Raw genomic sequence first — 57,671 nt, forward strand, 5'->3', positions numbered from 1 at the left:
GCGCTGGCCGGGGTCGGGGCGGTGGCGGTACGTGGATCGGAGAAGCAACGCCGCCACCCGACGACGGCGGTCTCGTACGGCGTCGGCACCGCGCTTATCGTCGACGAACTGGCGTTGCTGCTGGATCTGGAAGACGTCTACTGGGCCAAGGAGGGGCGCACGAGCGTCGACGCCGCGGTGCTCATCATCGGGCTCGGCGGGTTGATGACGGCGGGATTCGAGTTCTGGCCCGCCGCTCAGCGGGTGCTCACGGAGCCGATGTAGGCGGAACCCCACCGGACAACCGGGCCGTCCCCCACGGCTCTATGTCGTAGACCGGGATGCAATCCAACCCACGGGCACGCACACGCTGCACGACGGCCGCGTCCGAACCGGAACCGGTGCCGTGGGCAACTGCTTCGGTGACGATCGCGCAGAGCACGTCGCCGCGGAGGTCGCGGACCGGTTTCAGCCCCTGCTCCACCGTCCAGTGCCGCACGGCGGCCCAGTGCGTCACCTCGGTGACGGTGGACGGGTTGCCGATGAACAGCACACTCCGTGTCCGGTTCCGTCCGCTCGCGACGACGGCCGGCCGCACCTGAATCTCCGCCTCCGTGCACCACTCGGACGCCAATTCGGCCAACCCGGTGCTCGCAATCGTCGACATCGCTCTCTTCCGTTCGTGGGTCCAACTCGATGGGACTCATCCTGTCGCGAATCTCACTCGGCGCCTGTCCCCCGATCGGGCCGAAAATCGGACGAATCGCCTGTCCGCCGATCGGCCCCGTCGGCGCAGCGCTGCGCCGTGTATCGGGACTGCGTATCATCACAAACCTGATCGACCACGCTCGACGGAACCGATTGAGCGACAGTGATATAACAGACAAACCGGGCAATCCCGATCCAGGGATGTCACGGTCGGCCGGATGCCCACCCCGAAGAACACACGACAACAGAACACTTTGCTTTCCGATTACTTACTTTTGAAAACTATGAAAACCGGAGAGGTGAAATTCCTTGGTCTCGCACACGCAGGAACCCCCCGTGTCGAACGGTGACGGCCCCCGGACACTCGACGCGCTCGGCCCCCACTACAAGTGGATCGCGTTGTCGAACACCACGCTCGGCATGCTGGTCGCGACGATCAACTCGTCCATCGTGCTCATCGCACTCCCCGACATCTTCAAGGGCATCCACCTCAACCCGCTCGAACCCGGCAACACCAGCTACCTGCTGTGGATGATGATGGGCTTCCTCGTGGTCACCGCCGTCCTGGTGGTGAGCTTCGGACGCCTCGGCGACATGTACGGGCGCGCCCGGATGTACAACATGGGCTTCGCCGTATTCACGATCGCCTCGATCTTCCTGGCCGTGACCTGGTTCGACGGCTCCGAGGCGGCCCTGTGGCTCATCGGGTGGCGCGTCGTGCAGGGTGTCGGCGGAGCGTTCCTGATGGCGAACTCGTCGGCGATCCTCACCGACGCCTTCCCCGCAGATCAGCGCGGCCTTGCGCTCGGCATCAATGGTGTCGCCGCGATCGCCGGCTCGTTTCTCGGCCTGCTCATCGGCGGCATCCTCGCGCCGATCCACTGGAATCTGATCTTCCTGGTGTCGGTGCCGTTCGGCGTGGTCGGCACGATCTGGGCCTACCTGAAACTCCACGACACCGGTGTTCGCCAGCACGCCGACATCGACTGGTGGGGCAACATCACGTTCGCCGTCGGACTGATCGCCGTGCTGGTGGGCATCACGTACGGAATCCAGCCGTACGGGTCGTCGTCGATGGGATGGGGCAGCCCGATGGTGCTGTCGTGCCTCATCGGTGGCGTCGTCGTTCTCGCGGTCTTCTGTCTCATCGAGACGAAGGTCGCGAACCCCCTGTTCAACCTGCATCTGTTCCAGATCAAGTCGTTCACGTGGGGCAACATCGCGAACCTGGTGGCGTCGCTGGGCCGCGGCGGTCTGCAGTTCATCCTGATCATCTGGCTCCAGGGCATCTGGCTGCCGCAGCACGGCTTCGACTACAGCCGCACCCCACTGTGGGCCGGCATCTACATGCTGCCGATGACCGTCGGATTCCTGCTGTCGGCACCGGTGGCCGGGGTGATCTCCGACCGATTCGGCACCAAGTGGTTCACGAGCGCCGGCATGTTCATCACCGCGGGCACGTTCGGAATGCTGATCGCACTGCCGGTGAACTTCCACTACTGGGCATTCGCCGTGACCCTGCTGATCAACGGCATCGGCATGGGCATGTTCTCCGCCCCGAACCGCGCCGAGGTGATGAACAGCCTGCCCGCCAACGCGCGCGGCGTCGGCGCGGGCATGATGACGACGTTCCAGAACGCGGCGATGGTGCTGTCGATCGGGTTCTTCTTCAGCCTCATGATCGCCGGCCTCAGCACCCATCTGCCGTCGGCGATGAGCGACGGGCTGATGGCCAACGGGGTCCCCGCCGCGCAGGCCACCCAGATCGCGAACCTGCCCGCCGTCGCCGTGCTGTTCGCGGCGTTCCTCGGCGTCAACCCGATCCAGGAACTGCTCGGATCGCAACTGTCCTCGCTCACCGAGCAGCAGCAGGCGCACCTCACCGGCCTGGACTTCTTCCCGCAGCTGATCTCGGGACCGTTCGCCGACGGCCTGGCCATGGCGTTCGCCTTCGCCATCGTCGCGTGCGTGATCGGCGGCATCGCCTCACTGCTCACCGGACCGCAGAAGAAGCCGACCGCCGACGAACCACGCGAATCGGTGGGCGCGGAACTCGCCGGAATCGCCGGCGAGGCGGGAATCGGCCCGAGCGAACTCGTCCACGACCGGCGGTAATTCGGCGCTGGCGCCCGCATCGAGCCTCGTGCGGGCGCCGACGTCGTCGCGCTGAAACCATGCCTTCGGACCGGTCAAACGTGCTCATGAACGCCGCCCCAGCGAGTGGTCACGGAGCCGACGTAGGCGCAAGCACTCCGGACGACCAAGCAGTCCCCCACGGCTCGATGTCGCAGACCTGAATACAATCCACACCGCGGGCATGCACCCGCTGCACGACCGCCGCGTCCGAACCGGAACACGTCCCGTGGGCAACGGCCTCGGTGACGATCGCGCACAGCACGTCGCCGGAGAAGTCGCGGACCGGCTTCAGCCCCTGCTCCACCGTCCAATGCCGCACCGCGGCCCAGTGCGTCACCTCGGTGACGGTGGACGGATTACCGATGAACAAGACGCTCCGCGTCAGGTTTCGCCCACTCGCCACGGCCGGCACCGGCACCGGCACCTGAATCTCGGCCTCCGTGCACCACTCGGACGCCGACTCCACCAACCCGGTGCTCGCAATCGTCGACATCATCCCGTTCCTGTCACTGTGACCAACTCGACGGGAACACTCCTTTCGCGACTGGCGCCTGTCCCGCTCGGGCCAAAACCACGAGTATTGTATTGCGCCTATATCATACCTTGAGTATGTTTAGTGATGGCAAGTTCGCCCATTTCAGACGGGCCCACGCTAAGTGGCGAACTGGTCGCTGACTTTGGATGTGCCGATCCGGCAGACCACACTCCCCATGGTGCTGGGCCCCGGACGAGGCGTTTCAGCAGACGACCGAATGATCGAACAGTCGATCCGCGCGTCGTGTCGCGAGCCCCGCTTTTCGGTGCAACCACACCGAAAGGCAGACAGATGATGCACACTCACCACAGCGCGGTCGCCATTGTGCCGATCGACGTCGCATTCGACTTCATCGGCAACTACCGCAACGTCCCCAGCTGGGCATTCGGCATCTATCGATTCGATCCCACGGGCACCCTCGACCACGGCCTCGGCGCCACCTTCGACGCCGCCATGCAGGTCGGCTTCAAAACCATTCACTCGATCCTCACAGTCACCGCCTGGGAAAGAAACCGCCTGATCGCCCTCGACTCGATTGACGGCTTCAGGAACACGTCGATCTGGCGCTTCAGCGCCACGGGCATCTGCGAGACCCAACTAACCGTGGACTTCAGCTACCAACCCCCGAGCGGACTGACCGGAAAAACCCTCGGCCGTCTCCTCGAACCCTTCGCCGCCCAAGCCATCGGCCACACCGAACTGAACCTGCGGCGTCGGATCGAGGACTTCAATGCCGACATCCGGACCACCCACCCCTGGGACCCGGGTAACGCCGCGGCAGGATGAACGCCGCCGACTGTGCCGGCCGCCGCCGGCACGAAACCGGAAGCGCCACGGCAGCGGGACTGCGACGACGTCGGGGATCACGGCGGGCCGTGGTTGCACCCGGCCGCAGTGGTGTCAATCGCCCTGACGGGCAATGGGTCTTCCAGTCTTGCCAGGGCTTCGGGATGCTCTGCGAGGAACTCTTGAACCTGTTGCCCGGCAACGCCGCCTCGATCGTGAAGTACACCCGGACTCCGGTTCCACATACGGTTCGGCCCTCGAGATCAGCGCTGAGTCAACGCGTGACACCTCGTGCGGACGCCGACCTCGTTACGCTGACACCATGCCTTCGGACCGGTCACTCAAGTTCATGAATGCCCTGCACCATGCCGTCCTGCGCATCACGGGCGGGCGGGTCGGAAAGAGCTTCGGCAAGATGCCGGCGGTGGAGTTGACCACGGTCGGCCGCAAGACCGGGCAGGCGCACAGCGTCATGCTGACCGTGCCGGTGCGCGAAGGCGACACCCTCGTGGTGGTGGCCTCGCGGGGTGGCGACGACCGCCATCCCGCCTGGTACCTCAACCTGCAGGCCAACCCGGTGGTCCAACTCTCGCTGCAGGGCGCCCCCGCGCGGTCGATGCGCGCCCACACGGCTACCCCCGAGGAGCGGGCCCGGCTGTGGCCGCAGGTGACGTCCGCCTACAAGGGCTACGCCGACTACCAGAAGAAAACGGACCGCGAGATCCCCCTGGTCCTGCTCGAACCGACACGCTGACACCGCAGGCAGAACACGGTTCGGTTGCAGTCCGGCATCGTGAGCCGGATCCACTCTTGACCTCCACCTGACCCTTATAGATTGGCGCATTCCGGGCGGGCGAGGTTTGGGAGCGACGCGTGAACACAGACGATGCTGCGCCGCACAGGTCCTCCGTCCGGCACCTCCCACGGCGCGGTTGGATCGTGACGGCCCTGACGCTCCTCGTCCTCGTGGTCGCCCCGGCCCCCACCGCGACCGCCGACGCGATCGTGCAACCGGTGGCCGCCGACCCGAGCGTCGTCCGCGCGTCCGACGGCATGTTCTACATGTACACAACGGCCGACGACTGGGGCGACGGCCAGGGCATGCACAACATGTCGATCTTCAAGTCCGCCGACCTGATGGACTGGATGTACCTCGGGGACGTCTTCCCCGACCGGCCCGCGTGGCATCCCGACGGCAAACTCGCGTGGGCGCCCAACGTCCTCGAAACCGACGGTGGCTACAGCCTGTACTACTCCCTCTACGACGAGTCGAATCCCTGCATCGGCCTCGCCACCGCCGACAACCCCAGGGGACCGTGGAACGACCTCGGGCGCCCGGTGTTCTGCGCCCACGACGTGGGCGTCGGCGGCACCATCGACCCGTTCGTGTGGGACGACGGCACCACCAAGACCATGTTCGTCGGCAACTTCCAGGGCGTCCACGCCATCCCGCTCAGCGCGGACGGGACTGCGGCGGCCGGCGATCCCGTGCGGGTGGCGGACGAACGCTTCGAGGGCCCGTACGTCGAGTTCCACGACGGCTTCTACTATCTGTTTCTCTCGGCAGGCAACTGCTGCAACGGCGCCGACACCGCGTACCGGGTACTCGTCGGGCGGTCGGAATCGCTGACCGGGCCCTATGTCGACCGCAAGGGTCAGGACCTGAACGACGGCGGCGGCGCCCTCATCCTCGCGGGCAGCGAACCGTGGGCGGGCCCGGGCCACAACACGGTGGTGTCCGACGACGCCGGCGCGGATTGGATCGTGTACCACGCCATTCCACGCGACAACCGGGATCTGCCCAGCGGCGCGCGGCGACGCGAGGGCATGATCGACCGGATCGTGTGGGCCAACGGGTGGCCCGAGGTCGGCGACGGCTCGCCCGCGTCGACCGGACCCGCCAACCCCGACACCGACCTGCCGGTGCGGGTCACGCTGAGCGGCGACTCCGACGCCACCCTGCCGGCAGAGGGCGGGGCGATCGACGCCACGATGCTCGTCGAGGCACCCGAGGACCGCCCCTACGCGGGCCAGGTGTGGGCCAGCGCGATCTCCCCCGACGGCCGCACCAGCGAACCGTTCTTCGGGCCGGTCGACGTGAACCTCCAACCCGGCGAGGTGCTCGAGGAGGCCGTCGCCTACACCGTCCCCGGGGACGCGGTGACCGGCACCCACTACGTCTACGCGTTCGCGGGCAGCTACCCCGACGAGACCGTCGAATTCGGCACCGTGCACGCCGTCAAGACGGGCGGCGAACCGAAGATCAGCCCGGTCCGCTCCGTCTCGCTGCACGTCGGGAGCATCGCGCGACGCTAGCGACCCGTCGGTACGGATCGACCGAAACAACCGATTCAGTTCCTCAGTGAACGATTGACAACGAAATCCGTGCAACTTTCTGCGATTCACTATTGAAATAGTGGCGTGCGCCCGTCAGGATAGGGAACCACGGTGACGTGCCTCACACGCCACCCTTTCGGTCAGCCCGCCAACAAAGGTGCCCCAGTGATACAGACAGTGTTCGAGCAGAATCCCCCGAACGCGAAGGTTGTCGACCATGCGCTCCGGCGCACCCGGTTCGCCCCGTTCTGGATCGAGGACGTCGCCGACACGCCCACCTACCCGTCCGCCACCGCCGACGCCGCCTACGACCTGGTGGTCGTCGGCGGCGGATACACCGGACTGTGGAGCGCCCTCCTCGCGAAACAGCGCCACCCCGACATGTCCGTCGCCCTCGCGGAAGGCGAGACCATCGGATGGGCGGCGTCCGGCCGCAACGGCGGGTTCGTCGAGGCCAGCCTGACGCACGGAAGCGAGAACGGTCGCAGCCGCTGGCCCGAGGAGTTCGACACCCTCGAAGCGCTCGGGCTCGAGAACCTCGACGCCATCGAGAAGACCGTCCACACCCTCGGCCTCGACTGCGACTTCGAACGCAACGGCGCGATCTCCGTCGCGATCGCCGACTACCAGGCCGACGACGTACTCGCCACCCCGTCCAGTGCCACGACCACGGTCCTGGACGGCCCCGCGATGCGCGGCCAGGTGAACTCCCCCACCTACCTCGCCGGCGTGTGGGACAAGGAGTCCACCGCGCTGGTGCATCCGGCCAAACTCGCCGCCGAACTCGCCCGCGCCTGCGCGGAGCACGGCGTCGACATCTTCGAGCACACGAAGGCGATCGGCCTCGACCGCTCCCGGTCGTCGGCCCGCGTCGGTGTGCGGACGGCGCGGGCGACACTGTCTGCCGGACGAGTCATCCTGGCAACCAACGCGTTTCCGTCGCTGCTGAAGCGCTACCGGCTGCACACGGTCCCGGTGTACGACTACGTGCTGATGACCGAACCGCTGTCCGACGCGCAACTCGCGGACGTGGGATGGTCTGCCCGACAGGGCGTCGCCGACATGTCGAACCAGTTCCACTACTACCGGCTCACCCGGGACAACAGAATTCTGTGGGGCGGATACGACGCGATCTACCACTTCGGGCGCGGCATGCGGCACGACCTCGAAGACCGTCCCGAATCCCACACCCGGCTCGCGAACCACTTCTTCACGACGTTCCCCCAACTCGAGGGACTCGAATTCACCCACCGGTGGGGCGGCGTCATCGACACGTCGACCCGCTTCTGTTCGTTCTTCGGTTCCGCCGCCAAGGGGCGCATCGCGTACGCCGCCGGCTTCACCGGTCTCGGTGTGGGCGCGTCCCGCTTCGCGGCCGACGTCATGCTCGACAAGGTGTCCGGCGAGACGACGGCGCTGACGGAACTGAAGATGGTGAAGGACATGCCCCTCCCCTTCCCGCCCGAGCCGCTGGCGGCGGCCGGGATCAACGCCACCCGCTGGTCGCTCGACCGCGCCGACCACACGCAGGGCCGCCGCAACGCCTTCCTCAAGGCGCTCGACGCCGTGGGATTGGGATTCGACTCGTGACGATCCTTCCCCCCGACGCGCACACCGCCGATCTCACGTACCAGCACCTTCCCGCCGAGCAGGTGGTCAGCGGACCGGCCCCGAGGGTCGGCGAACGACTGCTCGGCGACGTCGCGGGCGCCAGCGTCGGAATCTGGGAAATCGAGCCCAGCGTCACGTGCGACGTCGAGATCGACGAGGTGTTCGTGGTCCTCAGCGGCGACGCGACAGTCCAGTTCGAGGACGGCACCCCCGATCTCGAACTGCGCCCGGGAAGCCTCGTCCGCGTGCACACCGGCCAGAAGACCCGGTGGATCGTGCGCGACACCCTGCGGAAAGTGTTCGTCGCGGCAACCTAGCCCGAAAACCACTGCGCCCCTTACTCACACCTGCCGGGGCATTACGACCCACAGCCACACCTCGAGGGAGTATGAATGAGCATTGCCGAACCCCCACCCTTGAAGACCCCGCCCACGAAAACCCCGCTCACGAAAGCCCAGGAACCCGCCGCAAAGGGTCTGAACAGCGGCGCACTGGGACTGATCGGCAACACGGTGATCGGGCTGTCCTCGGTCGCGCCCGCCTACAGCCTCGCCGCCACCCTCGGCTACGTCGTTCTCGCGGTGGGCGACAAGGCGCCGTCGATGTTCCTCGTCGCCTTCGTCCCGATGTTGCTGACCGCGTTCGCCTACCGTGAACTCAACCGCGACACCCCGGACTGCGGCACGTCGTTCACGTGGGCCACCAAGGCCTTCGGCCCCTGGATCGGGTGGATGGCGGGATGGGGACTCGCGGTGTCCGCGATCATCGTCCTCGCCAACACCGCGGAGATCGCGGCGATCTACCTGTTCGAGGTTCTCGGGTGGCACGGTGCGGCCGAATCGCTCACCGCGAAAGTGCTGCTGGGATGCTTCTTCATCGCGGCCATGACGTACGTCAGCTTCCGGGGCATCCTCATCAGCGAGCGACTCCAGAACATCCTGATCGCGGTGCAGTTCGCCGTCCTCATCGGGGTCAGCGTCCTCGCGCTGACGAAGGTCTTCGGCGGCACGGCCGGACCGCAGGCGGTCACCCCGAAACTCGACTGGATCATCCCGACCGGCGTCTCGATGTCCGACGCCGCGCAGGCGATCATCCTCTGCATCTTCATCTACTGGGGGTGGGACGCCTGCCTGGCCGTGGGTGAGGAGACCAAGGACTCCGAGCGGACGCCGGGACGCGCGGCCGTCCTGACGACGGTCATTCTCGTGGCCACGTACGTGCTGGTCGGGTATGCCGTGCAGTCGTTCGCCGGGTTCGGCGACACCGGTATCGGACTGAACAATCCCGAGAACGTCGACGACGTGCTGACCACCCTCGGCGGTCCCGTCGCCGGGCCGTGGGCGGCCTCGTTGCTGCTGCTGACGGTGTCGATCTCCGCGCTGTCGTCGACGCAGACCACCATCCTGCCGACGGCCCGCGGAACGTTGTCGATGGCGGTGTACGAGGCGCTGCCGCGGCGGTTCGCGTCGGTGCACCCCCGGTACATGACGCCCGGCTTCGGAACGCTGGTGATGGGCGCGGCGGCACTCCTGTTCTACCTGGTGCTCTCGTTCCTCAGCGCCAACGCGCTGCAGGATTCGGTGGCCTCGCTCGGACTCGCCGTTGCCTTCTATTACGGCATCACGTCCTACGCCTGCGTCTGGTACTTCCGCCGGACCCTGTTCGCCTCGACACGAAACCTGTTCATGCGCGGCATCTTCCCGCTGCTGGGCGGGCTGTGCATGACGTGGGCGTTTCTCCAGAGCGCCGTCGACATGCTCAGTCCCGACTACGGATTCACCGCCTTCGGCCCGCTCGGGGGTGTGTTCGTCCTCGGTGTCGGCATGCTGGTGGTCGGAATCCCGCTGATGCTGTTGTGTTTCGCCACCGGCACCCGCAACTTTTTCCGCGGCCACACCCTCACCGCCGACACGGAAGTGAAGGTGCCCGAGCAATGAGCACTCACGTCACCGGGGAGAGGCGATAGCTTCCGAAATGTCCGAGCCGATTGTCTTCGATACGACGAGCAAGGGAAGATGCGACCATGTCTGAGCAGCCCGCGTCTCTCGATCCCGTGTCCAAGCAGATCATCGAGCAACTTCAGGAGGATGGGCGACGATCGTACGCGGCCATCGGCAAGGTCGTCGGATTGTCGGAAGCGGCTGTACGCCAACGCGTGCAGAAGCTGATCGACACCGGCGTCACGCAGATCGTCGCGGTGACGGACCCCGTGCAGGTGGGATTCGCGCGCCAGGCCATGGTCGGGATCCGCTGCTCGGGAGACGTCACCGAGATCGCCGCCCGGCTCGCCGACGTCGACGCCATCGACTACGTGGTGCTCACCGCCGGTGCCTACGACATCCTGGCCGAGATCGTGTGCGAGAACGACGACCACCTGTTGAACGTGCTCAACAAAGAAATTCGTACCCTTCCCGGTGTGCTCGGCACCGAGACGATGGTGTACCTGAAACTTGTCAAACAGCAATACGATTGGGGAACCCGATGACTACGGTTACCACCGCTTCGCCCACGACCACCCGCCTCGAGGAATCCGCCCGCCGCCACCTGTGGGGGCATTTCTCCCGGCACGGGGACACCATCACCCCGCCGATCATCACCCGCGGCGAGGGCGCCCGCATCTTCGACTCCACCGGTAAGAGTTACCTCGACGGACTGTCCGGGCTGTTCGTCGTCCAGGCCGGACACGGCCGCCGCGAACTCGCCGAGGCCGCCGCCACACAGGCCGAACAGCTCGCGTTCTTCCCGCTCTGGTCCTACGCCACCGAACCGGCGATCGAACTCGCCGAACGCCTCGCCGGCTACACCCCGGGCGACCTGAACCGGGTCTTCTTCACCACCGGCGGCGGCGAGGCCGTCGAAAGCGCCTGGAAACTGGCCAAACAGTACTTCAAGAAGGTCGGCAAACCCGGCAAACACAAGGTCATCTCCCGCTCCATCGCCTACCACGGCACCCCACAGGGCGCCCTGGCGATCACCGGCATCCCCGCCCTGAAGGCCCCGTTCGAACCGCTCACCCCCGGCGCGTTCCGGGTCCCCAACACCAACCTCTACCGCGCCCCCGCCCCGCTGGACACCGACCCGGAGGCGTTCGGGATCTGGGCCGCCGACCGGATCGCCGAGGCCATCGAATTCGAGGGCCCCGACACCGTCGCCGCCGTCTTCCTCGAACCGGTGCAGAACGCCGGCGGCTGTTTCCCACCGCCGCCCGGCTACTTCGCCCGGGTTCGGCAGATCTGCGACGAGTACGACGTGCTGCTCGTCTCCGACGAGGTGATCTGCGCGTTCGGCCGGATCGGGTCGATGTTCGCGTGCGACGACTTCGGGTACGTGCCCGACATCATCACCTGCGCCAAGGGGATGACGTCCGGGTACTCGCCGATCGGGGCGATGATCGCCTCCGACCGGCTGTTCGAACCGTTCGCCGACGGGACGTCGATGTTCGCCCACGGCTACACCTTCGGCGGGCACCCCGTCTCCGCGGCGGTGGCGCTGGCGAACCTGGACATCTTCGAACGCGAAGGCCTCAACCAACATGTGGCCGAGCAGGCGCCGGCGTTCCGGGCCACCCTCGACAAGCTCACCGACCTGCCGATGGTCGGCGACGTGCGCGGGGAGGGCTTCTTCTACGGCATCGAACTGGTCAAGGACAAGGCCACCAAGGAAACGTTCACCGACGCCGAGGCCGAACGGGTGCTGCACGGGTTCCTCTCCACCGCCCTGTTCGACGCCGGCCTGTACTGCCGCGCCGACGACCGCGGCGACCCGGTCATCCAACTCGCCCCACCGCTGATCTGCGGGCAACCCGAATTCGACGAGATCGAAACCATCCTGCGCAGCGTCCTCACCGAAGCCTGGACTCTGCTGTGAACCACCAGGATCTGCCCGGAATGTACGTCGGCGGCCGCTACCGGGACGGCCGAGCAGCCGAGCACTACGAGGTGCTCGATCCCGCGACGGGCGAGGTGGTGTCGTCGCGCCCCGACGCGTCCGCCGAGGATGTCGACGACGCCGTCGCCACCGCGAAGGCCGCGTACGCGCAGTGGTCGACGACGAGTCCGGGCGAGCGCTCTGCCGTCCTGACCCGGTGGGCCGACGAGTTGACGGCGATGTCCGGCGATCTCGCGTCCACCGAGACCCGGCAGGCGGGCAAGCCGATCAAGCTGTCGACCGAGTTCGACGTGCCCGGGTCGATCGACAACGTGTCGTTCTTCGCCGGCGCGGCCCGCAACCTGGAGGGCAAGGCGTCCGGTGAGTATTCGCCCGACCACACGTCCACCATCCGCCGTGAGCCGGTCGGGGTGATCGGGTCGATCGCGCCGTGGAACTACCCGCTGCAGATGGCGGCGTGGAAGATCCTGCCCGCGGTCGCCGCCGGCAACACCATCGTGCTCAAGCCCGCGGAGATCACGCCCCTCACCTCGCTGCTGTTCGCCGAGGCCGCGACGCGCGCCGGAATGCCGGACGGCGTCGTCAACGTGGTGACCGGCCACGGTGCCACCACCGGTTCGGCGCTGGTGTCGCACCGGGATGTCGGCATGGTCAGTTTCACCGGATCGACTCCCGTCGGACGGCAGATCGCCGCTGCCGCCGCGGGTAAGCGACTTCATCTGGAACTGGGCGGAAAGGCACCGTTCGTGGTGTTCGACGACGCCGACCTCGAGGCCGCGATCAACGGGGCCGTCGCCGGTGCCCTCATCAACGGCGGTCAGGACTGCACCGCGGCCACCCGTGCGTACGTCCAGCGTCCGCTGTACGACGACTTCGTCGCCGGGGTGGCGGCACTGATGGACACCGTCCGGCTCGGCGACCCGTCCGATCCCGGCACCGACATGGGACCGCTGGTGTCGCGGCGACAGCAGCAGCACGTCGCCGGATTCGTCGACCGCGCCCGCGACACCGGAGCCAAGATCGTCCGCGGCGGTGCCGTTCCCGGCGGCGACCTCGCGGGCGGCTTCTACTACGAGCCGACCCTCGTTGTCGGCGCCGACCAGTCCAGCGAGATCGTGCAACGGGAGATCTTCGGCCCGGTTCTGGTGGTCCTGCCGTTCGACGACGACCGGGACGGAATCGCACTGGCCAACGACACCGACTTCGGGCTGGCGGCGTCGGCGTGGACCCGTGACCTGTACCGCGCGCAGACCGCGTCCCGGGACATCGCCGCGGGCTGCGTGTGGATCAACGACCACATCCCGATCATCAGCGAGATGCCCCACGGCGGCTACAAGGCGTCCGGTTACGGCAAGGACATGTCGACGTACTCGCTCGACGAGTACACCAACGTCAAACACGTGATGTCCGACATCACCGGGACCGCCCGGAAGGACTGGCACCGGACCGTGTTCGGCGACCGGAACTAGCGTCCGCCGCGCCGGGACGGCAGCCCGTCTGCGGTCCCGGCGCCCGCGGCAGTTCTGCCATCGACCGAAGCCGTGCCGTGCGGCGGTCTACGCTGACCAACAAGCGCGTTCGCTTCGGCTGGAAGGCAGAGACGATGCACGTAACTCCCCTGGCGTGGGCACTGACGATCGTGGTGATCATCGCGCTGCTCGCGTTCGACTACTTCTTCCACGTCCGCCACGCGCACATCCCGACGCTGAAGGAATCGGCCATCTGGTCGTCGATCTACGTCGGCCTCGCACTGCTCTTCGGTGTCGCGGTGCTGCTCTTCGGTGGCGTCGACATGGGCTCGGAGTACTTCGCGGGCTACGTGACGGAGAAGGCGCTGTCCGTCGACAACCTGTTCGTCTTCCTCATCATCATGTCCAGCTTCCGCGTCCCGCGCGAAGACCAGCAGAAGGTGCTGCTGTTCGGCATCGTGTTCTCGATCTTCGCGCGGACCGCGTTCATCTTTCTCGGCGCCGCGCTGATCAACTCGTTCGCGTGGGTGTTCTACTTCTTCGGGCTCATCCTGCTGATCACCGCCGGCAACATGCTGCGGCCCGAAACCGAGGATTCGCACTCGGCCGACAACTTCATCATCCGCATCGCGAAGAAGTTCATGCACACCACCGAGCACTACGACGGCGACAAACTCTTCACCGTCGAGAACGGCAAGCGCGCCATGACGCCGATGCTGCTGGTGATGGTCGCGATCGGTGGCACCGACCTCCTGTTCGCGCTCGACTCCATCCCCGCGATCTTCGGGCTCACCCAGAACGTCTTCGTCGTCTTCACAGCCACCGTGTTCTCGCTGATGGGACTGCGTCAGCTGTACTTCCTTCTCGACGGTCTCCTCGATCGCCTGGTCTACCTGTCGTACGGACTGTCCGCGATCCTCGCGTTCATCGGCGTCAAGCTGATCCTGCATGCACTGCACGAGAACAACCTGCCGTTCGTCAACGACGGCGAACCCGTGAACGTCATCGAGGTGAGCACGTACGTGTCGCTGGGCGTCATCATCGGCATCCTCGTGATCACCGTCATCGCATCGCTCACCAGCAAGCGGGGCCGCGCCCAGTCCGCGGTCGGCGGCGCCCGGCGGCACGCGATCAACTACCTCGACCTCGACTACACCGCAGACCTGGCCGAGCGCGAACGGATGTACGACAAATTGCTGGGCGAGGAAGCACAACTCAAGAAACTCGACCCGAAGTTCAAGAAGATCATCCGCGAGGAAACCACCCTCATGGACCTCATCCGACGCGCCCACGAAGAGCACGACGCGTTCCTCAAACAGCGTTAGCCGAACACGACGAAGCGCCCACCGAATCGGCGGGCGCTTCTCTGCTCGTGCCCCATCCCCATGCAGGCACGTGCCGTCCTTACCTTCTCCTCATCCTCATTCCGCCGTCCGCCATTCCCATGGCCGTGAGACCGAGACCCAACAGGCACACGATGATGCCGCAGACCACGTTCGACCAGATCATTCCCGCAGTGGTGGTAACTCCGACGACCAGCCACGGACTGACGATCATCCACAGACCCAGCAACGGCGCGACGAACGCCATGCCATGGGTGCGGGAGTAAGCCGACGTGAAACCGACCGCAAGCAAGGCCACCGCGAGACCTGACAACAGATTGCACACCGCCAGGCCCGACTGGCTGGCGAACCCGACCACCCACGGCGACGCCGCCATGTAGAGGCCCGCCATGAACATCAGGCCCTCTGTGACCTGCGTCATCGGCTGTTCCGAGACTCGGTCGTAGCGAGCCCGCAACTCGGCGATATCAGGGTGTCTCTCGATCGACATACCTGGTGTCGTCATCACCCACCTCCTTGAAAGTGAACACATCCCTACGGAGGGAATGCCCCGAACTGGGTGCGGCAAACCAGCGATGACCAGGTAATTTTTCCGAATTTCCGCTACCGACCGGTACCCATGGACCATAATGCGCCCCGGTTGGCGCGGAACGCGGACTGCAGCAGGGCCTTGGGCCCTGCTGCAGGGGACAGGCATACTCGATGTGTGTGGTGGATCGTCGGGGTCGTGCTCGCGTGGATAGCGCTGTCGATACCGCTCGCCATCCTCATCGGGAAGGCGATTCGGCAGAAAGACCTCCGCGAGCGGCCCGCCCCCTACGACGCGACACGAAACGACCCTCCCGACCGCACGGTGGCCTGACCGCGCCATGCGCATTCGCGGCCCGGCTTGGCAGAATGGCCTGATGGCGGCGCCCTTCTATCCCCTCGTGTTCATGAACCTGTTGTTCGCGACGACCACACTGTGCCTCGCGCGACCCTCCCGTATCTCCGCGGGCGCCACCGTCGCCGCCGCCGTGCTGTGGCTGTTCGGCAACGGCCCGCTCGAGGGCCAGGTCCTGTGGGAGTTCGACGCCACGCACGGTCTCACGGTGTCCGACCTTCTGTCCGTCGCCGCGATCGCGATCGCCGTCTGGACATTCGCGACCACCCGCGACCGGCCGTGGGCGCGGCGGCGCAGGAAACTACTCCGTAGTCGGTACTGAGCCGAGGCGGTCTCGAGCTAGCTTCGCTGTCAGTGGGTCCTCGCTGACATACGACGGTCCCGCCGACAAACCCCCCGCCCGTAAACCCCTCGCCCGCACCCACATCTACAACTGACTCGCCGCCGACGGCCCCACACCCTGCGCCTGATGCCCGCGACGGCACGGGGATCCATGGGCCACTTCGTCGTCTAGCTGATGAAGGTATTCAGGATGAGCACGCAGGTCAGGCCCGTGAGCCCGACGAGGGTCTTCATGACGGTCCAGGATTTGAGGGTGTCGGGCACGGACATCCCGAAGTAGCGGTTTGCCATCCAGAACCCGGAATCGTTGACGTGGGAGAACGCGGCTCCGCCGCAGGCGATGGCGATGGAGGTGAGCGCCACGGTGGGGGCGCCGGCTCCGAGTTCTGTGGCGATCGGTGCGGTGAAGGTGGCGCCGGTGATCATGGCGATCATGCCCGATCCCTGGCAGATCCGGGTGACCGCGGAGGTGACGAAACCGAACAGGACCAGTGGAATGCCCACCGATTCCATGGCACTGGCCAAGACCTTGCCGAGACCGGACTCGACCAGGACACCGCCGAAGACTGCGCCGGCGCCGGTGATCAAGATGATCACCCCGGCCGGTGCCAGGGCGTCCGAGGCCATCTTTTGCAGCTCTTCTCCGGTAGCCCCGCGGCGAATGCCGAAGAACCACATCGTGTACAGACACGTCGCGAGGAGTGCGATCACCGGATGGCCGATGAAGACCAGCACCGTGCGGGCGACAGAGTCTTCGGGGAGGACGTTCTTGGCGAGAGTACCGAGAACGATCAGGACCAGGGGAAACAGCAGTCCGCCGATCACGGACAGGAAGCTCGGCAGTGGGACCGGCTCGTCGGCCGGATCGACGGAACCGTTGTCCGATGCCCCGCCGCCACCACCACCGGAGGGGCCGGTCGGGGTCCGGTGCTTGGTCTTCACGGCGGTATGGGCGTAGAGCTCGGCGGGTACGGGCACGAAGATCCGTTTGGCGATGAAGCGGCCGAACAGTGGCCCACCGACGATCACCGCGGGGATCCCGCAGATGGCCCCGAACAGGATCACCAAGCCGAGATCGGCGTTCATGATCCCCGCCGCTGCCAGCGGGCCGGGCGCCGGGGGCATGAAGGTGTAGGCGACGGACAAGCCGGCACACAGCGGGATTCCGTAGTAGAGAAGGGATTTCCCGGTCCGTTCGGCGATTCCGTAGAGCATCGGAACCAGGATGACGATGGCGACGTCGATGTAGACGGAGATCGAGACCAGGAACCCGGCCGCTCCCAGTCCCCAGGCCACACTTTTGTCCGAGAACCGGCCTACCAACGTCGTGGCGATACGTTCAGCCGCACCTGATCGTTGCAATATCGTCCCGAAGACGGCGCCGAGACCGATCACCAGGGCAAGTTGCCCGAGTGCGCCGCCCATCTTCTCGACCACCAGCGCCACGAGGTCGGACGGGTTCATCCCGATCGCGAGCCCGAACGCGATACTGGTGATCAGCAGCGCGAGGAATTCCTGCACTTTGAACTTGATCACCAGCAACAACAGTGTGGCGACGGCCAACCCTGCCGCGACCACGATCCACGTTGTGTTTCCCATTGCCATCTCCAGTGATGTGTAGTGGTGCGCGAATTACACGGTTCGCGGGACCGTGCCGAGGGATGTTTCGGCCTGCAGGAAGCGGAAGTCGCAGCCTTCCTCGGCTTGGGTCACCTGATCGATGTAGAGCTTGCGGTAGCCACGTGCAGGTGCGGGGTCCGTTCCGATCGGGGTCAGTTCGGCCCGCTCGGCGAGCTCGGCGTCGGACACTTCGAGTTCGAGTGCCCCGTCGCGAACACTCAACCGGATCATGTCGCCGTTGTGCACGTACTTCAGTGGGCCACCGATCGCCGCCTCGGGGGAGACATGCAGCACGATGGTGCCTGCCGCGGTACCCGACATCCGGCCGTCGGATATCCGGACCATGTCCTTCACGCCCTGCCGGGCGACCTTCTTCGGGATCGGGATGTAGCCGGCCTCCGGCATGCCGGGTGCGCCGATTGGTCCGATGTTCTTGAGTACCAGGATGTCGTCGGCCGTGACGTCGAGACTCTCGTCGTCGATGCGCTTGCTCAGGTCGGCCATGTTCTCGAACACCACCGCTCGGCCGCGGTGTTCGAGTAGGTCCGGTGCGGCCGCGGCCTGTTTGATGATGGCGCCGTTGGGGGCCAAATTGCCTCGGAGCACAGCGATTCCGCCGGCCGGGTAGACGGGTTCGCTGCGCGGCCGGATCACATCCTGAGGGAACGGGGCCGGGGCTTCGTCCAGTTCCTCACCCAGGGTGCGGCCGGTGACCGTCAGCGCGTCGAGGTTGAGCATCTCGCGCAGCTCCTGCAGCAGGCGCGGGACTCCACCGGCCCGGTGCAGGTCCTCCATGTAGTGGCTTCCGGCCGGTTTCAGGTTCACCAGGACCGGCGTCTCCTTGCTCATCCGGTCGAAGAGATCGAGGTCCAGCGAGTAGCCGAGGCGCCCGGCGATCGCAGCGAGGTGCACCAGGGCGTTCGTCGACCCACCGACCGCCAGCAACACCCGCAGGGCGTTCTCGAAAGCTTCCGGGGTGAGGATCCGGTCGACGGTGAGGCCGTCCTCGACCATCTCGACAGCCCGGCGGCCGGTGAGTTCGGCGACGCGCATCCGGTCCGCGGTCACCGCAGGCGGTGTCGCGGAGCCGGGCAGTGCGATGCCGAGAGCTTCGGCGACGCACGCCATGGTGCTCGCCGTTCCGGCCACCGAGCAGGTGCCGACGCTGCCGACCAGCCGCCCGTTGACCTCAGTGATCTCCGCGTCGTCGATTTCCTGGGCTCGGTACTGTCCCCAGAACGCCCGGCAGTCGGTGCAGGCGCCGACCCGGCGTCCTCGGTGCGATCCGGTGAGCATCGAGCCGGTCACCAATTGGATCGCCGGTTTGTTCGCGGACGCCGCCCCCATCAACTGGGCGGGCACCGTCTTGTCACAGCCACCGATGAGCACGACAGCGTCCACCGGCAGCGCGCGGATCATCTCCTCGGTGTCCATCGACATGAGATTTCGCAGCAACATGCTGGTCGGATGCGAGAAGCTCTCGTGAATCGAGATCGTCGGGAAGGTGATCGGCAGACCACCGGCGAGCATGACACCACGTTTGACCGCCTCGATCAGCTGCGGCATGTTGCCGTGGCAGGGATTGAACCCGCTCTCGGTGTCGACGATGCCGATCACCATCCGGTCGAGCACGTCCTCGGTGTAGCCGGCGCCCTTGATGAAGGCCTTGCGTAAGAACAGGGCGAACTCCGGGTCTCCGTAGTTGACCAGGTTGCTTCTCATCCCCGTTGCGGGCGTGCCCTCGCCGGTCGTGGTCATTGTGTGCTCCATTCCATCCCAGTGTCATCGACAATATTATTAATAATCGGTGTGACGCTGACCATAACACCACGGCGGAGCGAGGAAGGGCAACCCCCGTGCGAGACTGGAACAGTTCAGTAGCGCAGAAAACCGCAGCGCAGGAGGCTCGAGTCCGTGACGCACACGCCCCACACCGTGGATCGATCGACCGCTCAGGGAGACGTCGTCGATCTCCTGGAGGAGGAGATCGTTCTCGGTTTGCGCTTCCCGCGCGAGCGACTGGTCGAGGACGACCTCATGGACCGGTTCGGCGCAAAACGACACATCGTGCGTCGCGCCCTCCAGGAACTGGAAAACCGGGGCCTGGTCGAGCGAACACCGAACATCGGTGCGTTCGTCAAGGTTTATACCGCGAAGGATGTTCGGGACATCTACGCGGTAAGGGAACTACTCGAAGGCCACTGCGCGCAGATTATTCAGCTACCGGTCGAGCAGGACCGCCTCGACGAACTGATCTCCATCCAGCGCCGGCACGACGCCGCAGTCGCCGCAGGCGACCTCCGCGGAATCGTGCACTCGAACACCACGTTTCACCACACACTGTTCGCGCTGTCCGACAACAACGCACTCGTCGAGGCGATCCGTCGCCACGCTCAGATGACAACGGCCATGCGATCGGTCACCGTCACCTCGCCCGAGTTACTGCACCGCGCCCAACAGGAGCACTGGCAGATGATCCGCGCGCTCGAAGAGCAGAACACCGAGCTCCTCGCCGACACCGCCCGGGCCCACCTGCTGCCCTCCCGCGACGCCTACCTCCAGCGAATCGCCGCAGCCTCACCACGATGAAGGCTTGTCGCCCCTCAGTGCCGATCCGACCACCCTCGTGACCTCGGGCGACGTCATGTGCCAGTGCGCGCTGTCGACGGTGAGGTTTCGGACGGCGCCCGCCACATAGGGCTGCCACGTCGCTGCGGCCGCCGATCCCGTCGGATCGTCGCGGCCCGCGGTGAAGAAGGCGACGTCGCCGTGAAACACACCCGGGCGGTGATGATCCAGCAGCGCGCAGTTGTGCGCTGCGCTCGCGATCAGCCGGTGGAGTTGCTCACGGGTGAACACGGCCATGGGCCCGCCGGTGCCGGTCAGCAGATCCACCGCCGATTCGGGAGTCATGTCCGCGACGGCCGCGGGCACGTCCCCCTCGACACCGATTCCCGCCAGCAGATCGCCCACACTCACCGGAAGGTGCGCCTGCGGCGTCTGCGGTTGGTGGGCGTAGCTGTCGAGCATCACGAGGGTCGCCACCTCCTCGCCCACCTCCTGGAGTTGCACCGCGACGGCATGGGCGAGAACACCGCCGAGCGACCATCCCAGAAGGTCGTACGGGCCGTGCGCCTGGATGCGGCGGATCTCCGCCACGTACCGCGCCGCCAGGTCGTCGATCGAGGCGTGCTGCGCGCCGTCCTCGGCGATCGCCGGGGACTGGAGTCCGTAGATCGGCCGATCGGGATCCACCCGGGGAGCCAGACCGGTGTAGCACCAGGCCAGACCGACCACCGGGTGGATGCAGAACAGTGGACGCCCCTCCCCCGCCGTCCGGATGGGGAAGACCACCCCGAGCGCCGCGTCACCGCCGCGATCGGACGAATTCATCCGGGCCGCTATCGAACTCGGCGTCGGATCCGTCATCACCGTCTGCAGCGGGACCGCGGCGCCGGTGGACGCCGCGAGCGCGCTCACGAGTCGCACCGCCAGGAGGGAATTGCCGCCCAATTCGAAGAAGTTGTCGTCCGCGCCCACCTCCCCGACGCCCAGTAACTCTTCGAACGCGGTGGCCACCGCGATCTCGGTGTCGGTCGCCGGGGCGCGGAATGCCCGCGGTTCGAACCGCGGCCGCGGGAGCGCGCGTCGATCGAGCTTGCCGGCCGACCCCGACGGCAGCTCGCTCAGGACCATGATCTGCGACGGCACCATGTACGAGGGAAGCCGGTGCCGCACCGACGCCGTCAACGCGGAAGTGTCGATCTGCCTGCCCGGTTCGGCCACGACGTAACCGACGAGACGGTCACCTCCGCCGTCGTCCGAGACGAGCGCCGCGGCGGCCTGCGACACCCCGTCCGCCGCCTCCAGCGCCGATTCGACCTCTCGCAGTTCGATTCGCAGCCCGCGCATCTTGACCTGGAGATCCGTCCGCCCGAGATACACCAGCTGCCCGGCGGGGGTCCACTTCGCGCGGTCCCCCGTGCGGTAGAGCCGGTCACCGCGCGGGCCGAAGGGGTCGGCCACGAACCGTTCCGCGGTGAGCTCGCTCCGCCCCACGTACCCGCGCGCCAGCTGGGTACCGCCGAGATACAGTTCGCCGACGACACCCACGGGGACCGGTCGAAGCCGCGCGTCCAGCGCGTACGCCCGGATGTTCCACACCGGCGCGCCGATCGGCACGCGTGCGCCGGCGGACGCGCCCAGCGTGAATGCGGTGGTCGTGATCGCCGCCTCGGTAGGACCATACGTATTGTGGAACGCGCCCGGCCGGAGTACGAGGGCGTCCTCCACCAGTTCGGACGACACTTCCTCGCCGCCCACATACAGATGTCGCAGCGACGACAGCGCCGCACCCTCGCCTGCCGCGAGGAACGCGGCCAGCACCGACGGCACCAGATGCATCATCGTGATCCGATGCTCCCGGATCACGTCCGCCAGATAGTCGAGTTCGGCGTGCCCCCCGGGCCGGGCCACGACCACCCGCGCGCCCACGGTCAGGGGCAGGAAGACTTCCCACACCGACACGTCGAACGTGTACGGGGCCTTGAGCATTCCGCGGTCGTCCGCGGTGACGTCGTATTCGTCGGCAAGCCACCGCAGCTGATTCACGATCGCGGTGTGGCTGACGACGACGCCCTTGGGCCGACCCGTCGATCCCGACGTGAAGAGGACGTAGGCCGTGTTCTGTGGCCGCAGCGGCCGCATCCGGTCGGTGTCGCGGACCGGGCCCGGATCGAACCCGGCCAGATCGACCGTGTCGACGTCGATGCGTGGCGTGCCCGCCGGCAACGGCGCCCGGGTGCACGAGGTGGTGAGCACGAGATCCGCTGCCGAGGAGTGCAGCACGTTCTCGATCCGCTCTGCCGGGTGGTCGGGGTCGAGCGGCACGTAGCCGCCGCCCGCGCGGAGCACCGCGCACATTCCGGCGACCATGTCCGGCGACCGCTCGAAGGCCAGCGCGACAAGCGAATCCGGGCCGATGCCGCGATCGACGAGCAGCCGTGACAGCCGGTTGACTCGCGCGTCGAGTTCGCCGTACGTCCACGAACCGCCGTCGAAGACGACCGCGACCGCACCGGGAGTGCGGGCCACCTGCGCATCGAGGAGATCCACCAGTGTCTCGTCGCACAGCGCGACGTCCGTCGCATTCCAGGTGTCGCGCATCTGGACCGTCTCGTCGGCAGTCAGAAGCGACACGTCGCAAACTCGGTTTTGCGAGTGCGCCGCGAACGCTTCGACGACGCGCAGCAGACCCCGCACGAACCGCTGCGCCGTCGCGGCGTCGAACAGGTCGGTGGCGTACGTCAGAATTCCGGAGATGCCGGCCGGGTCACCATTCTCGCCGTAGCTGTCCGACAGCGAGAAGTCGAGGTCGAACTTGGTGACCTGAGCGTCGATCGCCAGTGGCGCGATGGTCAGTCCCGGCAGTTCCAGCGACGCCGCCTTCTGGTTCTGGAACGCGAGCATTACCTGGAACAGCGACGAATGAGATTGCGAACGAGACGGATTCAGAATCTCGACCAGCCGCTCGAACGGCGCCTCCGCGTGAGCCATGGCATCGAGATCGGTCTGCCGCACCCGCTCCAGCACGTCGGCGAGCGACGCGTCGGGATCGACCTCGGTCCGCAACACCAGCGTGTTGACGAACATCCCGACCACATCGTCGAGCACCCGCTCACCGCGGCCGGCCACCGGCGTGCCGATCACGATGTCCGACGTCGCCGTCACCCGCGAGAGCAGCACCGCGAGAGCGGCGTGCACCACCATGAACAGCGTCGTGTTGTGCTGTTGCGCCACGGTGCCGAGTCGGCGATGTGTTGCCGCATCGATCGTCACGGGCACCGCGGCACCCCGGTTGGTGCGCACCGCGGGTCGCGGGCGATCCGTCGGTAGCTCGAGGAAGTCGGGGATACCCGCGAGTGTCCGTGTCCAGTACTCGAACTGGGTCGCCGCAGGCGACGCCGGGTCGTCCTCGTCGCCCAGCACCTCGCGCTGCCACAGCGTGAAATCGGCGTACTGCACCGGAAGCGGGGCCCACCCCGGACTCTCGCCTCGCGCCCGCGCGACGTACGCGGTGGCCACGTCCCGGGCGAGCGGCGCCATGGAGAAGCCGTCCGCACTGATGTGGTGAACCACCACGACCAGTACCAGTTCGTTCTCGCTCACGCGCAGAAGCCGCCCCCGGATGGGGACCGAGGCCGAGACGTCGAATCCGCCCGCGACGACCGCGAGTACGTGCGCGTCGACGGCATCCGCAGGCACGGGTGTCGGCGACAAGTCCAGTTCCACTCGCTCTGCGGGCACCACCGACTGCACCGGTTCGCCATCGTGTTCCGGGAACACCGTCCGGAGCGACTCGTGCCGTCCCAGCACGTCACGCACCGCCTGCTGCAACGCGGGAACGTCGAGCACGCCGGTCAGTCGAACGGCCAGCGGCATGTTGTAGGCCGGCGATGCCGGGTCGAAGCGGCTGAGGAACCACATGCGCCTCTGCGCGGGCGACAGGGGAATTCGATCCGGCCGGGGACGCGGCGCGAGGACGGGACGGGTGCCCGTTCCGGGCAGCGAGGACACCTGCTCGGCCAGGGCTTCCACCGTCGTCGCCTCGAAGATCATCCGCACCGGGACGTGTCCGTCCACCGCCTCGCTCAACCGGGCGGCCGCCTGTGTGGCGATCAGGGAATTTCCGCCCAGCGCGAAGAACTCGTCGTCGAGTCCGACCTGCTCCACCGCGAGCACGTCGGTGAAGACGGCGACGACGGCCTGCTGCACCGCGGATTCGGGTGCCCGGAAGGCACGCGACTCGAGCGCAGGCGCCGGCAACGCCTTCACGTCGATCTTGCCCGACGGAGTGAGGGGGAACGCCTCGAGCACCACGACCGCGGCGGGCACCAGGTACGACGGCAGAACGTCCTCGAGTCTCTTGCGCAGCAACTCCACATCGAGGCTGCCGCGGGGCACCACGTACGAGACCAGCGCATCGGCGCCCGCCGTGTGGGGGCGGGCCACCGTGATCGCACCGTCGACGTCGGCGACCCGGGTGATCACCGCATCGACCTCCCCCGGTTCGATGCGGACACCACGAATCTTCACCTGCCGATCCACGCGGGCGATGAACTGCAGATTGCCGTCGGCGCGGCGATGGACCAGGTCGCCGGTCCGGTACAACCGGGAACCACCCGGGCCCGCGACGAACCGCACCGCGGTCCGTGCCGGATCCCCGACATAACCGCGGGCGAGACCGGCACCGGACAGATAGAGTTCGCCGACCGCACCGATGGGCACCCGGCGCAACCGGTCGTCGAGCACCAGGCCGGTGGTGCCGCGGATCGGACCTCCGATGGTCACGTGACCGTCGACGGAGGCAAGGGTCGCGACGACGGTCGACTCCGTCGGGCCGTAGGCGTTGAGCATCCGCCTGCCGTCGCTCCACACCGCGGCGAGGTCGGGGTGCAGAGCCTCGCCGCCCACCGCCACGACCTCGATGTGTTCGAGGCCGTCGGTACTCAACGTGGTCAGGACCGCCGGCGTCGACAGGTAGTGACTCACCCGGTGTTCCACCAGCACTCGGTGCAGGTCCGGTCCGGCATAGACCTCGGCGGGAGCAACGACCAGGCACGCACCCGAACCGAACGCGAGGAGCACCTCGAGAAGCGCGGCGTCGAACGTGGGGTTGTAGGCGTGGAGCACCCGCGACTGCGACGTGACCCGGTAGCGTCGGACCGCCTCCTCGGTCAGGGAGGACACCCCTCGGTGCGGCACCATCACACCCTTGGGCGTGCCGGTGGAACCCGACGTGTAGATGACGTACGCAACCTCGTCCGGGTGCACCGGAACACGCACCGGGACAACCTCGTCCGAATTGTCGCCGGCCGTCGCCGGCAACCACTCGATCCGGTCTCCACCCACCGACATCGCGCCCACCCCGATACGCACGTCGGCCTCGGTGAGCACCCTTTCCAGGCGCTCCGCCGGATGCGTCGGATCGACCGGAACGAAGGCCGCACCGGTCTTGGTGATGGCCCACAGCGCAACCATGAATTCGACCGACCGCGGCAGGGCGAGCGCGATCACCCCACCCGGCCGTGCGCCGGCGCCGATCAGGGCGCGCGCCAGCGCGTCGGACCGCGCATCGAGGTCGCGATACGTCAGGGTCACCTCGCCGTCGGTGAGCGCCGGTGCGTCAGGGAACGCGCGGGCGGTGGCGGTCAGGATCTCCGACAGCGTTCTCGGCTTCGTCGGCTCGCCGCCGTCGAGGGCCGGACCGGCCGCGAGACCGATGCTGCCGACGTCGATCTCGGGGCGGTCGGTGACGACGGCCAGTACATCCACGAACAACTCGGCAAGCGAACGCACCGTCGCGGCGTCGAACAGCGACGGCGTGTAGGTGACCACACCGTCCACACCCGCCGGTTCGTGATCCACCCAGCGCTCGGAATAGGTGAATGCCAGATCGAACGGCGTCCGCGCCGGGTCCTCGTCCGAGGTGGGCGCGAGAGCGAGCGACACCTGCGGACGCTCTCCTCCGAGGAGGTCGGCGAGAGCCTCGAACGGCACATCCGCGTGCTGGAACGCCGCGACGTCGAAGCGGCGCACCTGCTCGAGAACCTCGAGGCATGACATCGCAGGCGTGATCCGCGCGCGTAATGCCACCGTGTTCGCCCGATCCCCCGCCAACCCCGCCTCGCCGCCGACGACGATGTCGCGGTGAACACCGATGCGGGCGAGCAGGATTGCGAGAGTCGCCCGCAGCACGGTGAACAGTGTCCCGCCCTGTTCCCGCGCCAGCCGTACCGCGGCGTCGTGGCGATCGGCGCCGATCGTGAACTCGTGCACGCGGTCCGACGGGGACGCCATCGCCCCGGCCACCCGGTCGGTGGGCACCGGCGACGACGAACCGACGCCCCGCAGCGCCCGCTGCCACCGTGCGAGGCCGCTGTCGTCGGGGGCTCCCGGAATCCGCTCGAGCCTCCCGTCGACATACCGCCCTCGGTCGCCGGTTCGGTACATCCGCAGTCCGCCGGCGCCTTCCGTCCCCTCCGAGACGAACGGGTCGGCGACGAATCGTTCGGCCGTCGCCGCGGGCCGACGCTGAAACCCACGGGCGACCTGCCCGCCCACATAGAGTTCTCCCACCGTGCCGGGCGGGACCGGCCGCAACGCGCGGTCCAGCACGTAGAGGTGGGACGCGGCATCCGGGTCCGCCGGGTGCGCGGGTTCGCACGCGACCGTCGTGCCCACGGCGAGAGGTTCCCAGATGTCTCGCACCATGCGATCACCGTCGTCCCCCGATCGCGGGCCGGCCAGCACAGTCGCGTGGGTCAGCGCGACCGGCGCGGAGCCGACGGGGCACAGCACGTAGGCGGTCCGAGCCGGGTGAATCCACTCCGGCAGCGTCACCCCGTCGTCGCAGTCCCCGGCCTCCTCGCGGTCGTCCAGAACGAGGGTCGGGTGTCCGCCGTGCGGGATGTCCCCGGCATCGATGCGACTGGTGACCAGCAGCGTCGGCACCACGTCGGCCAACAGATACCGCAGGCGTTCGGTGGGATGGTCGAGGTCCAGCGGCAGACAGGTTGCCCCTGACCGCAGCACGGCGACGTGCGCAACGACTCGGTCGATCGGATTCGACAGCCCGACGGCGACGACGGCCTCGTCCTCCACTCCCGAGGATCGCAGGGTCCGCGCCAGACCGGCGGAACGACGGTCGACGTCCGCGTAGGAGACCGTCTCCGTGCCGTAGCGGACGGCGACGGCGTCGGGACCTTCGGCGACCCGGAGCCGGAAGACCGCGGGCAACGACTTGGTGTGGTGCTCCGACTCTTTGGGCACGGCAACGACTGCGGCGCGCTCTTCCCGCGTCAGCAGGTCGATCGAACTCAGCGCGACACGCGGGTTGTCGGCGATCATCGCGAACAGTCGGTGCAATCGCCGCCTCCACCGCTCCACGGTCGATCGGTCGAAACGAGTTGCTGCGTAGCGAAACTGCACCTCGGGGTGGCGACCGTCACCGTTCAGCGACACGACCAGGTCCAGGCCGCCGAGGCACTCCCCCTCCTCGGCGAGCGCGACCTGGAACAGCGGGTGCCGAGACACCGAAAGCTGCTGCCCCACAGCGTCGACCACCCGCGCGAACGGAACGGTCCCGTGCGCTCGCGCAGCCCGCTCGGTCCGGTGGGTGATCATCACGAATTCGTCGAACGTGAGACGTGGATCGAGTCTGCTGCGCAGCACCAGCGGCTCCGAGACCGGGGCGACCACCGCGTCGGGACGGTCGGGCAGCACCGCTCCGATGGCGAGATCGTCCTCGCCGCTCACGACGGACAGCCACACCGCGGCGGCCGCGTGGACGACCGTGAACAGCGGAACCCCGCGGTCGGACGCCAGAGCGCACAGGTTCCGGTACAGGTGGCGTTCCAGCGCGAGCGGAACCACATCGGTGAGCGCCCCCGAGGTCACCGCCCCGTCGCGGTCGGGAAGCAACCCTCCGCCGACCGGGAGTCCATCGAGTTCTCGTGCCCAATAACGCAACTCGCGTTCGTACGGTGCCGGAATCGGCAGCGCGGAGCGATCCACCTTTCCGCTCGGGGTGAGCGGGACCGCATCGAGGACGGTGACCGTCGAGGGAACCATGTACCCGGGCAGTCGCTCGGCCACCCCCGCGAGAATCTCCTCGGGGTCCAGCCCGGCGCCGTGCACGTAGCCGTCCACCGTCAACTCGCCGTTCCGGTCGTGTGCCACCGCGATCGCCGTGTCGACACCCGGATGTCGGCCGAGGACCGCCGTGACCTCGCCCAGTTCGACCCGGAATCCACGGATCTTCACCTGATCGTCGGCGCGGTCGACGAATTCCAGTTCGTGGTCCGGTGACCACCGCACGAGATCGCCGGTCCGGTACATGCGTTGCAGATCCGTCGTGAACGGGTTGGCGACGAATCGGGTCGCGCTCACACCCGGCCGCTCCAGGTAGCCGCGTCCCACACCCGGACCGGACAGGTACAGCTCCCCCACCACCCCTGCCGGCACCGGCTGCAGGAACCGGTCCAGCACCACAGCCGACACACCCTCGATCGGACGGCCGATCGTGGTGCTCGCTCCGGGGACGAGGGATTCGGTTGCGGAGGCCCAGATGGTGACCTCCGTCGGGCCGTACAGGTTCAGGACGGTGCGGCCGGTACCCCACCGTGCCACCAGTTCCGGTGGGCAGACGTCCCCCGCCACGGCGAGTACCTCGAGGTCGGGCAATCCCGTCGGGTCCATCTGCGCCGGGACCGCCGGCGTCGTGGTCCAGTGGGTGATGCGCTCACGCCGCAGCAGGTCGAGCAGCATGTTTCCGCCACGCACCGCCGGTGGGGCGATGACCAACGTCGCACCCGCGGTGACGGCGACCAGCAGTTCGTGAATCGAGGCGTCGTAGGAGGGGGACGCACCCATCAGCACCCGCGACCGCGGGGTCGCCGCGTAGAGACGTCCCACCGCGGCGGAATGATTGGCGAGCCCCCGGTGGGGCATGGTGATACCGCGTGGCGGCCCCACCGAGCCGGACGTGTAGATGACGTACGCCGCGTTGTCCAGCCTGATCGGATGTGCCAGTTCTGCATCGGCGAGGGGTGTGCCGTCTCCCGGTACATCGGCCACGTCCACCCACTCGACACCCGCGGGCACCACCCCCGGTTCCGCGGCAACGGCGAGGGTGACGCCGGATTCGTCGATCATGTGCGCAACGCGTTCGGCCGGGTAGCCCGGGTCGACGGGAACGAAGGCCGCACCGCACCGCGCGACCGCCCACACCGCCACCACCTGCTCGATCGAACGCGGAAGCATCAACGCGACACGGTTGCCGACCCCCACACCGTGTGCGAGCAGCCTGCGGGCGAGCCGGTTCGATCTCTCGTGCAGAGCGCGGTACGTCATCTCCGCGTCCCCACAGCGGAGCGCCACCGACCCGGAGTCCACTGTCAGATCGAATATCTCCGGAAGAGTCAACGGTGCCACCGCAGGCGGGCCGGCGAGAGGGGCGAGCGCGTCGAGTTCGCCGGGGGCGAGCATCGGCAGGCTGCCGACCGCCGCCTCGGTGGGCGCACCCACGAATCCGCCCAGGTAATCCAGGAACCTTCGGTGGTGGCCCTCGAGTTCGTCCAGCCCGTACACCGACGGATTGCCCTCGAAGTCCACCCGGACGTTCCGGCCGGCCGCGCCCGGGTAGATCGCCACCGCGAGGTCGTCGACGGGACCGGCGGTGAGAACGTTCAGTTCGCCGAGCACGTCCCCCCACCACGTCTCGGTGTGGAACATCATGATGTTGACCATCGGCCCGAAGCCGCGCCCGACCCGGGAGGCCGACCGCATGTCGTGGAGGATGTCCTCGTACCGGTACCGCTGATGTCGCAGCGCCCCCGTCAATTCCAACTGGACGCGACGCACCAGGTCGCGGGTGCTTCCGCGGGGATCCACCGCAATGCGGAGCGGAACCACGTTGGCCACACTGCCACCCGAACGTCGCGCCCCCGCGGTGGTGCGAGCGGACACGGGAAGGCTCAGCACCACCTCGGCATTGCCCGTCATTCGCGCGAGATACGCGGCGAACGCCGCGACCACGATCGGAACCTCGAACGAATTCCATTCGCGCGCGAGCGCACCCAATTCGTCGACGACGCCGGCATCCATCACCCTGCCGGCGAGCAACGATACGGCCGACGGCGGCGCCTGCCGGTCGGTCAGCCGGGAGGGTTCCGGCAAATCCCGGGTCCGTTCGGCCCAGTACGCGCGGTCGATCTCGAATCGGCGGGAAGCCGGGTAGGCATCCTCGGCCTCGTACAACTCGCGCAGCGGCAACGCTTTCGACCGGGGTGCTTCCGTGCGCTCGACGGCGTGCGTGTACAGCTCGGCCACCCGGTTCATCAGCACCATGGCGCCGTAGCCGTCGAGGATCAGGTGGTGCGCAAAGGTCGTGAGAAAGTAGTGATCGAGACCGACGTGCAGCAGCGTCGCCGAGATCAGGCGATCGCGATACACCCGCATGGGCCTGCGACGGCGCTCGTCCATCCACCGGTGCGACTCGGCCACGGGGTCTTCCCGGGACCGCAGGTCGACGTAGGCGAGTTCGTCCTCGATCGTCTCGTCGGCCAACTGATACGGCTCACCCGCATGGTCGACGATCCGGACCCCGGGAGACTCGATGTCGAACGATCCCTGCTCGGACGCCCACTTCAACGCTCCGACGTCCACCGGCCCGCGTAACTCGACGTATTGGGCCACCAGGATGGGAACGTTCGGTTCCAACTGCTGCGCGAACCACAACCCCTTTTGGGCATGCGAGAGCGGGAAGGCGCGTGCATCCACGTCACCTGCGTTCTTGCGCGGGAACCCCGAGCCCACTACCTGCCCCCGATCTACAACGTGACGAACCACCCGGCACGGGTCGTTTACGTATAGGTGTTGCAGAGCCAATCGTTACCGTGACCCTACTCGCAGTCCCGGCCCGTTCGCAGCGCTCGCGAGCGGGTATGCGGAGTCCCGCCTGAACAGGAACGTGGCGGCACTTACCCTTAGGCTTCGACAATCGGAAAAGACACGGACAGAGGTGAATACGACACAATGCCCCAAGTCGAAGAACGTCCCGCGAAAGGGAATGCGGCGGCGGAAACCGCCCGCAATGACACGACGGGCAGTCGCCATTTGCCTACATCCGCGACCGGTGGTTCAGCTACGCGACCAGAAACCTCATCCTCGATAGCTAGGAGCAGACCTTAATGGACGCGAAGTCGCCCAACGACTCCCACAGCGAAGACCCGATACCCGCTGAGGCACCGGAAGATACGCGCCGCTGGAGTGCGCGCCGACGGATACTCACCGGTGTGGGCGTTGCGGCCGTCGCTGTTCTCGCCTGGTTCGGGTTCTCCGCGTGGCAGGTCCAGCACAACCTCACCGGCGCGCGGGACAACGCTCAGCTCGCCAAGGATTCGCTGCTCAGCGGCGACACCCAGGGCGCCCAGCGAGCCGCGACCGACGCCCGCGAACGGGCCGCAGCCGCGCAGGACAACCTGCATTCGGTTCCGTGGAGTGCATTTGCTGCCGTGCCCGGCGTCGGCGCACCGTTCGAGTCGGCGCAGCAGATGTCCGACGTGGTGGTCGGACTCACCCGCGACGTTCTCACACCCGCGGTCGACGTCGGTGTGGCGCTGTCCCCGAGAGACCTGATCGGCGATGGCGGCAGTGTGCAACTGCAGCCGCTGCGCGATGCGGCACCGGCACTGCACGAGACATCGATCGCGGCGCGGAACCTGGCAACTCAGGCACAGGGCATCCGCGGCGCCGGATACCTCGGGCTCGTGGACGATGCCCGAACCCAGCTTCAGAATCAAACCGACGACGTGGCAAAACTCCTGGAGAACACATCGATCGGTGCCGAAGTTCTTCCGGCGATGCTCGGCCTCGACGGACCACGCAGCTACTTCCTCGCGTTTCAGACCAATGCGGAAGCACGCGCCACCGGCGGACTCGTCGGCGGTTACAGCGTCATCCATGCCAGCAACGGAAAAATGGGCATCGAGAAACTCGGTAAGAACACCGAAGTGTCCTACGACAAGCGGCCTCTCGATCTCGGCTCCGATTACAAGAGCATGTACGGCAACTACAATCCCTCGGTCGACATCCGAAACAGCAACCTGAGCTCGCACTTCCCGTACGCGGCCCGGATCTGGCAATCGATGTGGGCGCAGGAGTCGGGCGAGCAGGTCGACGGAGCGATCGCGACCGACCCCGTCGCGCTGAGCTACGTTCTGGCCGCGGTCGGCCCGGTCACCCTGCCCGACGGGGAAGTCGTCGACGCCGGCAACGTCGTGGAACTCACCGAATCCACCGCCTACACCCGATTCATCACCGACGAAGCCAACTACACCGCCGACAACGCCGACCGCAAGGAGTACCTCCAGACCATCGCCGGGAAGGTCGTCGAGAAGATGACCGGCACGATCGAGTCACCCCAGCGCCTGCTCGACGCGGTCGGGCGCGCCGCCGGGGAGCGGCGCATCGCGGTGTGGAGTGCACATCCGGAAGAGCAGGCAATACTTGCCGACACCACCCTCGGATACACCGTGCCCGAAGATCCCGCCCCGTACGCCGGTGTGGTGATCAACAACAACGGCGGCAACAAACTCGACTACTACCTCGACCGCGAAATCGACTACACCGCCGGCGACTGCACCGGCGACACACGCACTACGGCCGTCACCGTCCGACTCACGAACAACACGCCGGACAGCAACTTTCCGCGCATCGTCGCCGGCACCTTCAAGGACAAGCCCCTGCCGTACGGGACCAACCTCTCCATGGTGTCGCTGCTGTCGACCAACGGCGCCACCCTGACGAAGGCCACCATCGACGGCAAACAGTCCTTCGCCATTCAGGGAAAAGAACTGGGACACCCCGTCTTCACCGTCCCCGTCACCATCCCCAAGGGCGCGACCGTCGAGTTGCGATACGAACTGAACGAACCCACCGCACCGGGTGAAGCCCGAGTGCCCGTCCAGCCACTCGTCGATGATCCGACAGTGACCGTCAGCGCGCCGGTGTGCGCCGGATGATCCTTCCGGACCTCGGTCCTGCCCTGTCCGCGCCCGAACAGAAGGAAAGTATGGACGAGCCTCAGGTTTCCGTGATCATCGTGACCTACAACAGCGAGGCCGTCATCGGAGATTGTGTTCGCCCACTGTCCGGGCAGGACGGAATCGAACTCGTCGTGCTGGACAACGCATCCGCGGACGGAACGCTGGCAGTTCTCGCCGAGGCAGCGCCGGACGCCCTCATCGCCCGCAACGAGGAGAACGTGGGTTTCGCGCGGGGTGTCAACCGCGCAGCACGCCACGCACGGGGGCGAGCGATACTACTGCTCAATCCCGATGCACGCATCTCCCCCCGGGACGTTCTCGCTCTGGCCGCCATTTTCGAGGAATCGCCGGACGTCGGGATCGTCGCTCCGACGCTCAGCCAGCCGGCAGGACGCCTCGAGATCCGCGAAGGCGGTCGGAGACCCGATGCGGTCAGCGTGTTCAATCACTTTTCAGGCCTCTCGCGACTGTCCCACAAGCATCCTCGTCTGGAAGGTCTGTATCTCCTCCACACCCACGATTTCGCGACGAGGGAGTTGGATTGGGTATCCGGAGCCTGCATGATGGTCCGTAAGCAGACGTGGGACGAGTTGGGCGGACTCACCGAACGATGGTTCATGTATGCGGAAGACCTGGAGTTCTGTCTTCGCACACGCCAACACGGCAAGCGAATCGTCATGAGCGCCGAACAGACGGGAACCCACGTGATCGGGGGAAGTACAGGCGCCGCCACGACGACGAGGCCGAATCCTGCATGGGTGATCAATCTCTACGATCTGTACAAGTGGAAGATGGCCCGGAACCGCATACACAGCGCGTTGTGGAAGAGCTTTGTCGTCGCAGGACTTCTGTCGAGAACGGTTGCGTTCTACGTGAAATCGCTCGGCGCACCGGAACGATCAGTACTGTGGCGGTCCGAGTCGCACAAGTTCCTCTGGTACACCCGCTCACTGCTCGCGCAATCCAGCAGGATCGATGAGGCCACGACATGACCACTCCGAATCCGCGAATCCTCGTGCTCTGGGCCGACCGGGATTCGACGAACCTCGGCCTGCGCGCGCTGGCAGAAGGTACGGAGTCGATCGTCGCACGGAGATGGCCGAACGCCGACCTGACGTTCCACACCCAGGACAGTCAGGGCACCCCGCTCAGCAAGCGAAGCGTACTCCGGGACATCTTTCGCTCACGAGGACCGATCAAGCGGGAAATCTCCCGATACGACGCGATTCTGGATACCGGCGCAGGCGACAGCTTCACCGACATCTACGGGCTGCGACGTCTCATCTTGATGGCCTACGTACAGCGCGTTGCCGCACAGCGTCGAGTGCCGACCATACTCATGCCCCAGACCATTGGTCCGTTCGACAGCAGGGTCGGGCGGCTGATTGCGAGGAAATCCCTGCAGCAGGCCACCCGGGTTTTCGCACGCGATCCGGTAAGCCTCACGTACGCGCGACAGTTGGGACGACGGTCTGCGGCGGAGTCGACAGACCTGGTGTTCGCACTGGCACAGCCAGATCGCACGGGGACAGTCGAACGCGACGTAGTGGTCAACGTCTCCGGACTGCTGTGGTCCGAGAACCCCCACGTCGACCACCACAGCTATCGCCGGTCCGTCACAGCCCTCATCGATGGGCTTCTCCAGCGCGGTCACCGGGTCGGCGTGCTTGCACACGTTCTCGATTCACCGATGACAGACAACGATGTACCCGCTGTCCGACAGGTGGGAAGCCATTTCGGAGACGCAGTCGAGATCCTCGTCCCGGACTCCCTGACGGGTGTTCGCGGGATCCTCGCCACGGCGAACGTGGTGATCGGCGCGCGCATGCATGCCTGTCTCAACTCGCTGTCCGTCGGTACGCCGGCGATCCCCTGGGCATATTCGCGCAAATTCGCACCGCTTGTCGATGCACTGGGATGGAACATGCACGTCGATCTGAGGGCGTCGCCCGATCCGGCGCGCGAGACCCTCGCACTCGTGGAATCGTTGAATCTTTCCGCAGCACGCAACGAGGTGCAGCAAATCCTGAGCAGGACCGATGTGATGATGGACGAGCTCGGCGCGGGCCTGAATGACATCGACGTCCGTCAGACAGCGCTGTAATCGATATGTCCCTTCGCGACGACGTTGAAGCATCGACGGAGGTCACCGGCTCGGAACAGTAACGATGTCGGGCTCAATCGGAGAGCGCGCAGACTCGAAAGCGTGGTCACCATCCAGCCCGCAACCGACGCCAGCGCCGCCCCGGCACCGCCGAGGTGAGGTCCCAGGATGAACATCAGTGCGACGCCCACGCCCAACCCGAGGAGTTGCGCGGCGGTCATGAGGCCCCCTCTGCCCTGCGCCACCAGCATCTGGGACGCGACATAGTTCACCGTGAGAAAGACCGATCCACACAGACAGATCAAAGTCATTGCAATTGAGCCTCGAAAGCCCTCACCGAAGATCAACGGAATGAGCACGGGCGTCGTGCATCCCAGCACCACCACAGGCACGGCGACGGTGAGAGCCGTGATGCGAATCGACAACGCCGAGATACGCTTGCTCGCCTCCGACGCCGACGCTGCCGCGTCCCGGAACATCACCGAGGCAATCGTGTGTCCGAGGGTCATCGGCAAGCTCGCGACCGTTATCGCAATAGCGAACAATCCCGCATCGTGCGCCCCGATCGCGACGACTGCAACGATCTGAGGAAGCGTATTCGAGGCCGTCTCTGCCGCTTGGCTGCCGGAATACACAACGCTCTCCCGCGCCAGTGGACGAAGGCGCGATCTCGGTCCACGCGGTGATATCCGCGTGAGGCACACCCCCACGAGTGTGGAGAGGAGTGTGCTGGCCGCCGCACTGACCAGCACCCACGGAAGCGTCAGACTTCCGAGAATCCATCCGAGGGCGACTCCGCATGTGAGTGCCACGGGTTGGGTCGACTGCAGGAGAGCGATCGCGCCGTAGCGCTGGCCCGCGATCAACACACTCTGGAAGCACAACGTTGCGATGAACCCGACGGAACAGCCCATTCCCAGGAGGAATGCCCGGGTGCCGACCGGATCGAGTTCGGTGATCACCAACCGCTCGATCAGGAGCCCTATCACAACTGCTGCGGGAACCAGGAACGGCAGAACGACGTACACGGCCCGGATCGTCGATTCGGGAGCACCGATCGACGCACGCCGCCGGACGGCAAGGGGTAGACCCATACCGAGAACGACAGGCGCAAGTATCGTCGCGGCGAAGCAGGCGGCGTACAGTCCCCGTCCTGACGGCCCGAGCTCGCGCGCGATGACGGGGGCGGTGATCAGGGGTGACAGCTGGACGATCAGTCGCGTCACCGCGATGATGCTCGGCGACTGCATCGCCGCCGTGATCTTCGTCCGCGGATCACGACTCGCTACCATCGCCGGGCCCGTCGAAAGGTTCCGGCCATAGCGCGAAGGGTTCTGAGGGGCGACCGCAGCGACAGCCGCCACAAGCGGAATCCGCGGTACCGGGGAGCCGCGTGCCCGGCAAGCCGGCTACCCGCCATGCGCCCCAGCAGGGTCGCGCGCCGAACCACCTGGAAGGGTTGCACATCCGCAACCGCGTCCGGATCGATCGCGCTGATCGCGATCACCCCCTCCTCGGCGGCCCGCCGGATGACGTCCTCGCCTCGCCGGGTTCGCGCGATGAGGACGCTCAGACCGTCCTGGTCGGTGAAGTCGGGGTAGCCGCTACTGTCCGTCCGCCAGAAGTCGCCGGCACTGATATCGGCGCTTTCCCCGACACCATCCGGACAGAGCTTGCAGCGCTGCTGCACCGCCGGCCCCAGATGCTTTCCCCACGAGACGTCATAGGACGTTCGGACCGAATTGCCGTGGGCATCCTCCACGTAGAAGTCGCCTGGCCAACCATGCCCGCGATATCGCACCGTCGCCACCTCGGCGCCATCGTCCACACCCAGATCGTGAATCAGGGACTCCGTCGCGTGCTGGCTCGGCACACCGGCGCAGAAGAACGAAAGCAACAGGGGAGACTGTTGGTCGCGGGACTTCGCCAGTGCTCTCAGTGCGGCTACCTCGCAGGGTTTCCCGACGACAGCCGAGGCGCGATTGTCCATGTCAGCGGCCGCCGCACTGGCGGTGGGCGCGTAGCGCGACCCGGTCGCCCGCACGATGTCGGCTCGCGTCCGTACTGAACTGGTCTCGGTCTTCGCAGGATTCGAATCGGATGCGGCAGCGACAACGACACTGTCGATCTGTCCGGTGGCAATCAACCATTCGTTCAGAGCAGTGAGGGTGCCCCCACTGCTTCCCTTGAACCGAATGTCCTCGTCGAGCGCGTAAGCCTCCCAGATCGACACGATCGGCCCCAAGAAGTCGTGACGTCTGGTCCCCACCGGTCTTTGTGCCTGGACGGAAACACCGGGACATGACTGTCGGAACTCGGCGAGCGCGGTCGGGTCGGTGTCCGACGGACCCGACGCACCGATGCGGGGACGGATGAATCCATTGTCCGCGAGTTCGAGAACGACATCCTTGTCGAGCAGGGCACATGCCCCGCAACCGGAACAGTTTCCGCGTCGGACGACCTCTGCGATCTCGGCGTGCAGCCGGTTCGGGTCCACGAATCAGAGGCCCTTCACTGCAGGGTGTGTCGCTGCGGCGTGGTCGGCAGACCGACGGTCCGGAGAACAGTCCTCGTCCTCGGAGCCCCGTTCCTCGTCCGTCAGCGGACGAATCAGCGACGCCATGATGATCCAGGTAACGCTGAACCAGAACATACTGGTCATCGTTGCTGCCGCTGCGAACGCCACCACCACGGCAAAGGCAATCGGCCGCCTCTGCCACGGCACGTGGCGCAACACAGTGATGACGAGCCCCGCCAAGAGCAGCAGACCGACGATGCCGACGTCGTAGAGGATCTGAACCGGAAGCATGATGATGTGACCGGGCACTCCGGGCGAGCCGGGCTGGTCATGACGCAGGCTGAATGTATTGGTGCCGTTTCCGAGCCACAGGTTCGCACCGTGCATATCGCGAGCAGCGGCCTTCGCCACTTCGATCCTGAACCCGATATTTCCGCCTTCGAGGTCGATGTCGCCCAACTTCCCCGACGGCTCGGAAGGTTCCGCGGACGTCGACGAACTCGTCGCCGACGGTGCTGCGCGCAGGGCGTCCTCACCAAAGGACGGCAGTATCGTTGCGACGCCATAGGCGACCGCAATTCCCACGGCCAAGACCACCGGACCGAACCACAACCCCCTGCGGTTCCGGCGTTCCCGATACGAGCGCATCACCTCGAACCCCAGATACACGATCAGCCCCGCAGCCAGGCAGAAGACTGCCGTGCGCGTTTGCGACCCGACGATTCCCAGCGGAACTGCGATGGCAGCGACACTCATCCAGACCCGGTCGCGTCCCTTCCGTGCCACCAGCAGTAACGTCCACAACACCAGGATCGAGGCATAGATGTTCGCCTCCTGCGACGTAATGCGTGCCACGTAGACCTGGTACATTCCGTCGAAATCCGTGCCGGGTGTGAAGCCGCCGTGAGAAGTGTTGGCGACGATGAATGCTGCAAACCCCGCCATCCCCCACGGAACGACACAACGAATGCCCGTGTTCTCGAACCATATTGCGCGGGTGCCGAGGGAGATGATTCCCGCGAGCAGTAGCAGATCGATGACCAACCAGGCGAGAATCGACGCACTCTTACCGAGGCTCGGGGAGAACATCAGCGTCGCCACGACATTCCATGCGACGAACGCACCGAAGACGAGAACCACCGGATGTGTGAGAGCGCGGAAGAAGGCGGCCCTGGTCCGGGCGTCGGTCATCAACCACCCTACGAGGAGCAGCGGCACAACCTGCTCCCATCTGACGTTGTACCCGGCGATGGCGACGACATAGCGGCCGACGAACGACGAGACGACCACAGCGACCACGAGGGCGAAGGTCACCAACTCGTGCCTGTCGCGCCCGTCGACGAAAGTGCGCCACGAGGCGGCACGTCGCGGTTCAGTGGAGTGCACAAACATCAATCAAGGTCCTTGGGGTTCATCGAACAGCTCTGAGCCGGGTCAGCCGATCGCCGTAAGAAGAGACTCTTCGTAACGCTGGCAGACATCTTCCCAGGTGTAGTAGTCGTACGCGCGCTGGAGTGCCCGATCGCGCATGACCTGCTGGCCCGCCGAATCGGCGATCACATCCTTTACGGTGGTCACGATCTCCGATGCTTCCGCCGCGACGAACCTGCCTGCGTCCCCCAGAACTTCGCGGTTGTATACCGTGTCCCGCGCGACGATGGGCGCTTGACATGCCATCGCCTGGACCAACGCAGGATTCGTTCCGCCCACACTGTGACCGTGGAAATAGGCGCCTGCGTTCTGCCACAGTGAGAACAGCTTTCGATCGTCACTGACGTGACCCATCCACGTGACCCGTTCATTGCGCTGGGCCAGCGCACGCACGTGCTCGTCCAGCTCGCCGCCGTACCCGGACGATCCGACTATGACGACGTCGCGATCGCGGCTCAAGACCTCTGCGGCTTCGAAGAACTCGACGACAGTGTTTTCCGGCACGAACCGCGCGACCATCAACACGTACTTCTTGGGAGTGAGTCCCTCGACCGGCGGAAGTGGATCGACGAAGTCGCCTCCGTAGGGTATGAAGTCGCCTTCACGCTGGAAGTCGTTTTCCCATCGGCGCTTGATTTCGAGGGAGTCGACTACCAACCGCGTCGCATAGCGCGCGGTCAGTGTGGCGCCGGCACGAAAGACCCGCTTGGCGCCGTTGCCCCATTTTGCACGCTCCCACTCGATCCCGTCCACGTTGACCACGGTGGGGATTCCTCGCGATTTGAGCGCCGGCAGCCAGAACCCGTTCGCCACGTTCAGGACGAGAGCTACGTCAGGTTTTTTCACGGCCGCATCCAGGCATGATGTCAGCCCGTAGGACAGCGTGCTGAGGGACTTGGACTCGAGCCCGGGGGTATTGCGGACGACGACTCTCGGGTCGCGTGAGGGATCGGTGGGGACTGTCGCACCTGGACGCGAATAGACGGTGACATCCCACCCTTTTTCCACGAGGCAGGGAGCGAGATGCCGGATCAGGGTCTCGAAGCCACCGTAGTAGCTCGGATAGCCCCGCGTTCCGATGATTGCAACCGAACGACCCACTGACGTCATTGAATTCCTGTTCTTTCTATCGACAACCGCGCTGTTCGAGGACAGATCGTTGGGCTATCTGCTGCCCGCAAGATCGGCGACGGCTGTTCTGATGGTCTCGACGGTCACATCCCAGTCCCCGGTTATCGGACTTCCCGGATTCGACAGCGGCGTATCGTCCTGTTCCCTCGCGGCAGTGGCCAACAATGTGGTGATCGCGCTCGAGATCGCAGGAACATCGTGTGGATCGACGTACTGCGCACAGGCGCCGAGATTCTCTCGCAGGACCGGTATGTCGCTGACGAGAACGCGTGCGCCGAAGTACGCCGCCTCCACCGGCGGCAGACCGTATCCCTCACCGAGCGAGAGGAAACAGAACAGAGCGCAGTTCTCGTACAGCCACCGCAGTTCCTCATCCGGCACGAACTCGATGAATACGATCGCACCGGACGCCACGCCTGACCTGACCGATTCACTGGACTCGGGGAGCCGACCGGATCGCTGACCGACGACGACCAGCGGGAAGTCCTCCGAGACTGCACCCGATTCGATCGCGGCGGCGATCGTGTTCTCCAGATTCTTGCGAATGTTCAGCCGCCCGACGGTGAGCAGGAACCCACGAGTCTTCAGCGGGTGGCTCGGTTGTCGTGACCGCGATTCGAGCAACGTCGTCGACAGCCCCAGGCCCGTCACCGCCACCTCTGCCGAAATGGCGTTGTACGTGGAAACCCGATCGGCTTCGTGTCTCGTCGTAGTCAGTACGCGACCGGTGCGTTTCGCAAGAAAGGGAATGGCCGAGAGGTAGAGTCGCTCGATCGGCGTGAACCATTCGGGGTTGCTCTGGAAGAGAACGTCGTGCACCAGAACTGCGGCGTTCGACGTCGGTGCACCGAAGTTCTGGAGAAAGATTGCGTCGAATTCTCGCCCCCTCTTGAGGTACAGAGGAAGCTCGAGAGCATTGATGGTCGGATGGCGTCTCATTCGCGTCGGAATGCGCTCGACTCCCACGGGCAACTCTGCCTCGGAATCACTCCACTTGGACGGGATCGCCAGCACGAGCTCGTCGTCCGGGAATGCCGAGCGCCACCGGCCGACGATCTCCCGCAGTACGAGACGGTTCGAATACGGGCCATCGACCCACCAATAGGCATCGACCAGAATTCGCACTACGCGATCACCGTCTTTCCCGTGTTTCTTCGTCTCGTGACGCATCGCGAGCGACGGTCGGAATCGTGATGCCGTGGTGGATCAGTACGCGCCGTCATGGGAGGCCACCGCCTTCAGGGTCTTGGCGATGATCAGCATGTCGCCGACCATCGACCAGTTCTCGACGTAGGACAGGTCGAGTCGCACCGAGTCCTCCCACGACAGGTCGGAGCGCCCGCTCACCTGCCACAGGCCGGTGACACCGGGCTTCACCAGCAGTCGACGATGCACCTCGTTCTCGTACGACTCGACCTCGACACGCAGAGGGGGCCGCGGTCCCACCACGCTCATCTCTCGTCGCAGCACGTTGATGAACTGGGGCAACTCGTCGATGCTGTACTTGCGCATGACGCGGCCGACGCGCGTGACACGCGGATCGTCGCGCAATTTGAACAGCACCCCGGCGCCCTCGTTGTGCCCACTCAAGGTGGCACTGTGCGTGTCTGCTTCGGCCACCATCGACCGGAACTTCAGCATCGGGAACGGCCTGCCGTCCATGCCCATTCGTTCCGACCTGTACAGCACCGGTCCCCGGCTCGTCAGCTTGACGACCACGGCCGCGAACAGCATCAAGGGGCTCAGCAGTATGAGTGCGACGATCGCGAACACCAGATCGAACGACGTCTTCCCGAATCGGTTGGCGCCGTGATAGCGCGGCTTCTCCACGTGGATCAGCGGCAGTCCCGCGACGGGCCGCATCTCGAGGCGCGGCCCGGAGACGTCCATCATTCCCGGAGCGACCACCAGGTCGACGTCCAACTGCTCGAGATCCCACACCATTTCGCGAAGTCCGTGATGGCCGAGATGCTCGGTGGCCGTGACCGCGACGGTATCGGCTCCGGATCGCTCGATCGCATCGACGACGTCGTGCTCGTCACCGAGGACCGGTATCGACCGTCCGTCCACGGTGATCGTGTCGTCGGACGACCGGTGGTGCGCGGGGATACATACCCCGACCACGTTGTATCCGTCCGCCGTTCCCCGATCGAACGTCCTCGCGAGGTTGCGCACGGAGTGTTCGGCGCCGACGACCAGGACGGCTGTCCGGCACAGTCCGCGCGCACGTTTGCGAGCGAGGACCCGGCGCCACATCCAACGGGTCAGGAGGAGACCGAGGAGTCCGGTGGGAAAGGCGATCGCCAGGTACAACCGTGCCAGTTCCACGTGCAGGAGGAGTGCGGCGATCGCGATGAGGCCGAACAGCCGGAGTGTCGCGGTGGCGATGCGCCGATACTCCTCCGGGCCGCTCCCGACCACTCGCGGGGATCGCACGTGGAAGACGGCGAGGATGCCGAGCCACGAGGTCACGAGGCCGACGGAGATCAGACCGTAGCTCACGTTGCTCAGGGTGCGCGAGTCGACGAGAGTTCCGGCGCCCCCGAAGCGCACCCACTGAGCCAGGGCCACGGCGAGCACGACGACGAGCGTGTCGGTGAGGAGGATTCGTCTGATGTAGACGGCCAGCCAGTGTCGGCGCGCCACCCCTCGTTGCGCTGACGGTGCCGCAACGCTGTGAACAGTTGAAGCTCTCTCCACAGTCGAGTTGAACGTCGCCATGCATCCCCTCCACTGTCGAACCGATCGCCGGCAGAGTGTGAAGGTCGAGTCGGCCGTTTCACGACAGCAGATTTCAGGGACGAAGTGCAGTGTCGCCGTCACCCATGGCGCAACGCCGTGCGTGCCGTGCGGCCTTTACCCGTAGGCGACGAAAACCCTACGAGCAACGATCCAGAACTGCCCCGAGCACCGCCATGTAGCTGGACGACATCGAACATTCACAACGAGTGTGGACGTTATCAGCGCAATTCGGTCCTGTCTCATCGCCATAGCGGATAGCAGACCGCGCGGTCCGCACTAAACACGCGCTGAGCAGCGGTTTTTCACCCCCACAATTGGTTCGGACACAACCGATTTCAGCAAACTGACCACAGGTGCTGAGGCGGAACGATTTTCGGCCGAGTAAGTCCGGACAGAGCGCCCGGACGCATTCGAAGTACCGGCAAATTACCGCGATACATACTCGAAGTTTGCGTTGGCCATTTCTATTCGGTCTCGCCACCGAGAATGGTGACGATATTTCGGATCAGCGATATCGGGGCGGTGTCGAATTCGAATGACAGCGCCGGGGATTCGGGGCCGCGACGGACCCCGTACGATGCCTCACGCACCGTCGTGACGGAACCGCGGCGACGCACCGACCGGCGACCGTCCGATCCGCGCCCGCACTCGGGCGGTGACCTGCCAGATCTGGGTGGTGTCGTGGACGCTGATGCACGGCACTCCCAGCGCGCGGGCCTGCTGGACGGTGGCAGTTTCCCTCGCCGAACACCGTCCGTCCAGAATGTCCTCGGTGACGATGACACAGAGCACGTTGCCGTCGAGTTCGCGGATCGGCTCCAGACCGTGGAGCGCCACCCATTGCCTGACCATCGCCCATTGTGAGACGTCGTTGTAGCGGGTGGGGTTGCCGACGAACAGCACGCGACGAGACCGGCGGGCTCGGGCGACCTCGATGCTGGAGATGGGTGACATCGCGAAAGTTCCTGTCCATGTGTTCGGCTGATCCGGGTACAGGACAACTCTCTCGCGAGCCGGCGACTGCGTCTGTCCGCCGATCGGGCGGCGCACCGGATGAATCTCAACTCCCCCGATCGGAGGACACCCCCGCACGTGAGTGGGAAAGTGTGCTCGGGCACGCATCGGCACTCACGTGGGAGGTTGGATGATCACCGTCTTGTGCTGCCGAGGTATCGGTGAGGATCTCGACGTCAACATGCTCACCAACACGACGCAACTCCTCGACCCCGCGCGGTTCGTCGTCAAGCAGGTGCCGTGGGAGGCGAGCTACGGGCCCGTGCCCGATCCGGGTGGTTCGGCGTTCGACAAGGCGCTGTCCGAAGGTCGAGTGCTTCTGTTGCGGATGATCGACGAGGATCCGAATCCGGTTGTTCTGCTCGGCTACTCGGGTGGAGCCGCACTCGCCGGCAATGTGGCTGCGGAGGTGGGACGGGGACAGCACCCCACCCTGGACGTTCGCGGGGCCGGATTGATCGCCGACCCCCTGCGGCCGGCGTCCGCGAACCTGCCCGGTTGGGGCATCGCGGGGCAACGCCCGATCACGGGGATGCCCGTGTGGCAGATCGCCGACCCGTTGGACGCCATCTGCTGCTGCCCGGGCAACTCGCCGCTCCGCACGTTCGCGGACCAATCAGCCGCCTTCTCACTCGCCGACCCGGCAGCGTGGGTGGTGGACCTCCTCGATCGGCTCCGCACCCGCCGGTGGCAGGCGGTGATCCTGAACTGGTGGCGCCCGTGGACGGTCTGGCAGCAGTACTCCGAGGCCATCGACGACGTCAACGGTTACCTGTTCCGGGGCGACCACACCAGCTATTGGGTGCGGCTCGCCCCAGGCACCGACCGGACCTACTGCGCGTTGCTCGCGGATCGCGTCGGCAGCCTGCCGGACTGATGCCGGGGCACGGTGGGTGTTGCCGAACGGACGTGGCGCTACTGCGTCATCGCACTCCCCTGCGCCGTTCGGGGATCGGCAGGCGATCGATGAGGTCCGCGGCATGAACGGCACCGTCATGGTCCCGGATCCGCGCTCCCAGCGTCGCCGCGGCCACCCTGTGCGGTCCGGGCACAAGCAGGTCGCGGACCGCCGACCGGATGCGCTCGGGCGAGGCCGTCTTGCGGAGGCACCGGGCGACGCCGTACTGCTCCAGACTGCGGCCGATCATCTTCTGATCGAGCGTCGGGTGAATTGGCAGAATGACCAGGGGCAGGTCGTGCGCGAGAGCCCGCATAGTGGTGTCGTGACCGCCGTGTCCGACGACGAGGGTGGCGGTCGGCAGGATCTGTTCGTGTGGAACGTAGCCGTGCACTTCGGAGTTCGGGCCCGCCGTGAAGCTTGCCGGGTCGACGGACGGTCCGGTCGTGACAACGGTATGGGCGGGCAGTCCGGCGACAGCCTCGAGGATGTTCTGCAGGGCCCGCTGCTGTCCGTCGAAGTTGAGACTGCTGAGGCTGACCAGGATCAGTGGATCGCGTTCGGATACCGGGGTCAACGTGGACGGCATCGGATGTCGCACCACACCGGTGTAGTGGACGGAGGCGGGCAGGCCTCGGCGGGAGGCCGGATCGAGGTCCTTCTCGGTGGTCACCAGCGCGAGGTCCGATGACGCCCACAGCCTCAGTGGCCGCTGTCCTTTCAGCCTGGCCATCACGGGCGTCGTACCCCGGGTCACGGCGCGGTACATGAACTCGTAGTAGGTGTGCACCAGCGTCACACGCGTCAGGTGCGCGGCGTCGGCGGCCTGCAGGACGCCGTACAGCAGGCAATCGACCACCACAACGTCCACCGGTTCGCGCGCGACGGTGTCGAGCAGATCGATTCCGGGCCCGGTGTCGGTGAAGACGGCGAGCGATTGGTACACCCCCGCGATACCGGGATGCCTGGTCGTCGCCTGCCAGGGTCGTGCATGGGCGTAGGGCGTGAACCGGAACCCGTGCCGTTCGATTTTCTCGCGTTGCTGGGCGTGTCCGAGGAATCGGACCTGGTGACCGCGGTTGCGTGCCTCCGCCGCGATGCCGAGAGCAGGTGGCACGTTGCCGCCGCCGTCCCACGTGACGAACAGAATTCTTGCCATCGGAGCCTCCCCGGGCTGGGCCGGGCCCTCCATGTTCGTTCGGGCGGGCGACCCGACCTTCATGTCCACAACGATTGCCGTCGAACCTCCGGCCGTCAACAGGCGGCGATTCGTTTTGGTGCGCATTGGACAGGATCCGTCACCGTTCCGGCACGCTCCGCGACTCAGCGCGGCGCGTTCCTGCGGGCTGTCCGCTTGGCCCACGCATTGCGCAGCAAGGACAGCGGCGTCGGCGGCACCCAGCCCAGCTGAAGAGCCTGACCGAGATCGTCGCGGTTGGCCCAGTGCTCGACCACCCGGCCCTCTTCCACGCGCAACCAGTGCGACTGCGTGACCGCGAACGTCCTGCCCGTCGGCGCGAACACCTGGGCGATCGCTCCGCGTTCGTCGTATACGACGAACGGTCCCGTGTGCCTGCCGCGCATGGTCGTGTGGACGACGGCGATTTCCCCGTCGACGACGACGTGATCGATGTCGAAACGCAGTTCGGCGAAAGCGGAACGCAGCCACAGCGCGGACGCATGGAAGGCGCCGGGCCCACGCCCGCGCGTCGCCGGCGGTTCGGCTTCACTCTCCCGGTTGAATGCGTTCGGATGCACGACGGAGTCGAAGTCGGCGCGGCTTCCGCTCGCCATGATCTCCATCGAGCGAACGGCAAGAGACCTCACCTGCGCCGACGGAGTCGGTTCCTCGATGTCCACGGTGCACCCCGCAACAGTCGGTGGGAACTCTCAGTATTCGGCGGCCCCCGGCCGGAGTCAACGAGCGACCCGGTTCGATCGGGTGCAGAATTTGCGCGCGCCTCAGCGAAACCGCGCTCCCCGACGGTACCGTCGGGGAGGTGATGGGACTGCCTGATGCGATCTCGGCCTGTTTGTTCGATCTCGACGGCGTGCTCACCGGAACGGCGGTCCTGCACCGGAAGGCGTGGAAGCGCACGTTCGACGAGTTCCTGAAGCATCGCGAGGGCACGAACTTCCGGGAGTTCACCGACGAGGACTACTACGACTACGTGGACGGACGGCCCCGCGCCGACGGCGTCCGGACGTTCCTCACGTCCCGCAACATCACCCTGCCGGAGGGCTCGCCGGACGATCCGCCCAGTGCCGAAACGATCAACGGTGTCGGAAACCGCAAGAACCGGCTGCTGCTGACGATCATCGAGGAGGAGGGCGTCAGCCCCTACCCCGGTTCGGTCCGCTACATCAGCGCCGCATACGACGCAGGCCTGAAGATCGCCGTGGTGACGTCGTCCGCGAACGGGAAGTCGGTACTCGACGCCGCCGATCTCAGCCGCTACGTCCACGTCCGCATCGACGGGGTGGTCATCAGAGAGCAGAACCTGCGCGGCAAGCCCGCACCGGATTCGTTCCTCGCGGCCGCCCGCGCACTCAACGTGCACCCCGATCAGGCAGCGGTGTTCGAAGACGCGCTGTCCGGGGTGGAAGCGGGCCGGGCCGGTGAATTCGGCTACGTCGTCGGCGTGAACCGGAACGATCAGGCCGACGCGCTGCGCGAGCACGGCGCCGACGTGGTGGTGAACGACCTGGCCGAACTCCTCGAAAGGTGAGCATGGACGACAAGGGCTACGAGATCTCACCGTGGCAGCTGAAGTGGCGCGGACTGGATCTGGAGGCACTGCACGCCACCGAGTCGACGTTCGCACTGTCCAACGGACACATCGGGATTCGCGGCACGTTCGAGGAGGGTGAGCCGCGGGGTCTCCCCGGCACCTATCTCAACGGGTTCTACGAGCAACGCCCCCTGCCCTACGCCGAGGCGGGCTACGGTTACCCGGAGGACGGCCAGACGGTCGTGAACGTGACCGACGGCAGCATCATCCGCCTGCTCGTGGAAGACGAGCCCCTGGACATGCGGTACGGCAGCGCACCCGCCCACGAGCGGGTCCTGGACTTCCGCTCCGGCACCCTGCGGCGCACCACCGAGTGGACGTCACCGACCGGTCGCCGAGTGCGGATCCATTCGGAGCGACTCGTCTCGTTCACCTCACGCGCGGTCGCCGCCATCCACTACGAGGTGGAGCCACTCGACGGCGACATCGAACTCGTCCTGCAGTCGGACCTGCTCGCCAACGAGTCGATTCCGGTGCGCACCGACGACCCGCGGGTCGCCGCGGCCCTCGACAGCCCCCTGGTCTCCGATTTCGCTGCGGCCCATGACTTCCGCGCCGTCCTCGCTCACCACACGCGGGCGTCGGGACTGCGGATGGCCGCGGGTATGGACCACGAGGTCGACTACCCCGCCGGCGGGCGGTGCAGCATCGAGACCGAAGAGGATCTCGCCCGCCTCACCGTCGCCGTTGACATCCCCAAGGGTGAGCGCCTGAAGGTGACGAAGTACCTGGCGTACGGGTGGTCGGCGCGGCGGTCGACGCCCGCCCTGCGCGGCCAGGTCGAGGGGGCGCTCGCCGGCGCCCTCGAAACCGGCTGGGAGACGCTGCTGAAACGACAGCGCGAGTACCTCGACGCCTTCTGGGAGACGGCCGACGTCGAGATCGACGGTGACGCGGAACTGCAGCAGGCGGTGCGGTTCGCGCTGTTCCACGTGCTGCAGGCGGGTGCCCGCGGTGAGTCCCGGGCGATCCCGGCGAAGGGACTGACCGGGCCCGGTTACGACGGACACGCGTTCTGGGACACCGAGACGTTCGTGCTCCCTCTCCTCACGTACACGGTGCCGGATTCGGCCCGCGACGCCCTGCGGTGGCGGCACTCGACGCTGGACAAGGCGAAGAACCGCGCCGTCCAACTGGGGCAGGCCGGAGCGGTGTTCCCGTGGCGGTCGATCAACGGTGAGGAGTGCTCCGGCTATTGGCCCGCCGGCACCGCGGCGTTCCACGTGGGGGCCGACGTCGCCGTCGCGACGTCCCGGTACCTGGCCGCGACCGGCGACGAGGACTTCGAAGCCGAGTGCGGCGTCGAACTGCTCGTGGAGACGGCCCGGTTGTGGACGTCGCTCGGCCACCACAATGCGCAGGGCGAGTTCCGGATCGACGGGGTCACCGGACCGGACGAGTACACCGCCATCGCCGACAACAACGTGTTCACCAATCTGATGGCGCAGAAGAATCTGCGCGACGCGGCGGCCGTCTGCGAGCGGCGCCCCGGGCTGGCGCGTGAACTCGGCGTCGACGACGAGGAAGCCGCGCTCTGGCGAGATGCGGCCGAGCACATGCGGATTCCGTTCGATACCGCACTCGGAGTGCATCAGCAATCCGACGCCTTCACCCACCACGACGAGTGGGACTTCGAGGGCACCCCGCCGGAGAACTATCCGCTGCTGCTCAACTATCCGTACTTCGACCTCTACCGCAAGCAGGTGGTGAAGCAGGCCGACCTGGTGCTGGCGATGTACCTGAGGGGGGACGCCTTCACCGACGAAGAGAAGATCGCGAATTTCGCCTACTACGAGGCACTCACCGTGCGGGACTCCTCCCTCTCGGCGTGCGTGCAGTCCGTGATGGCCGCCGAGGTCGGCCAACTGCAACTCGCCTACGACTACCTCGCCGAGGCCGCCCTGACCGATCTCCACGACCTCCACGCCAACGTCGAGAACGGATTGCACATCGCGTCCCTCGCCGGCACCTGGATGGCGTGTGTCGCGGGTTTCGGCGGGATGCGCGATCACGACGGCGAGATTTCGTTCGCGCCCCGCATCCCCCCGCAACTGGTCAATCTGTCGTTTCGGATGACGGTGCGGGGCAGCCAGATCCACGTGGACATTCGCGCCAACACCGCCACCTACCGTCTGCTGTCCGGCGATCCGGTTCAGCTCGCCCACCACGGGAGCGTCTTCACACTGAACTCCTCCCCCGAGACGCGGCCGATCCCGGATCTGCCGAGCACCGCGGCCGTGCGGCAACCGTACGGTCGGGCACCCGTGCGTCGCGGGGGCTGAGCGATCCTGTTCGCGGTACCCAACTTCACAGTAAGCGAACAAAATTGCGCTTCCCCGTGTCGAATTGCGCTTCAGCAAACGAAACCGACCGGTTGGCTGTAGCGTCAGGCGCGCACGTTTCATTTGTACCGATCCGAAGATGTCACCGCCACGCCGCACCGAAAGAGTCGTTGATGCCCGTCGCCGTACCCTTCCGCCCGCCCGCTGCCCGGCTTCTCGCGGTGGTCGCCGCGTGTGGGTTGGCGATGTTGTCGGTTCCATTGGCGTATGCGCAGGATCCGGTGTCGTCGGAAATCGAGCCACAGCCGAGTGGCACCGTCGCGCTCGGTTCCCGCTCGCTCGGGTTCGGTGAGGCCGTACCGTTCCGCGGCAACCACGACGAGGTCACCATCACCGTTCCGGTGCCGCAGGGGCTCACCCCCACGTCGCTCGACGGGGTGGTCGACCTTCCCGGCAACGTCGGGCGCGCCTGGATCGACGTCGAGTCCGCCGGACGGTCGCTCGGGCGGGTGGAGTTGCCCGGCGCTCCCGCGGCGAATGCGCCGGTGTCCATTCCCCTCGCAGGCGCCGAGCTCACCGAGCAGGCGGTCGCGGTCACGCTCCGGACCACGCTGGTGCCGCTGGACGACATCTGCCCCGCGGACTGGACGGGGCGCAGCCTGAACTTCCGCGACGTGCGCGCCGTGTACCGCGGCACCCCAGCGAATCCGACGGTAGTCGCGGACTTCCTCCCACCGGTGCTGCAGCAACTGCATCTCTACCTTCCCGGCGATCCCAGTTCGGCGGAGAGTGCGGCGGCGGTCGACCTCGGCGCGGCGGTCGTCGCCTACTACGGTGCGCAGCCGGTGCGGGTCGACGTGCGGCGCCTCCCCGACGACCAGCTGACACCGACGTCCGTCGACGGTCCGTTCGACCGGTCGATCGTGCTCCGGGAAAACGGCACCGCGGCGACGGAACTGATCCCCGCCCCCAGTGGTGCGCCTGCCCTCCGCCTCACCGGTGACGATCGCACGCTGCTGAATCAGAGCCGGCTGATCACGAGTCAGGTGGCCAGTGTCGCCGTGGAAGCGCGGGCGACGGCCGGATCGATGGATCACCCGCCGATCCTCGCTCCCACCTCGACGACGCTGCGCGGTCTCGGCCAGAGCAACCTGTCGTCCACGACGCACGGGCGCGTGGCGGTCGCCCTCGGACTCGATCAGACCCGGCTCGGACGTGCCTCGGACACGGTGCGGGTCAACCTGCAGGGCACGTACACACCGCTGCCGAGCACGCAGAACGGGCTGATCTCCGTCACCGCCGGCGACCGGCAGATCGCCAGCTGGGCCGCCGAGCCCAGCGGCGTGATCGACCGCTGGATCGACGTGCCCAACGACGCACTGCGGCGGGTCACCACACTCACCGTCGCCCTGCAGACCACCGGCGCCACCAACCAGTGCGGACTCGAACAGCCGGTCACGCTGTCGATCGACCCCAACAGCGAGGTCACCAGTGAACCGTCCGGCACACCGCATCCCGGCGGGTTCGAGGCCCTGCCGCAGTCATTGCTGCCGACCGTCGACGTGGCGGGCACCGTCGGCGGATTCGACGACACCGCGCGGGCCGTCGCCGTCGTGACCGGACTGCAGTCGCTGACCACCGTCGAACTCGACCCCAACTGGGTGTCGCTGGACGAGGCCGTCGACTCGCAGAAACCGGCCATCTTCATCGCCGCCGACGGGAATCTGCCGGACGGTGTGCCCCTGCCCCTGGCGAGCACCGAGAACGCCACGCTCGAATTGACCGATCCGGGGACCGAGGGCTCCACCACCGTCACGTTCGGTGCGCCGGTCGACTTCGCCTCGCTGCAGACCGCGTTCGACGGGACGCGGCAGGTGGTGGTCGCCGGATCCACGGGCGTTCCCGGCGAACTCGACCGAACACTCGAATGGCTGCGCGCCGAACCGGATCGCTGGGCGGCCCTCAACGGCGACGTGCTCTTCACCGCCGCCACCCGCGACCCCGTCGAACTGTCGCTGCCCGGTACCGGGAACAGCCCGAGTTCGTCCGGTGTCTCCACGACCGTCAGCTGGGTGCTCGGGGTGGCCGGCATCCTGCTGCTCGCCGGCATCGTGATCGCGGCCGCGCTCGTCGTCCGTCACCGCCGATCCCGTCCACTGCCACGCTGAGCGACGACCGTGATCATCCGCAACATCGCCTTCGACGCGGCGGTCCGGCTGACGGCCCGGTGGTTCCTCATCCTGGTGGCCACGGTGTTCGCGTTCTGGAAGACGTGGCAGGACGTGTGGCGGAGCACGACCGAGGGCACCGCCATCGGATACGTCTTCGTCGTCCCCGCACTGTGCATCTGCGCCGCGATCGGCATCTCCCTGCGGCGTGAGGGCGAACTGCCGATCCACGACCGGCAGACCGACAAGATCGTCGGGGGCATCGGGCTTCTCATCACCCTCGCCTTCCAGGTGCTGCTCCTCCCCCGGTTCGCCGAGGACTACCAGTTGATGCACATCGACGTGGTCGCGGCGTGGTTCTTCGTGATCAGTTCCGCGGTCCTCGTCTTCGGTCTCCGCCCGGTGTCGCGGTTCTGGCCGGTATGGGTGCTCGCGCTCGGGCTCGGTCCGCTGACCTACCGATCACTGGCCATCCTGCTGGGCGGCCAGCGGTTCCACTACGGCCTGATCATGGTGATCCTGGCGTCGGGTGCCACGGCGATCGCAGTCAGCCGCAGCAATCGTCGCGCCGCCGTCGGTTTCGCCTGCTCGGTGGCGCTCGGCAGCGTCGCGCTGTGGGTCACCATCAAGATGTTTCCGACGGCGCCGTCGTTCGCCACCCAACTGGGGCCGGCGCTCGCCACCTCGATCGTGGTCGGAATCTGCTTCTACGTGTACAAGCGCCGCGGCGGCAGCATGGCGCCGTTCGATCGACCGGTCCGGCGTCCCACCACGATCAACAGCGGATTCACGTTCGTCGCGGTGTTCGTGGCGGCCGCGGTGCTGTTCGCGACGCCGCTGCCCGACCAGAACCTCACCCCGGTGTCGCCGGGACCGGCCCCGACCGCCGACGCGGGGATCGTCGTGCCGGACGGCTGGGACCAGCTGGCCTTCAAGGAGTACAACTGGCCGCGGCGGTACTACGGTTCCACGTCGCGGCTGACGCGGCAGACCATCCGGACCACCGAACCCAATCCCGCCTGGGACGTCCTGAACCGCCCGCGCACCGTCCAGGTCGACGCACTGTCCGTGCGGCGCCCCTCCACCCTGGAGGTGTATCCCAGCCACACGCAGTACCGGCTGCAGAACGCGCGGGTGAGCCCGAAGGTCTTCGTCGACGTCGGCCGTGGGATCACCGCGGAGATGTACACCGTGGTGGACGACGACCTCCTCCTCACCTGGAGCAACCTCAACTTCGTGTGGGTGCGGAGTCCCGGGCTGACGCAGCGGATCAGCCTGATCACCGTCGACAATCACGAACCCGACGCCTACTTCCCGGAGCCGGAGCCGTCGATGGCGTCCAACGGCACCAACTCGCTGGCCGTGCTGTTGCGGGGCAAGACCGCGGTCTCCGACACCGAGCCCGAGTACAAGGACCGGGCGATGCTTCAAACCCTGGCACGCGAGATCGTGGAGGCGCAGCAGTGGTGATCCGCGAAGAAGACACGTACGACACCGAGTTCGCGACGGCCGCACTGCACGACGCCGTCAACGGTCTCCGTGAGAAGCATCCGATGTCGTCCGCGTCGGTCGCGTTCTACCCCTGGCAGCGCAATCTCCTGTTGTTCCTGCTGGCCCTGGTCATCGTGTGCGCGTACTTCTTTCCGATCCCCACGCTGGTGACGGTGACGTTCCTCTGCACGATCGCCTACGTCTGGACGCTCACCGACCGGCTGATCCTGTTCTTCCGCGGACTGGACGGCAGCACCATCGTGAACATCCCGGACGACGAGGCCCTCGCGCTGACCGACGACCAGTTGCCGCCGTACACGATTCTGGTTCCCGCCTACAACGAACCGGAGGTGGTGGCCGACCTGATCGCGGCCATGCGGGCACTGAAGTACCCGGAGGAGAAGTTGCAGGTGCTCCTGCTGCTCGAGGAGGACGACGACGTCACCATCGCGGCCGCCGACGCCGCCGGAGTGGGCGACGTGGTCACCGTCCTCCTCGTCCCGCCTGCCGATCCGCGCACCAAACCGAAGGCCTGCAACTACGGTCTGCACTTCTCCACCGGCGAGATCGTCACCATCTACGACGCCGAGGATCACCCCGACCCGTTGCAGTTGCGCCGGGTGGTCGCGGCGTTCGACCGCCTCCCCGACAACACCGCGTGCGTGCAGGCGAAACTCGCGTTCCACAACGGCACCCAGAATCTTCTCACCGCCTGGTTCACCGCCGATTACGCCTTGTGGTTCGGGTTCATCCTGCCCGGCCTGATGCGGAGCGATTCGCCCATTCCGCTCGGGGGCACGTCGAATCACCTGCGGCGCAGCGTCCTCGACGAGATCGGCTCCTGGGATCCGTTCAACGTCACCGAGGACGCCGATCTCGGTGTGCGCATCGCCGAATCCGGGTACCGCACGGCCGTCCTCGACTCCACGACGCTCGAGGAGGCGAACAGCGATCCGATCAACTGGATCCGGCAGCGGTCCCGCTGGTACAAGGGCTACCTGCAGACGTGGCTGGTGCACATGCGCCGGCCGGTGGGACTGTGGCGCGGTCTCGGCGCCGTCGGCTTCTTCCGGTTCACCGCCCTCATGGCAGGGACACCGCTGATCGCGTGCCTCAACATGGCGTTCTGGCTAATCAGCCTGGCCTGGATCATGGGGCAGCCCCACGTGATCCGGGACGAATTCCCCGCCTACGTGTACTTCCCGGCGCTCGTCTCGCTGATCTTCGGCAATGTGGCGGTGCTCTACATGAATCTGATCGCGTGCCGGGAGACGCGGAACTCGGCGCTCCTGATCGCCGGGCTGACGACACCCCTGTACTGGGTGATGATGAGCATCGCCGCGATCAAGGGCACCTACCAGTTGATCCGCAACCCGTCGTACTGGGAGAAGACGTTCCACGGACTGTCCGCACCGAACGGGTCGAAGCCGGCCGAGGCGAGTGCGGCAGACGCGACGGGTTCCACACCGTGAGGCCGACGCGGTGGTTGTTCTGGGGGTGCACCGCGCTCTACGTGGTGATCGGGCTGTATCTGACGGTCGGACACGGCTTTCTGATGGGCGATGCGCTGAGCCGCGTCTCCGCCGCACGGAGTGTGCTGTTCAGCCGCGATCCCCATCTGGCCGCCATCGGTTTCGTCTTCACCCCGCTGACGGCCGTCGTGCAACTGCCGACGGTGCTGCTGAGCCACTGGTGGCCCGGCCTCACGTCCTGGGGCGTGACGGGGGTGGTCATGTCCGCTCCGTTCATGGCCGGCGCGGTGGTGCAGATCTTCAAGATCGGCACCGACCGCCGCTGCCCGATGTGGCTCGTCTGGACGGTCACCGCACTGTTCGCGCTCAACCCCATGATCGTGTTCTACGGCGGCAACGGCATGAGCGAGGCGCCGTTCCTGCTGATGATGTGCTGGGCCACCCGCCGCCTGATCCGCTGGTGCACCACCGACGACATCCACGACCTCGTCGCCGTCGCAGTCGCCCTCGGCCTCGCCTACCTGGCCCGATACGACGCGCTCGCCGCGGGACTCGCCGTCACCGTGTTCGTGTTCGCGACGACCCTGCTCCGGCAGGGCTGGAAGAACAAGCGGGAACTACTCTTTCCCGCGACGATGGACGCGGTACTGGTGGCCCTGCCCACCGGCGTCGCGTTCCTGGCGTGGGCGGCCACCAGCTGGCTGATCACGGGCGAAGCGCTTCAACAGTTCTCGTCCACGTACGGCAACTCCAGCATTCTCGAGCAGAGCGGCGGCGGATCCACCGACACGACCTACGCGCTGGTGTTCTCGATCGCGGAGACCGTCGTCCTCGGGCCCGTCCTCCCGCTGCTGATCCCCGTCGTCGCGGTGCTGGCCTGGCGGCGCCGCGACCTCGAGGTGGTGGCGGCCGTGGTCGTCCTGGCCTCGGTCATCGCGTTCGCCACGCTCAGCTACATGAGGGGACTGACGTTCCCGTTCCTCCGGTTCTACATCTGCGCCCTGCCCTTGATGGCGGTGCTGGCCTTCCAACTGGTGCCGGCCGGTGGGGCCCTGGTCGAGCGGCGCCACGGCCCGCACGGGTTCGCGCGGCGCGTCGTCGTCGGATCGCGGTCCGTTCCGGCGGCCCTCGCCGTCGTGCTCGTCGTCGTCACACCCGTCGCGACCGGCGCGCTGATGGTGTCGCCGACGCTGTCCAGTCAGCAGTACGCGCTGGAATCCGTCGTGTTCCCCGCACCCTCCGACACCTCCGACAAGCGGCGCACCGAGCGCAGGATCATCGCGTCGTTCGGCACCGAACGCGAACTCGCCCGGCACATCGACGCCATGCATCTGCCCGAGGGGTCGGTGCTCATGGACACCGTCTACGGGTTCGCCGTCTACACCGCCACCCGCGATCCCCGCACGTTCGTCATACCCTCCGACCAGGACTTCACGTCCATCGTCAACCGGCCCGCCGACCACGGCGTCCAGTACGTCCTCGCCGTACCCAACGAGGGCCGCGGCGAATCGGACGCCGTCAACCGCAGGTACCCGACCCTCTACGAGACCGGCGCGGACATCGCCACCCTCGAACTCGAGATACCGAACGACGGCCAGGACCAACCCACCTGGCGGCTGTACCGGATCCTGTGAACGGTCAGCGGGTGCCGTTCCGTTCCCGCAGCACCCCGCGCACCGGGTCGTCGGGACCGATGTCGTACGTGCACTCCCCGGGACGAGGGTCGGGAACGAACGCCCACAGCAGTGCCCCCGCCGTTCCCGCCGCACGCTGTCCGTCCAATTTCGCGGCCACTGTGCGGGCCCGCTCGAGGACGGAGACGCAGCCCGCCCCGGCGTACTGCCCGATCTCCGCGACGAGGATCGGCTTGCGCAGGTGTTGCGCCTGCTCGATGTGCAGGGCGAGGCCGTTGTAGACATCGCCCGGCAGCGGAACGCCGTCCGCACCGTAGTCGTGGTATTGCAGCACGTCCAGTCCGGGCGACGCACCGACGAACTCGTAATCCGGTCCCGCCGTTCCACACTGACCGCCGCCGATCAGGCCGAGCGTGATCGGGTGACGGTTGTCGAGACTGCGGACAAGGGCGCCCGCGTCGTCGACGAACGTCCGGAGCGTCTCCCCCGCAGTGACCGCGCAACTGCGGTACGGGGTCAACGGTTCGGGTTCACCCATCAACTCCCACATCGCCAGCGCCGGCGAGTCCCGCCACCGCTTCACCGCCGTCGCGACCCAGTCCTCGTAGCTCAGCACCGAGCCCGGCGCGACATCGTGCCACCCGCCGTCGTACCAGTCGCTCGACTTGAAGATCTCGTCACCACACGACCCGTCCTGCGCGGCGAGGACCGGGATCACCAGCTGACGCCGAGCCTCGGCTGCCCGGAAG

41 protein-coding genes (2 of these 41 cut by a window edge) are annotated in these 57,671 nt (G+C 66.6%); 25 read left to right on the forward strand and 16 right to left on the reverse strand.

From position 1 onward, the window contains the following. Nucleotides 1-264: the 3' portion of a hypothetical protein gene (locus tag ACFTWF_RS20810; protein WP_378463066.1), read on the forward strand. 240 nt of this gene lie to the left of the window's left edge; 264 of the gene's 504 nt are visible here — the last part of the coding sequence; its start codon lies beyond the left edge, outside the window; it ends in the stop codon at nucleotides 262-264. Here ACFTWF_RS20810 and ACFTWF_RS20815 read toward each other — a convergent pair. Next, nucleotides 248-646 carry a hypothetical protein gene (locus tag ACFTWF_RS20815; RefSeq protein ID WP_378463067.1) on the reverse strand — a complete coding sequence of 133 codons (399 nt, stop codon included), beginning with the start codon at nucleotides 644-646 and terminating at the stop codon, nucleotides 248-250. The two genes, ACFTWF_RS20810 and ACFTWF_RS20815, sit on opposite strands and share 17 nt — an antisense overlap. Nucleotides 647-996: 350 nt before the next feature. On the opposite strand from ACFTWF_RS20815, the gene ACFTWF_RS20820 reads away from it, so the two are divergent. Continuing rightward, complete coding sequence (locus ACFTWF_RS20820; protein ID WP_378463068.1) at nucleotides 997-2,802, forward strand: MFS transporter; 1,806 nt, start codon at nucleotides 997-999, stop codon at nucleotides 2,800-2,802. A gap of 109 nt (nucleotides 2,803-2,911) precedes the next feature. Here ACFTWF_RS20820 and ACFTWF_RS20825 read toward each other — a convergent pair whose 3' ends face one another. After that, entirely contained in the window at nucleotides 2,912-3,316 is a 405-nt protein-coding gene (locus ACFTWF_RS20825) for a hypothetical protein (RefSeq protein WP_378463116.1), read from the reverse strand. Between the two features lie 333 nt (nucleotides 3,317-3,649). Between ACFTWF_RS20825 and ACFTWF_RS20830 the strand changes: the two genes are divergently transcribed. From ACFTWF_RS20830 to ACFTWF_RS20875, 10 genes are all read left to right on the forward strand, one after another. Further along, nucleotides 3,650-4,144 carry an SRPBCC family protein gene (locus tag ACFTWF_RS20830; RefSeq protein WP_378463117.1) on the forward strand — a complete coding sequence of 165 codons (495 nt, stop codon included), beginning with the start codon at nucleotides 3,650-3,652 and terminating at the stop codon, nucleotides 4,142-4,144. Nucleotides 4,145-4,466: 322 nt separating this feature from the next. After that, complete coding sequence (locus ACFTWF_RS20835) at nucleotides 4,467-4,898, forward strand: nitroreductase family deazaflavin-dependent oxidoreductase (RefSeq protein ID WP_378463069.1); 432 nt, start codon at nucleotides 4,467-4,469, stop codon at nucleotides 4,896-4,898. 119 nt (nucleotides 4,899-5,017) lie between these two features. Further along, nucleotides 5,018-6,460: a family 43 glycosylhydrolase gene (locus ACFTWF_RS20840; RefSeq protein ID WP_378463070.1), complete on the forward strand. Its 1,443-nt coding sequence runs from the start codon at nucleotides 5,018-5,020 to the stop codon at nucleotides 6,458-6,460. 186 nt (nucleotides 6,461-6,646) lie between these two features. Next, complete coding sequence (locus ACFTWF_RS20845; protein ID WP_378463071.1) at nucleotides 6,647-8,071, forward strand: NAD(P)/FAD-dependent oxidoreductase; 1,425 nt, start codon at nucleotides 6,647-6,649, stop codon at nucleotides 8,069-8,071. Continuing rightward, nucleotides 8,068-8,409 (forward strand): cupin domain-containing protein, encoded by a 342-nt coding sequence (locus ACFTWF_RS20850; protein WP_378463072.1) that lies wholly within the window; start codon nucleotides 8,068-8,070, stop codon nucleotides 8,407-8,409. Before ACFTWF_RS20845 ends, ACFTWF_RS20850 begins: the two co-directional genes overlap by 4 nt. Before the next feature lie 75 nt (nucleotides 8,410-8,484). Next, nucleotides 8,485-10,029 carry an APC family permease gene (locus tag ACFTWF_RS20855; protein WP_378463073.1) on the forward strand — a complete coding sequence of 515 codons (1,545 nt, stop codon included), beginning with the start codon at nucleotides 8,485-8,487 and terminating at the stop codon, nucleotides 10,027-10,029. A gap of 86 nt (nucleotides 10,030-10,115) precedes the next feature. Continuing rightward, nucleotides 10,116-10,577 (forward strand): Lrp/AsnC family transcriptional regulator, encoded by a 462-nt coding sequence (locus ACFTWF_RS20860; RefSeq protein ID WP_378463074.1) that lies wholly within the window; start codon nucleotides 10,116-10,118, stop codon nucleotides 10,575-10,577. Continuing rightward, entirely contained in the window at nucleotides 10,574-11,959 is a 1,386-nt protein-coding gene (locus ACFTWF_RS20865; protein WP_378463075.1) for an aspartate aminotransferase family protein, read from the forward strand. The genes ACFTWF_RS20860 and ACFTWF_RS20865 overlap by 4 nt, the downstream gene beginning before the upstream one ends. Continuing rightward, nucleotides 11,956-13,449 (forward strand): gamma-aminobutyraldehyde dehydrogenase, encoded by a 1,494-nt coding sequence (locus ACFTWF_RS20870; protein ID WP_378463076.1) that lies wholly within the window; start codon nucleotides 11,956-11,958, stop codon nucleotides 13,447-13,449. Before ACFTWF_RS20865 ends, ACFTWF_RS20870 begins: the two co-directional genes overlap by 4 nt. Nucleotides 13,450-13,583: 134 nt before the next feature. Beyond that, a complete protein-coding gene (locus tag ACFTWF_RS20875; protein WP_378463077.1) occupies nucleotides 13,584-14,774 on the forward strand; it encodes a TerC family protein in 1,191 nt (396 codons plus the stop codon). Nucleotides 14,775-14,853: 79 nt separating this feature from the next. Here the strand turns inward: ACFTWF_RS20875 and ACFTWF_RS20880 are convergent, their stop codons facing one another. Then, complete coding sequence (locus tag ACFTWF_RS20880; RefSeq protein WP_185728158.1) at nucleotides 14,854-15,297, reverse strand: SPW repeat protein; 444 nt, start codon at nucleotides 15,295-15,297, stop codon at nucleotides 14,854-14,856. 222 nt (nucleotides 15,298-15,519) lie between these two features. On the opposite strand from ACFTWF_RS20880, the gene ACFTWF_RS20885 reads away from it, so the two are divergent. Further along, nucleotides 15,520-15,654 (forward strand): hypothetical protein, encoded by a 135-nt coding sequence (locus ACFTWF_RS20885; protein ID WP_378463078.1) that lies wholly within the window; start codon nucleotides 15,520-15,522, stop codon nucleotides 15,652-15,654. 43 nt (nucleotides 15,655-15,697) lie between these two features. Continuing rightward, entirely contained in the window at nucleotides 15,698-15,997 is a 300-nt protein-coding gene (locus ACFTWF_RS20890; protein WP_378463079.1) for a hypothetical protein, read from the forward strand. Between the two features lie 188 nt (nucleotides 15,998-16,185). Here ACFTWF_RS20890 and ACFTWF_RS20895 read toward each other — a convergent pair whose 3' ends face one another. Further along, on the reverse strand, nucleotides 16,186-17,616 hold the full coding sequence (locus ACFTWF_RS20895) for a GntP family permease (RefSeq protein ID WP_378463080.1): 1,431 nt from the start codon (nucleotides 17,614-17,616) through the stop codon (nucleotides 16,186-16,188). Nucleotides 17,617-17,649: 33 nt separating this feature from the next. Beyond that, the gene (locus ACFTWF_RS20900; RefSeq protein ID WP_378463081.1) at nucleotides 17,650-19,395 is read right to left on the reverse strand and encodes an IlvD/Edd family dehydratase; all 1,746 of its coding nucleotides are present in this window, start codon (nucleotides 19,393-19,395) and stop codon (nucleotides 17,650-17,652) included. A 156-nt stretch (nucleotides 19,396-19,551) separates the two neighbouring features. Between ACFTWF_RS20900 and ACFTWF_RS20905 the strand changes: the two genes are divergently transcribed. After that, a complete protein-coding gene (locus ACFTWF_RS20905) occupies nucleotides 19,552-20,226 on the forward strand; it encodes a GntR family transcriptional regulator (RefSeq protein ID WP_378463082.1) in 675 nt (224 codons plus the stop codon). Here the strand turns inward: ACFTWF_RS20905 and ACFTWF_RS20910 are convergent. Next, nucleotides 20,215-30,978, reverse strand: coding sequence for an amino acid adenylation domain-containing protein (locus ACFTWF_RS20910; RefSeq protein WP_378463083.1), 10,764 nt, complete (start codon nucleotides 30,976-30,978; stop codon nucleotides 20,215-20,217). The genes ACFTWF_RS20905 and ACFTWF_RS20910 overlap by 12 nt on opposite strands. 410 nt (nucleotides 30,979-31,388) lie before the next feature. Here ACFTWF_RS20910 and ACFTWF_RS20915 point away from each other — a divergent pair, with 410 nt between their 5' ends. The 3 genes from ACFTWF_RS20915 to ACFTWF_RS20925 are packed head-to-tail and all read left to right on the forward strand — an operon-like array spanning nucleotide 31,389 to nucleotide 35,349. Then, nucleotides 31,389-33,221, forward strand: coding sequence for a DUF4012 domain-containing protein (locus tag ACFTWF_RS20915; RefSeq protein WP_378463084.1), 1,833 nt, complete (start codon nucleotides 31,389-31,391; stop codon nucleotides 33,219-33,221). A gap of 50 nt (nucleotides 33,222-33,271) precedes the next feature. Beyond that, nucleotides 33,272-34,237 carry a glycosyltransferase family 2 protein gene (locus ACFTWF_RS20920; protein ID WP_378463085.1) on the forward strand — a complete coding sequence of 322 codons (966 nt, stop codon included), beginning with the start codon at nucleotides 33,272-33,274 and terminating at the stop codon, nucleotides 34,235-34,237. After that, complete coding sequence (locus ACFTWF_RS20925; RefSeq protein WP_378463086.1) at nucleotides 34,234-35,349, forward strand: polysaccharide pyruvyl transferase family protein; 1,116 nt, start codon at nucleotides 34,234-34,236, stop codon at nucleotides 35,347-35,349. The genes ACFTWF_RS20920 and ACFTWF_RS20925 overlap by 4 nt, the downstream gene beginning before the upstream one ends. Here ACFTWF_RS20925 and ACFTWF_RS20930 read toward each other — a convergent pair. From ACFTWF_RS20930 to ACFTWF_RS20960, 7 genes are all read right to left on the reverse strand, one after another. After that, nucleotides 35,334-36,641, reverse strand: a complete 1,308-nt coding sequence (locus ACFTWF_RS20930; protein WP_378463087.1) for a lipopolysaccharide biosynthesis protein — start codon at nucleotides 36,639-36,641, stop codon at nucleotides 35,334-35,336. The two genes, ACFTWF_RS20925 and ACFTWF_RS20930, sit on opposite strands and share 16 nt — an antisense overlap. Next, nucleotides 36,635-37,846 (reverse strand): Coenzyme F420 hydrogenase/dehydrogenase, beta subunit C-terminal domain, encoded by a 1,212-nt coding sequence (locus ACFTWF_RS20935; RefSeq protein WP_378463088.1) that lies wholly within the window; start codon nucleotides 37,844-37,846, stop codon nucleotides 36,635-36,637. Before ACFTWF_RS20935 ends, ACFTWF_RS20930 begins: the two co-directional genes overlap by 7 nt. A 3-nt stretch (nucleotides 37,847-37,849) precedes the next feature. Continuing rightward, nucleotides 37,850-39,259, reverse strand: coding sequence for a hypothetical protein (locus ACFTWF_RS20940; RefSeq protein WP_378463089.1), 1,410 nt, complete (start codon nucleotides 39,257-39,259; stop codon nucleotides 37,850-37,852). Nucleotides 39,260-39,301: 42 nt separating this feature from the next. Then, entirely contained in the window at nucleotides 39,302-40,408 is a 1,107-nt protein-coding gene (locus ACFTWF_RS20945; protein WP_378463090.1) for a DUF1972 domain-containing protein, read from the reverse strand. A gap of 54 nt (nucleotides 40,409-40,462) precedes the next feature. Then, nucleotides 40,463-41,554: a glycosyltransferase family 4 protein gene (locus ACFTWF_RS20950; protein ID WP_378463091.1), complete on the reverse strand. Its 1,092-nt coding sequence runs from the start codon at nucleotides 41,552-41,554 to the stop codon at nucleotides 40,463-40,465. A gap of 81 nt (nucleotides 41,555-41,635) precedes the next feature. After that, nucleotides 41,636-43,150, reverse strand: coding sequence for a sugar transferase (locus tag ACFTWF_RS20955; protein WP_378463092.1), 1,515 nt, complete (start codon nucleotides 43,148-43,150; stop codon nucleotides 41,636-41,638). 603 nt (nucleotides 43,151-43,753) lie between these two features. After that, nucleotides 43,754-44,125 (reverse strand): hypothetical protein, encoded by a 372-nt coding sequence (locus ACFTWF_RS20960; RefSeq protein WP_378463093.1) that lies wholly within the window; start codon nucleotides 44,123-44,125, stop codon nucleotides 43,754-43,756. Between the two features lie 190 nt (nucleotides 44,126-44,315). Between ACFTWF_RS20960 and ACFTWF_RS20965 the strand changes: the two genes are divergently transcribed. Continuing rightward, nucleotides 44,316-45,062 carry a hypothetical protein gene (locus tag ACFTWF_RS20965; RefSeq protein WP_378463094.1) on the forward strand — a complete coding sequence of 249 codons (747 nt, stop codon included), beginning with the start codon at nucleotides 44,316-44,318 and terminating at the stop codon, nucleotides 45,060-45,062. A 46-nt stretch (nucleotides 45,063-45,108) separates the two neighbouring features. Here ACFTWF_RS20965 and ACFTWF_RS20970 read toward each other — a convergent pair whose 3' ends face one another. Continuing rightward, the gene (locus tag ACFTWF_RS20970) at nucleotides 45,109-46,242 is read right to left on the reverse strand and encodes a glycosyltransferase (RefSeq protein ID WP_378463095.1); all 1,134 of its coding nucleotides are present in this window, start codon (nucleotides 46,240-46,242) and stop codon (nucleotides 45,109-45,111) included. A 164-nt stretch (nucleotides 46,243-46,406) separates the two neighbouring features. Further along, entirely contained in the window at nucleotides 46,407-46,943 is a 537-nt protein-coding gene (locus tag ACFTWF_RS20975) for an ester cyclase (protein ID WP_378463096.1), read from the reverse strand. A gap of 143 nt (nucleotides 46,944-47,086) precedes the next feature. Here ACFTWF_RS20975 and ACFTWF_RS20980 point away from each other — a divergent pair, with 143 nt between their 5' ends. The 6 genes from ACFTWF_RS20980 to ACFTWF_RS21005 all read left to right on the forward strand — a co-directional run bounded on the left by ACFTWF_RS20980 (nucleotide 47,087) and on the right by ACFTWF_RS21005 (nucleotide 56,922). After that, a complete protein-coding gene (locus ACFTWF_RS20980) occupies nucleotides 47,087-47,812 on the forward strand; it encodes an HAD family hydrolase (RefSeq protein ID WP_378463097.1) in 726 nt (241 codons plus the stop codon). Nucleotides 47,813-47,814: 2 nt separating this feature from the next. Then, a complete protein-coding gene (locus ACFTWF_RS20985) occupies nucleotides 47,815-50,157 on the forward strand; it encodes a glycoside hydrolase family 65 protein (RefSeq protein ID WP_378463098.1) in 2,343 nt (780 codons plus the stop codon). 173 nt (nucleotides 50,158-50,330) lie between these two features. After that, complete coding sequence (locus ACFTWF_RS20990; protein WP_378463099.1) at nucleotides 50,331-52,325, forward strand: hypothetical protein; 1,995 nt, start codon at nucleotides 50,331-50,333, stop codon at nucleotides 52,323-52,325. Nucleotides 52,326-52,334: 9 nt separating this feature from the next. Next, entirely contained in the window at nucleotides 52,335-53,795 is a 1,461-nt protein-coding gene (locus ACFTWF_RS20995) for a hypothetical protein (RefSeq protein WP_378463100.1), read from the forward strand. Further along, nucleotides 53,792-55,288, forward strand: a complete 1,497-nt coding sequence (locus ACFTWF_RS21000; RefSeq protein ID WP_378463118.1) for a glycosyltransferase — start codon at nucleotides 53,792-53,794, stop codon at nucleotides 55,286-55,288. Before ACFTWF_RS20995 ends, ACFTWF_RS21000 begins: the two co-directional genes overlap by 4 nt. Then, nucleotides 55,285-56,922, forward strand: coding sequence for an ArnT family glycosyltransferase (locus ACFTWF_RS21005; protein WP_378463101.1), 1,638 nt, complete (start codon nucleotides 55,285-55,287; stop codon nucleotides 56,920-56,922). Before ACFTWF_RS21000 ends, ACFTWF_RS21005 begins: the two co-directional genes overlap by 4 nt. 4 nt (nucleotides 56,923-56,926) lie before the next feature. On the opposite strand, the gene ACFTWF_RS21010 is transcribed toward ACFTWF_RS21005, so the two are convergent. Further along, nucleotides 56,927-57,671 carry the 3' portion of a beta-mannosidase gene (locus ACFTWF_RS21010; RefSeq protein WP_378463102.1) on the reverse strand. The gene runs 338 nt beyond the window's last position, so only the last 745 of its 1,083 coding nucleotides appear in the window; its start codon lies off the right edge, out of view; the stop codon is at nucleotides 56,927-56,929.

It is taken from the genome of Rhodococcus sp. NPDC056960, from assembly GCF_042674125.1.
GTDB lineage: Bacteria > Actinomycetota > Actinomycetes > Mycobacteriales > Mycobacteriaceae > Rhodococcus_F.

Bases quoted from the DNA above. Each gene is read 5' to 3' on its own strand.
- ACFTWF_RS20815 (WP_378463067.1), bottom strand. From the start codon at position 646: ATGTCGACGATTGCGAGCACCGGGTTGGCCGAATTGGCGTCCGAGTGG.
- ACFTWF_RS20825 (WP_378463116.1), bottom strand. From the start codon at position 3,316: ATGTCGACGATTGCGAGCACCGGGTTGGTGGAGTCGGCGTCCGAGTGG.
- ACFTWF_RS20830 (WP_378463117.1), top strand. From the start codon at position 3,650: ATGATGCACACTCACCACAGCGCGGTCGCCATTGTGCCGATCGACGTC.
- ACFTWF_RS20835 (WP_378463069.1), top strand. From the start codon at position 4,467: ATGCCTTCGGACCGGTCACTCAAGTTCATGAATGCCCTGCACCATGCC.
- ACFTWF_RS20855 (WP_378463073.1), top strand. From the start codon at position 8,485: ATGAGCATTGCCGAACCCCCACCCTTGAAGACCCCGCCCACGAAAACC.
- ACFTWF_RS20860 (WP_378463074.1), top strand. From the start codon at position 10,116: ATGTCTGAGCAGCCCGCGTCTCTCGATCCCGTGTCCAAGCAGATCATC.
- ACFTWF_RS20865 (WP_378463075.1), top strand. From the start codon at position 10,574: ATGACTACGGTTACCACCGCTTCGCCCACGACCACCCGCCTCGAGGAA.
- ACFTWF_RS20875 (WP_378463077.1), top strand. From the start codon at position 13,584: ATGCACGTAACTCCCCTGGCGTGGGCACTGACGATCGTGGTGATCATC.
- ACFTWF_RS20880 (WP_185728158.1), bottom strand. From the start codon at position 15,297: ATGACGACACCAGGTATGTCGATCGAGAGACACCCTGATATCGCCGAG.
- ACFTWF_RS20890 (WP_378463079.1), top strand. From the start codon at position 15,698: ATGGCGGCGCCCTTCTATCCCCTCGTGTTCATGAACCTGTTGTTCGCG.
- ACFTWF_RS20895 (WP_378463080.1), bottom strand. From the start codon at position 17,616: ATGGGAAACACAACGTGGATCGTGGTCGCGGCAGGGTTGGCCGTCGCC.
- ACFTWF_RS20900 (WP_378463081.1), bottom strand. From the start codon at position 19,395: ATGACCACGACCGGCGAGGGCACGCCCGCAACGGGGATGAGAAGCAAC.
- ACFTWF_RS20915 (WP_378463084.1), top strand. From the start codon at position 31,389: ATGGACGCGAAGTCGCCCAACGACTCCCACAGCGAAGACCCGATACCC.
- ACFTWF_RS20920 (WP_378463085.1), top strand. From the start codon at position 33,272: ATGGACGAGCCTCAGGTTTCCGTGATCATCGTGACCTACAACAGCGAG.
- ACFTWF_RS20925 (WP_378463086.1), top strand. From the start codon at position 34,234: ATGACCACTCCGAATCCGCGAATCCTCGTGCTCTGGGCCGACCGGGAT.
- ACFTWF_RS20930 (WP_378463087.1), bottom strand. From the start codon at position 36,641: ATGGTAGCGAGTCGTGATCCGCGGACGAAGATCACGGCGGCGATGCAG.
- ACFTWF_RS20940 (WP_378463089.1), bottom strand. From the start codon at position 39,259: ATGTTTGTGCACTCCACTGAACCGCGACGTGCCGCCTCGTGGCGCACT.
- ACFTWF_RS20945 (WP_378463090.1), bottom strand. From the start codon at position 40,408: ATGACGTCAGTGGGTCGTTCGGTTGCAATCATCGGAACGCGGGGCTAT.
- ACFTWF_RS20955 (WP_378463092.1), bottom strand. From the start codon at position 43,150: ATGGCGACGTTCAACTCGACTGTGGAGAGAGCTTCAACTGTTCACAGC.
- ACFTWF_RS20960 (WP_378463093.1), bottom strand. From the start codon at position 44,125: ATGTCACCCATCTCCAGCATCGAGGTCGCCCGAGCCCGCCGGTCTCGT.
- ACFTWF_RS20965 (WP_378463094.1), top strand. From the start codon at position 44,316: ATGATCACCGTCTTGTGCTGCCGAGGTATCGGTGAGGATCTCGACGTC.
- ACFTWF_RS20970 (WP_378463095.1), bottom strand. From the start codon at position 46,242: ATGGCAAGAATTCTGTTCGTCACGTGGGACGGCGGCGGCAACGTGCCA.
- ACFTWF_RS20980 (WP_378463097.1), top strand. From the start codon at position 47,087: ATGGGACTGCCTGATGCGATCTCGGCCTGTTTGTTCGATCTCGACGGC.
- ACFTWF_RS20985 (WP_378463098.1), top strand. From the start codon at position 47,815: ATGGACGACAAGGGCTACGAGATCTCACCGTGGCAGCTGAAGTGGCGC.
- ACFTWF_RS20990 (WP_378463099.1), top strand. From the start codon at position 50,331: ATGCCCGTCGCCGTACCCTTCCGCCCGCCCGCTGCCCGGCTTCTCGCG.